Raw genomic sequence first — 56,650 nt, forward strand, 5'->3', positions numbered from 1 at the left:
CTCGAAACCGCGCTGGCCGCCGTCGAGGGCGGGGCGCGGGGGCTGGCGTTCGCGTCCGGGCTGGCCGCCGAGGACACGCTGCTGCGCGCGGTCTGCAAGCCGCAGGATCACGTGATCATTCCGAACGACGCGTACGGCGGCACCTACCGGCTGTTCGCCAAGGTGCACGAGCGCTGGGACCTGCACTACGACCCGGTCCCGCTGCACGACCTCGACGCCGTGGCCGCGGCGATGACGCAGAAGACGAAGGTGGTCTGGGTCGAGACGCCCACCAACCCGCTGCTCGGCATCGCCGACATCGCCGCGCTGGCCCGGCTCGCCCACGACAACGGGTCCCTGCTGGTCGTGGACAACACCTTCGCCTCGCCGTACCTGCAGCAGCCGCTCTCCCTGGGGGCGGACGTCGTCGTGCACTCGACGACCAAGTACGTGGGCGGGCACTCCGATGTGGTGGGCGGCGCGCTGGTGGCCGCCGACGCCGGGCTCGGCGAGGAGTTGACCTACCACCAGAACGCTATGGGGGCGGTGGCGGGGCCGTTCGACGCCTGGCTGACGCTGCGCGGGCTCAAGACTCTGGGCGTACGCATGGACCGCCACTGCGACAACGCCGAACGCGTCGTCGACCTGCTGCTCGCCCACCCCCGGGTCACCGAGGTGCTCTACCCGGGCCTGGCCGAGCACCCCGGGCACGAGGTGGCGGCCAAGCAGATGCGCCGCTTCGGGGGCATGGTCTCCTTCCGGGTCGCCGGGGGCGAGGCGGAGGCCGTGGCGGTGTGCGATCGGGCCAGATTGTTCACGTTGGGGGAGTCGCTCGGGGGCGTCGAGTCGCTCATCGAGCACCCGGGCAGGATGACGCACGCGTCGGCGGCGGGGTCGCCGCTGGAGGTGCCCGCCGACCTGGTGCGGCTGTCGGTCGGCATCGAAACCATCGACGACCTCCTCACCGACCTCACCCAGGCCCTCGGCTGACCCCAGGTTCCGGGGGAAGACAACCAGGTTGCTGGGCGACGACCACCAGATCATTCAGGGACGGCCATCAGGTCGTTCAGGGACGGCCACCAGGTCATTCAGGAACGGCCATTAGGTCGTTCAGGGACGGCCATCAGGTCATCCAGAGACGACCACTCGGTCATTCAGGGACGACCATGGGGGCCTTCGGAGATGACCATCAGGTCATTCGGGGACGACCATCAGGAAGAGGATCACCAGCCAGATCACGGACAACAGCCCGCTGATCGCCGCGATCCGCCCGCTCTGCGCCTTCGCATCGTCGTCCGGGCTTTCACTCGAAAGCGCCTGGACGGCGGTGCGAAGGTCGCGGTCGATGATCACCAGCATCACGGCGGCCACGATGAACAGCGTCATCGACGCCGTCATGTACCACCGGCCGAGCATTCCGTTGCCGAGCACCACGCCGAGCGCCAGCCCGAACACGAGGACGCCCAGGCTGGCGAGGCTGTAGATCCTCGTGATGCGCTGGATGAACTGCAGCGCGGGCACGTTCTTGGTACGGATGGCGCGTGGCGCGCTCATCGTCGCGGCGGTGACGGGCCCGATCGTGAAGATGGCGAACCCGATGTGCAGCCAGAGAAGCAGGGACATGCGGAGAGACTAGTCCCCGACGATCTCGCCGGGGGACTCGACACTCTCTTTGCTCTCTGCGGAGCAGCGCAAGCACAACTCCGAGGACACCACCGCGATGATCATCAACACGATGAGGAGAACCGTGGCTATCATGGCTCCTCCTTCTTCCCCGTTGCGGACGTAAATATCGTCCGTAATGACTAGACGGCTGTGCAACGGAATAAGTTCGGCGCGGGTATGGTTGTTCACCGCCGCTTTTTCCTTACCGTTTGGGCACAAGGAGGTGCCGTCCGTGGCCATCAGGCACGTCGAGCCGTACACCGACGAATGGCTGCAGCAGCCGATCAGCTACGTGCAGCAGGTCGTTGACCTGCTCGGGGCTGAGGTCGCCGATTGGTGGGACGGCCCGTGCGATCCCCGTGACGCCACGCTGAAGCTCACCGACGGCGCCGCGCTGGTGTGGGACGAGGAGAGCGGCTGGCGCCTGGGCGCGTTCGTCTCGGGCGGCCGCGGCCGGCACACGGAACTGTCCGGCGTACGCTACCTCGGCCACGGCCTGCTGCCCCGGCCGCAACGCGTACCCACGGCCCTGAACGACGCCAGGGCGGGCGTCGGCGCAAGCTCAGCCTGGCGCCCCTGCTACCGCTCCCACCGCAACTGCCGCGACGGCTTCGACATAGCCCTCGACTTCTACACCCCCGCCCCATAACCCCCCAAATACCCCGCCCACCTGCATGGGCCTCCGCACGGCACGCGCTACGCGCGAATCGGCTACGGACTCCCCTTACGGGGGAGCCGAGCCCCCTTGCCGGGGGTCTCCCGCCCCCCGGACCCCCGAGCCTGGGCCCCGTCCGGTGTCGGCGCTGAGTCACTTGGAGAAGAGGGGCGGCGAACGCCACCCGTTCGCATGGTCAGTCTGAGAACGTGCCTGCGATGATCGCGATGCTCTGGCGGTCGGCGCGGAGAACGGCTATCCCGTAGTCCATCGAGCAGTCGTCCTGGCCGTGCCAGTCGGAGGTGTAGGACAGCAAGCTGATTTCCTACTCCTTTGATAATATCCTCAGCATGGCTGAGAGTCCGTACAACGTTGGTGAGGGCCCTGCGACGCGGGTCAGCCTCTCTCTGCCCGAAGGCACGGCGGAGGCGATTCGCCGCCGTGTGGGAAAGCGGGAGTTTTCCTCGTTCATCACCGCGGCGGTGGAGCGTGAGCTACGCGGTCAGATACTCGATGAATACCTCGCCGACCAGGAACGCCGTGTCGGCCCGATTCCTGATCACGACCAGCAGCGTGCGCGTCAAGTGTTCGACGAAGTGTTCGCGGAGGAGAGCGAGTGGCGCGCCGCCGGTTGACGCACAAGGGCACTCTCGTCCTTGACTGTGCCGGGTTGTCGAAGTTCATCGACGATGAGACAACAGTCAGCGCCATGGTCGCGGAGGCACGTAGCCGGGACGTGGAAGTGGTGATCAGCGCTCTAACGATCATCGAGGCCGCCCACCGCCGCACGAACAGGTCGCGCCTCACCTGGCTGCTGTCCGGCATGCGCATCGTGCACATCGGGGAGGAGGAAGCGAAGGCGGCCTCCGACCTCCTGGCGGCTGCGGGCCTGCATGGCCACACGTATGCGATCGATGCTGCCTTGGCGGAAATGGCGCTACGGCAACCGAAGCCGGTCGTCATGCTGACTTCCGACATCGACGACATGAAGAAGCTGTGCGGCGATCGGGTGCACCTCGTCGCGGTGTAGCCGCTCCTTGGTCCAGAGCTCGCTCTTGTCGGTCTCCTTCTGTCGGCAACTACCGATGGAGTACCAGCAGGATGTGCTCGTCCTCGTCGTGCCACACCGTCCCCTCCCGCTGGAACCCGTGCTTCTCCAGCAGCCGCACCGACGCGGTGTTCTCATGGAACGGATCGGCGTACAGCGGCCGGTTTTGCTCCTTCTGGAGGAAGAGCTCCATGGCGCGGGAGCCGATGCCCCGGCCCCAGAACGCCTGCCCGAACCAGTAGCCGGTGAAGCGCCGGTCCTCCTCCCACCAGGCCACCACGTTGCCCGCCAGCTCATCGCCCACCATGACCGCCTGCACGAACACGGTTGGGTCGCCGAGGACGCGGGTCTTCCAGTGGCGCATGAACGCCTCCCGCTCCCGTGGCGGGAACTTCGAGCGCCGTACGGCCTCCGGGTTGTGCTCCTGCTCCAGGAACACCTCCAGGTCGGCCTCCGTCACGTCCCTCAGCAGCACAGGTGAGTCCATGTCGGGTGAGTCTGCCATCCGGCGCCGACAGTTCTGCTCGGTCCGAGGTCGGAAGGGCCGGGGTGAGGAGGCGATCAGGCGGTTGCCGGGGTCAGTAGCCGGTGCCGCGTCCCAGCGGGCCGAAGGCCACGTCCTTCTCCTGGCGCAGCACCCGCCCGTCCGCCCCGTACGCCGTCACCGTGACCGGCGGCGAGTGCAAGATCTTGTACGGCTCGCCCGCCGCGTCCTCCCCCTGTTGTTCGGGATCGGGCACCAGCTTTCCCAGGATGCGGACGATGAAGAACCCGTTCTCGATCCGCGCCTCAGTACGCCGCCCGTCCGCCCAGTCCACCTCCACCCGCCGCACCGCGTCGCTGACCCGCCCGACGACGACCCGGTAGTAGTCGTCCTTCTGGGTCAACTGCTTCCCGATCGTGTACGAGTGCGCGTGCGAGGTGTAGGCGTCCACCTGGAGATCGCCCGAGAAGGCCGTCCGGTCCCCGGGAGCCTTGAACCCCCAGAACGTGAAGACCGCCCGTTCGGCCATGTCCGGCTGATTGGTCGGCGTGCACAGGACGAAGCCGGCGTCGCTGCCCACCAGCGCCGTCACCCCGCCCTCGTCCCGGTACTCCGCCAGCACCCGGAAGGCGTCGGCCGAGCCGTGCTCGGGGATGCGCCGGTTCCCGTCCATGTTGTGCACAGGACCGCCCTGCGGCATGCACTCGCGTACGAGACCCAGCTGCTCGGGGGTGTTGGCCGGCAGGGTCGCCAGGTGGGCGGCGGTGTCGGGGGTGCCGGAGTGGGAGGGCGCGAGCATCGGCGCGACGACCGCGGCGGCGGCCAGGCCCGCGAGGCCCGCCACGGACCAGGCGGTCAGGGTACGGCGGCGGCGTCGCGAGAAGGTGCGCGCGGTGAGGGCGAGCGGATCCGCCGGAGCGGCCTCGTCGGCCATCAGGCGAAGCTCTTCGGCGATCCGGCGTTCGTCGATGGTCATCGCAGGTCCTCCAGGGAGACGCGCTCGCCGACCAGCCGGCGCAGGCGGGTGATGGCTTGGTGGGTCTGGCTGCGTACGGTGCCGACCGAGCAGCCCATGATCCTGGCGACCTCCGACTCGGAAAGGTCCTCGTAGTAGCGCAGCACCAGCACTGCCCGTTTTCGGGCAGGCAGGACGCGTAACGCCTCGGCCAGGGTGACGCGGGTCTCGACCTCTGACGTGCGGTCGTCCACGCCCTGGTCGGGAGGCGTCCGGAGAACCCGCTCCCGGCCCCAGCGCGCGCTGCGCCACCGCCCGACTTGTTCGTGATACATAACCCGCCGCACATACGCCTCCGGACTGTCGCGGATGCGCCGCCAGTGTCCGGCCGTCTTGGCCAGCGCCGTCTGCAGCAGGTCCTCGGCGGAGTGCTGGTCGCCGGTCAGCACGTACGCGAGCCGGATCAGGCTGTCGGAGCGGCTCGCGACGAACTCCGTGAAGGCCCGCTGGTGGTCAGGGTGCAAGGGGTTCTCCTCGTGTCTCGCACCCTTAGACGGATCGCGGCCCCGCAATCTATGGCGTCATGGATTGCGGGGCTGTGGCGTCAGCGGGCGCGGCGGAGGCGGAGGAAGTCGCTGACGACGTACTCGCCCAGCCGTTCCGCGCTCGGGGAGAAGACGCGGCCGCCGTTCCTGCGGGCCACCTCGTCCACGAACTCCTTCAGCCGGTCGTCGGCCGCCAGCATGAAGATGTTGATCGTGGCGCGCCGCCGCGTCATCTTGTCCACCTCGGACAGCGTGAGCTCCAGCGTCTCGTGCGAGGGCGGCCACTCGAACGCCGAGCGGCCGTTGCGCAGGAGGTGGGCCGTGGGCTCGCCGTCCGTGACCACCAGCACCACCGGCTCGAAGTCGGGGTGGCGGTCCAGGTGGCGGCCGGCGATGAGCAGGGCGTGGTGCAGGTTCGTGCCCTGGACCATGTCCCAGTCGAGGCCCGCCAGCTCGTCGGGCTGCAGCACCCTGGCGTAGTTGGAGAAGCCGATGATCTGCACGGCGTCCTGCGGGAACTTGGAGGCCACCAGCGCCTGCAGGGCCAGCGCCGTCTGCTTGGCGGCGGCCCAGGTGCCGCGCAGGGCCATCGAGTACGACAGGTCCACCAGCAGGCAGACGGCCGCGGCGCTGCGGCGTTCGGTCTCGGACACCTCGAAGTCGTCCACGGACAGCCGCACGCCGGGCCGGTCACGGCTGACGCCGCCACTGCGCACGCCGTTGACCAGCGTGCGTACGACGTCGATCGGCTGCTCGTCGCCGAAGTGCCAGGGCCGCGACGAGCCGGTCAGCTCGCCGGCCGAGCCCGCGTCGCGCTGGTCGTGGTCGCCGCGGCGGCCCGCGTCGAGGGTGGAGAAGACCCGGCGCAGCGCGGTCTCGCCCAGGCGGCGCACCGCCTTGGGGGTCAGCTCCAGCTTGCCGCGGCGGCGCAGCAGGTAGCCCTGCTCCTCCAACTCCCGTTCGATCCGCTTGAGCGCCTCCAGGTCGTCCACGGCGGAGCGGCCGAGCGCGCGGCGTACCGCGGCCTCGTCGATGTCGTCGAGCCGCGCGCCCGGGTAGTCCTGGCGCAGGGCGGTTTCGAGCTGGGTGAGGTCGGCCAGCTCCTCCAGCGCGGTCACGGCGTCGCCCATGCCCAGCGGCTCGTCGCCGGTCAGGCGTTCGGGGGCGTTCCAGGCCAGGTCGGGGCGGCGGGAGTAGAGGGCCTCGCCGAGGCGGCGCATCTGGTCGGACAGGCCCGCCTGGTCGAGGGTCTGGTTGATGAGGTTGCTCAGCTCCTCGCGCTGGCGCGGGGTCATCGAGGCCAGCATGCGCTGCGTGGCGGCGGCGCGGCGGGCCAGGATGTCGATGAGCTCGTCGAGGTTGCGGGGCCGCTCGGGGAACAGGTCGCCATATTTCGACATAAAGGAGTCAAAGTCGGCCTGGGTGTGCTCGCCCCGCGAGTCCTTGTCGAGCATGTCGTTCAGGTCCGCCATCATCTGGCGGACCCGTTCCATCGCCTGCGGGTCGGGGTTGGCCAGCGCGTCGCGCAGGCCCCTGAACTGGCTGTCCAGGACCTCCCTGCGCAGCAGGGCGCGCAGCTCCTCGAAGGTCTGGCGGGCCGCGTCCGAGCGCCACTCGTACGTGCTCAGCTCCTGGATGGCGCTGGCCGTGTCCTCGGGCAGCGCGTCCAGTCCCGTCTCCCGCAGCCGCGCGTCGTCCGACGGGTCGGGGAACAGCTCGGCCCGCTCCTGCCCGATCGCCTTGTCGAGCAGCGCCCTGGCCCGCTCCAGCGTGCCGTCCAGGCGCCCGCGCTCGCGCAGGTCACGGCGGCGCCTGCGCACCTCCCTGAGCATGTCGTCGAGGCCGCGCCGCTCCTGGGAGCCGGGCAGGCCGCGCTTGAGCAGGTCGCGCAGGGCGTGCACCGGCGTCGAGCCCGACAGGATGGCGTCGCCCATCTCGTCGAGGGCCGCGCGTACGTCATAGGGAGGGGCCAGGGGGTCAGGGCCGTCGTGGTACTCGCCATAGCGAAAGGCCATCACGGAACCACGCTAACCCCACAAAGGCCTCAATGTGTGGGTTCGGGCCTCACCCTGGGCTCGCGTGGGTTCGGGGCGTCTCCCAAACCGTGTGGGTTCGTTCGGGTTCAGGCGTCATGGGTTCAGGCGTCATGGGTTCAGGCGTCAGAGGTTCAGGCGTCACAGGTTCAGGCGTCGCCGAAGAACTCCCACACCTCGTGCAGGGAATCCACGTTCGGGCTGTAGCCGATCTGGGCCAGTACGGGGTGCCGGGCGCTCTTCAGCGCTTTCGTGAGGTCCGTCCACTCGCACTGCTTCTTGCCGAGCCCGTCCTTGCCCGCGTTCACGGGCTTGCCGGCCAGCCAGCCGTCCCCGCACGTGGCAGTGGTGCGGTAGAAGCCCGTCGCGTACGTGTAACCGAGCTTGATCTTCTTGCCGCCGCCGCGCGGCGCGAACTCGACGGCCGTGTCGCTGATCCGCTTGATCGTGCCCCAGGCCGTTCGCGGGGCGGGCCGGTCGGGGACCAGGATCTCGCTGACCCGCGTGGCCTTGCCGCCCCGGTACTCCACGCGCACGGGCACGGGGCCGCGTCCGAGCGTGGCGGTCAGGTCGGCGGTCGCGCACTCCGTGCGTCCCAGCCCTTTGCCGTCCACGGCGACCCGGCCCTCGGTCTCCACCAGGTCACATGCGACCGTGACCCGCCGGTACGCGGCCTTGGTGTAGTCGAGCCGCAGTTCCTTGGCCCCGGCGCGGGTCTTGAGCGCATGGGTCGTGCGCGTCGGACGGGTGGCGGACTTGGGCAGGACCCGCAGGTGCCCCTTTCCGTCATCCCAGGCGAAGCCGTACGCGGACGTGGCAGCGGCCTGGGCGGGGACGGTGAGCGTGCCCAGGACAAGAGCGGCGGTGGTGGCACAGACAAGCAGGCGCGGCATGGGCGGCCTCCCCCGAGGAAACATCAGTTACCACTATGACGTGGGAGACCGCCGGTTTGTTCACGTTCGGTAAACGGTCACTCCGTCAAGGTCTTCCTTGGACAGCCGCCGCATCAGGTAAAGCCCTTCAAGGGTGAACTCCAGCGCCGCCGCCGCATGCCCCGGCGACTCCTCGCCCGCGCCCATGCCCAGCCGCGACATGACCTTGGCCAGACCGGCGACGGGACCGATGCGGTGCAGCAGATCCCCGGCCGGCACCAGCTCGCCGGACTCCACCTGGTTGCCCTCCGCGAACTTGTCCGTCAGCGCGGACAGGTCCATGCCGCCCAGCCGGCTCCTGAACGTCTCGGCCGTCGCCCGCCGCAGCAGGTGGGACAGGATCTCGGTCTCCCTGCCCTCCTCGCTGACCTCGAACTCCACCTTGCCACGCAGGCTGTGCACCACGCTGCCGAGATCGACCACGCGGGCGACGGGCCGCTCCTCGCCCTTGATCGCCGCCCGGCGCACGGCCGAGGCGGCCGCGGTCTCGGCCGCGGCGATGGCGAAACGGGCGGACACGCCGGAACGGGCGTCCACGGCGGTCGATTCGCGGACCAGCCGGGTGAACCGGGCGATCGCCTCGACCAGGTGTTCGGGAACGTCGGCCCCGATGTCGGGCATGGCCTCCTGGCGGATGAGCGTGAGCTCGTCCTCGACGGTCTGCGGGTAGTGGGTGCGGATCTCCGCGCCGAACCGGTCCTTCAGCGGCGTGATGATCCGGCCCCTGTTGGTGTAGTCCTCGGGGTTGGCGCTGGCGATGAGCAGGATGTCCAGTGGCAGCCGCAGGTTGTAGCCGCGTACCTGGATGTCGCGCTCCTCCAGCACGTTGAGCAGCGAGACCTGGATGCGCTCGGCGAGGTCGGGCAGCTCGTTGACGGAGAAGACGCCGCGGTTGGTGCGCGGGACGAGACCGTAGTGGACCGTCTCGGGGTCGCCCAGCCGGCGCCCTTCGGCGATCTTGATGGGGTCGACGTCGCCGATCAGGTCGCCCACGGAGGTGTCGGGCGTGGCGAGCTTCTCCCCGTAGCGCTCGTCCCGGTGCCGCCACGCGACCGGCAGCTCCTCGCCCAGCTCCCGCGCCAGCGCCTGGCAGCGCGTGCAGGCCGGCGCGTACGGGTGATCGTTGATCTCGCAGCCCTCGACCACCGGCGTCCACTCGTCGAGCAGGCCCGTGACCGTACGGATGAGCCGGGTTTTGCCCTGGCCGCGCTCACCGAGCAGGACCAGGTCGTGACCGGCGAGCAGGGCCCGCTCCAGATGGGGCAGGACGGTGTCGTCGAAGCCCACGATGCCGGGGAAGCGGGGTTCGCCCGCGCGCAGCCTGGCCAGCAGGTTTTCCCGGACCTCGGCCTTGACGGTGCGATGAACGTGGCCGCTCTCTCGCAACTCGCGGAGAATACGTGGCTGATGCACGGGATCGAGACTACGTCCCCTGCGAGGAATGTGGCAGGGACTTTCGCATCTGGCGGAGATTTCGGATCTTGACTATTGCGTGACGGTTCGTGGGCGTGCTTGTCCCTTTAGTGGGGAGAATCGGGCCTAGGGAACTTGGACATGTCGAGGGAGGCGAGATCCGTGGCCGTGATGACAAGCCGCTTCGCCGACGGCCTCGCCGTGGGTTCCGACCTGGTGGAGGCCGCGGAGAACGCCGTCGGCCAGGCACTGTCGAGGCTCAACGGCCAAGCCGACTTGGTCTGCTTCTTCATCTGTGGCGACGACCCCGACGACGTCGCGCGGGCCGGTCAGGCCGCGATGAAGCTCGCACCCGAGGCGCACGTGGTCGGATGCAGCGCCACGGGGGTGATCGGGGACGGCCAAGGGGTGGAACTGACCCCGGCCGTGAGCGCGTGGGCGGCGACCCTGGAGGGGGCGCGGCTGACCACGTTCGCACTGGAGACGCTGACGGCCGAGGACAGGTTCGTGGTGGTCGGGCTGCCCGAGCGCAGCGGGGACGACCACGTGGGGATCCTGCTGGCCGATCCGTACAGCTTTCCGACCGACGCCTTCGTCGAACGTTCGGTCGATGTGCTGGGCGACCTGCCGCTGATCGGCGGGCTGGCCAACGGGCTGCAGGGCCGGGGCTCGGTACGGCTGTTCGCCGACGGCGAGATCTACACCGAGGGCGCGATCGGCGTGCTGCTCAGCGGCCCGGTCAAGATCAGCACGGTGGTCAGCCAGGGCTGCCGCCCGATCGGGCCGAGCATGGCCGTCACCGCGTCGGAGGACAACCTGCTGCTGGAGCTGGCCGGGCAACCGGCGCTGGCCCGGCTGGAGGAAATTGTCAGCGAGCTCGACGAGGACGACCGCGAGCTGGTCGCCTCGGGGCTGCAGATCGGGCTGGCCATGGACGAGTACGCCGAACGCCACGAACGCGGAGATTTCCTCATCAGGGGGGTCATCGGCATCGATCCGGAGCGCGAGGCCGTGGCCATCGGGGACATCGTGGAGGTCGGCAGGACCGTGCGCTTCCAGGTCCGCGACGCGGCCACCGCCGACGAGGACCTGTACGACCTGCTCGACGCCCACCGCGAAGAGCTGGGCAAGGTGGACGGGGCACTGCTGTTCACCTGCAACGGGCGGGGCTCGGCCATGTTCGGCACCGCCGACCACGATCCCGTCGCGCTGCGCGACACGCTCGGGCCCATCGGGGTGGCGGGCTTCTTCGCGGCCGGGGAGGTGGGGCCGGTGGCGGGGCACAACCACGTACACGGGTTCACGGCGTCGGTCCTGGTCTTCTCCAGCACGGCGGGCGGCCCATGACGCCGCCTGGTCTTCTCCAGCTCCGCAGGCCCATGACGCCGTTCAGCCGTTCGCGCAGGCTGCTCGTGGCGCCGTCCGGTCGCCCGTGATACTCGCGATCGACATAGGCGGCACCAAACTGGCCGCCGGTCTGGTCGGCCACGACGGGACGGTGGCGGAGGTCCGGCGTGCCGCCACGCCTCAGGGCGCGGACGCCGAGACCCTGTGGCGTGCCCTCACCGACCTCATCTCACCGTTGGGCGTGAGTGGCGTCGAGGGTGTAGGGGTGGGCTGTGGCGGGCCGATGACCTGGCCCGATGGGGTCGTCTCGACGCTGAACATCCCCGGCTGGCGCGGCTTCCCGCTGCGTGCGCGGCTGGCGGCGCGCTTCCCCGGCCTTCCGGTACGCCTCCACAACGACGCGATCTGCCTGGCCGTGGCCGAGCACTGGAGAGGGGCCGGGCGGGGGTACGGCGACATGCTCGGCATGGTGGTGTCCACGGGGGTGGGAGGCGGGCTGATACTGAACGGCCGCCTGGTCCACGGGCGCACGGGCAACGCCGGGCACATCGGTCATGTGGTGGTCGAGCCGGAGGGCGGGCCCCGCTGCGGTTGCGGCGGTCACGGCTGCCTGGAGGCCGTCGCCAGAGGCCCGGCACTGGCCATGTGGGCGTTGGAGCAGGGTTGGACGCCCGGTGCGGCGTCGGCGTCGGGCGGTGCGGCCCTGCCCGGCGGTGCCACGACGCTCGTCAGCGTCGGTGTGGAGGATCGGGCGGTGACGGCGCGCGGGCTGGCGGCGGACGCGCGGGCCGGGGGTCCGGTCGCGGTACGGGCCATGCGCCGGGCGGGCCGGGCACTGGGCATCGCCATCGCCTCCACCACGCACCTGTGCGACCTGGATCTGGTCACCATCGGCGGCGGGCTGTCCCAGGCCGGGGAACCGCTGTTCGGCCCGCTGGAGGAAGCTCTGCGCGAACACGCCAGGATGGAGTTCGCCCGCCGCGTCAAGGTCCTGCCCGCCGCCCTGGGCCAGGAGTCCTGCCTCATCGGCGCCGCCGCCCTGCTCCTGGCCGGCGACGCCTACTGGCCCACCTGAAAGCGAAGCCCCGCCCGGACGCGGAGGCCCAGCGAAAAGCTGCGGCTCAGGGGAGGGCAGGGGCTGCAGGGGCTCAGGAGGAGGCAGGGGTTCAGGGGAAGGTGGAGGCCCGGCGGCCCTTGCTGCTCGGGAAGGGCCGCCGGGCTCGTACGGGACGGGACGCTCAGCCTTCCTTGCTGGTCAGGCCGGGCCCTTCCTCCGTGCCCGAGTCGTTCGAGGGCCCGGAGTCCTGCTGCGAGGTCCCGCCGTCGGAAGCCGGCGGAACCGGCATCGAGGTCGGCTCGCACGCCGAGACCTCACCCTGGACGAGCTCCAGCGTGGTGGCGAACGGCGGCCTGTCGTCGCCGTCCTTGCTCTTGGAGACGGTCAGCACCAGCGTGGACCCGTCCGGCACCTGCCCCTTCCCGATCTTGAACGCGATCCCGCTGCCGCCCGGCCCGACCCCGATACCGGCCTGGAACGGCCCGGAGCCACCTCCGTGCGCACCGCGCGGCTGCTTGCAGGTCTGGCCCTGCGGCAGGTAGTCCACCACCGCCTTGACCCCGGCCGCGGCCAGCTCCGACTCCAGCCCCTCGGGATCGGTGAACGCCCGCACCTCCACGCTCACCCCGCCGTCGGCGTCCTTGGTCACCGCGTAAGCAGGCCCGCCGACCAGCCCGGTCGCCAGGACCACCGCCGTGGCCGCCGCCGCGACCCCCGCCAGCGCGGCGGACAGCCCCACAAGGCGCCTGGAGCCGCGCCGTACCGGTGCCGGTGTCGTAGTGGTCATCTTGTCCTCCGCAGTCCTCGTCGTGATCTCTTCCTTGAGTGCACTGAGAAGGCGATCTTCGAAGTTGCTCATGCCTTTCCTTCCAGATACACGGCCGAGGGCGAAGAGAAGTGTTCGAGGGCGCGCCTGGCCCTGTGCAAGCGGACTCGCGCGGTCACCTGCCTGATGCCCAGCGACTTGGCGGCTTCGGTGACGGTGAGCTGGTCGATCGCCACGAGCTCCAGCACCGCGCGCTCGCCCTCCGGCAGGCCCTCCATGGCCTCCAGAGCGCTGCGCATCTGGCGCTCGGCGTCGATCCGCTCCTCCATCCTGGCCAGGTCGTCGTCGTCCATCAGACGTCGCCCGGCCAGCCGGCCGGTCGCCCGCGCCTCCCGTGCGGCCCTGCGGTGCTGGGCCGACACGACGTTGCGCGCGATGCCGTACAGCCAGGCGATCTCGCTGCCGCGTCCGGCGACGTAGGTGTCCGCCGAGTCCAGAACCGCCAGGAAGATGTCCGCCGTGAGGTCGGCGGCGAGGTGAGGGTCGCTCACCCGCCGGACCACGAAACGCAGCACGGCATCGACGTGGCGGCGATAGAAGGCCTCAAAGGCCACAGGGTCTTCATTGAGGCGCACTGGCCTCGCTCCCTTCGTCGTTCGCCCTTACACCAGTACTTGGACCGGGCGACGAGAAGCGTTTCCCCGCAGGTCAGGCGGGTCGGCGGGGCTGGTGGAGCCAGGCGTCGAAGAGCGCGTCGAGTTCCTTGCCCGACAGGCGCTCGGCGAGGGCGGTGAACTGCTCCGTGGTGACGTTGCCGTGGCGGTGCTCGGCGGCCCACGTCCTGAGCAGGGCGAAGAAGGTGTCGTCGCCGATCTCCTTGCGCAGGGCGTGCAGCGTCATGCCGCCGCGCGTGTAGACCGAGGAGTTGAACAGGTCGTCGGGCTTGGCCCGGCCGGGGGGATACTGCCACATCGGGTCGTTTTCCGGCCGTTTGCGCAGCTCCTGGAAGGTGGCCTCCGCGCTCTTCCTGCCCTTGTGCTCCGACCACAGCCACTCGGCGTAGGTGGCGAAGCCCTCGTTGAGCCAGAGGTCCTTCCAGCGCTTGACGGTCAGGCTGTTGCCGAACCACTGGTGCGCCAGCTCGTGCGCGATGATCGTCTCGTCGGGGTCGAAGCCTCCGTAGAGCGGTTTGGTCTGGTTCTCCAGCGCGTAGCCAGCGGCGTAGTCGTCCACCACGCCGCCCGTCGAGGAGAACGGGTAGGGCCCGAACACCGTGGCCCAGTGGTCGGTGATCTCGCCGGACAGCGTGTAGAGCGAGTCGAGCGAGCTCTTGTACTTGGGGTCGGCGGCGGCCAGGTTGGGGATGCCGGTGGCGGTCGTGCCGGTACGCAGGTCGAACTTGCCCAGCGTGGCCGTGGCCAGGTAGGTCGCCATCGGATGGCCCTCGCGCCAGCGGTAGGTCGTCTTGCCGCCGGCGGTGGTGGGCTGCCCGGCCATCTCGCCGTTGGCCAGGGCGGTCAGCCCTTCCGGCACGGTGATCGCGAAGTCGAACGTGGCCTTGTCGGCGGGATGGTCGTTGTTGGGGAACCAGGTCTTGGAGCCGTTGGGCTCGGAGGCCACGAACGCGCCGTCGGCGGTCGGGATGAACCCGTACGTGCCCAGGTTGGCGCTGTCCTTGGCCGGCTTGGGCATCCCGGAGTAGGTGACCCTGACCGTGAAGGGCGCGCCCTCGCCGATCACGCCGCCGGGCCGTACCGTCAGCTCATCGCCCTTCCTGCTGAACGTCGCGGGGGAGCCGTCCACGGCGACCTCGCGCACGTCGAGCCCGGTCAGGTCGAGGTTGAAGCTGGACAACTCCTGGGTGGCGGCGGCCCGGACGGTGGTCACGCCGTCGAGCCGCTTGGTGGCCGGCGTGTAGTCGATCGCCAGGTCGTAGTGGGTGACGTCGTAGCCGCCGTTGCCGTCCTGGGGGAAGTCGGTGTCGCCGATGCCGGGCGCGCCCGCTCGGGAGTCGGCCACGGGGGTGGTGCCGGGCGGCGGCTCGTCGGCGGGGGAGCAGGCGAGCACGCTGACGAGCGCCGCCAGCATGGCCACCCGGCGTCTGTTGGCACGCATGGTCGACGGGCCCCCTTCGTTTCGTGGCCAGAATATTACGCTGAGTCAGGCATTGACTACGACTGTCCTGGCGGCCTTGTCGTGCAGGGCCTGCTTGCGGGAGTCGAAGAGGATCCAGCCCAGGTCCAGCAGGGAGCCGATGCAGCAGACCCATTCCAGCACGGTCGCCACGGCCTGCCGGACCGCCGCCTGCCCTACGCCTATTCTTCCGCCGTACTCCGACACGACCCGGATGCCGAACAGTTTCTTGCCGAGAGTCTGACCATCCCAGAAGGCGTGCAGCAGCCAGAAATACAGGAACGCCACGAGACCGGCCAGGAAGGTGTGCTCCACGGGGAAGCGGTCCCAGGCTCCTTTGCTCTCGTCCCAGACGTAGTCCCAGGTCGTCCAGCTGAAGGGCGCGGTGACGACATTGACGATGAGCCAGTCGAGGACGCCGGCGAACAGTCGTCGCCAGCGTCCTGCCAGCCCTGGTGGCGGCAATCCCATGATGTCTGGATGACCACCACTAAGTGGGGACAAACTAAAGATTGCCCCTGCGTTCCTGCTCGCGCTCGATCGCCTCGAACAGCGCCTTGAAGTTGCCCTTGCCGAAGCCGAGCGAGCCGTGCCGCTCGATCAGCTCGAAGAAGACCGTGGGCCTGTCCTGCACCGGCTGGGTGAAGATCTGCAGCAGGTAGCCGTCCTCGTCCCGGTCGACCAGGATCCCCCGCTTCTTCAGCTCCTCGATCGGGGCGCGCACCTGACCGATGCGCCCGCGCAGCTCCGGATCGTCGTAGTAGGAGTCCGGCGTCCGCAGGAACTGCACCCCGGCCCGCGCCATGTGGTCCACCGTGGTCAGGATGTCGTTGGTGGCCAGCGCGATGTGCTGTACGCCCGGACTGCCGTAGAACTCCAGGTACTCGTCGATCTGCGACTTCTTGCGGCTGACGGCCGGCTCGTTGAGCGGGAACTTGACCTTGCGGGTCCCGTCGGCCACGACCTTGGACATGAGCGCGGAGTACTCGGTGGCGATGTCGTCGCCGACGAACTCGGCCATGTTCGTGAAGCCCATGACCTTGCGGTAGAACTCCACCCATTCGTCCATCTTGCCCAGCTCGACGTTGCCGACGCAGTGGTCGATCGCCTGGAACAGCCGCCCGGTCCTGGTCGCGGGCGGCGCCACCAGCGGGTCAGCGGGCGCGTACCCGGGCAGGTAAGGGCCGGCGTAGTTGGACCTGTCGACCAGGGTGTGCCGGGTGTGGCCGTAGGTGGCGATGGCCGCGAGCGTCACCTTGCCGTGCTCGTCCTCCATCGTGTACGGCTCCGCCAGCCCCTCGGCCCCCTGCCCGACCGCGTGGGCGTAGGCCGCCTCCACATCGGGCACCTGGATGGCCAGGTCGATCACCCCGTCGCCGTGCTCGGCCACGTGCCGCGCCAGATCCGTGCCAGGCCGCACCGAGGCCCGGAACTCGAAGGTGGCGCTGCCCGAGGTCAGCACGTACGCGGCCACGTCCGGGCTGCCGTTCTCCGGGCCGCGATAGGCCACGAGCCGCATGCCGAACGCGGATGAGTAGTAGTGAGCCGCCTGCTTGGCGTTCCCCACAGCGAACACCACGGCGTCCATGCCGTTGACCGGAAAGACATCACTCATACCTTGAACTCTGGATTTTCCTGGACGAGTTGCGCAACAGTTACTTCAACGAATGCACAATCTGCCTAGTACTTCGGCGATCAGTCCGGTAATTCTGTACAGCATGACGACGATCGACGACCTCGACTCCCGGCTCATCGCCCTGCTCACGGCCGAGCCCAGGCTCGGCGTCCTGGAGTGCTCGCGGCGGCTCGGCGTGGCCCGTGGCACGGTTCAGGCCAGGCTCGACCGGCTGGTGGACAGGGGGGTGGTGACCGGCTTCGGGCCCGACGTGTCCCCGGCGGCGCTCGGCTACCACGTCACCGCGTTCGTCAGCATGGAGATCAGGCAGGTGGCCGGGCACGATCCGGTGGCCGACCGGCTGGCGCGCATTCCGGAGGTGCTGGAGGTGCACACGATCACCGGTGACAGCGATCTTCTTTGCCGCGTGGTCGCCAGGACGAACGCGGATTTGCAGCGGGTAATCGACCGGATCGTCGACGTACAGGGCGTACTCAGGACTAATTCGATCATTGCTCTTGACACTCCGGTTCCTTACCGGGTGCTGCCTTTGGTCGCCGATGTTCCTCGACAGGAGGCCCGCTAGCCGTACTATCGCTATGGGACGAGGCACCATTATCGATCGTTTACCCTTACCATTCGCCCAGCTTGCGGGGGTTGGGCCAGGCTTGACGAGGGGGGTCGTGGGTGCGGAGCGGTGGCGGTGGTAAGGGAATGCGGAAACGGCGGATTCTCCGGGTCGTAGGGATTTCTCTGGGCACCGGAATCCTCGTACTGGCCGGGCTTTTCGCCATTGCCTGGGCACTTACCCCCATTCCCGACACGACGCAGAAACAGGCCACCGCGCAGGGCTCGGTGATCTATTACCGGGACGGAAAGTCCGTGCTCGCCAGGCAGGGAATCGACCGCAAGAACGTCGATCTGGCCAAGGTGCCGCAACACGTGCGCGACGCGGTCATCGCCGCCGAGAACCGCTCCTTCTACGAGGACGGCGGCGTCTCGGTCAAGGGCACCGCGCGGGCCGTCTGGTCCACCGTCACCGGCCAGCAGCTCCAGGGCGGCTCCACCATCACCCAGCAGCTCGTCCGCAACTACTACAGCGGCCTGAGCCAGGAGCGTTCCGTCACCCGCAAGTTCAAAGAGATCCTCATCGCGATGAAGGTCGACCAGTCCAAGTCCAAGGACTGGGTGCTTGAGCAGTACCTCAACACGATCTACTTCGGCCGCGGCGCCAACGGCGTGCAGTCGGCCGCGCGCGCCTACTTCGGCAAGGACGTCGAGAAGCTGACGGTGTCGGAGGGGGCGTACCTGGCCTCGGTGATCCAGCAGCCCAGCCGCTTCGCCGCCCCCAAGGGCTCCGACCTGGCCGCCGCCCAGCAGCGCTGGCGGTCGGTGATGAGCGCCATGGAGCAGACCGGCAGACTGACCGCCCAGCAGGTGGCCGCGGAGAAGTTCCCCGAGCTCAGGGCGCCGAAGAAGCCGTTCGAGCTCAAGGGGCAGGCCCAGTACATGCTGGAGCAGGTCACCGCCGAGCTGAACCGGCGCGGCTACACCGACGAGGACATCAACAGCGGCGGGCTCAAGATCGTCACGACGTTCGACAAGAAGCTCATGCAGGCGGCCCAGCGGGCGGTGGAGGAGGCGCTGCCGGACGGCACCTCCAAGAAGGTGCGTACGGGCCTGGCCGCCGTCGATCCCGCCACCGGCGAGGTCGTCGCCTTCTACGGCGGGCGGCCCTCGCAGTCGCGTTACTACGACAGCGCGTTCTCGGCCAAGGTGATGGCCGGGTCCACGTTCAAGCCGTACACGCTGGCCGCGGCCCTGGACAACGGCTACGAGCTGTCCACCAGGGTCGACGGCAACTCGCCGCTGCGCGTCGCCAGCGCCTCCCAGGCCATCCCCAACGACGGCGACCGCTCCTACGGCCAGATCAACCTGATCAGCGCCACCCAGAACTCCGTCAACACCGCGTTCGTGGACCTCGGCCAGAAGGTCGGCCTGGACAAGGTGGCCAAGACCGCCGAGGCGGCCGGCATCCCCGCCGCCCAGCTCGAACAGCACAAGAGCGCCGCAGCCTTCCCGCTCGGCGTGGCCTCCGTCAGCGCCGTGCAGAACGCCTCCGGCTTCGCCACCTTCGCCAACAAGGGCGTGCACATGGAGGCCCACGTCGTCAGGTCGGTCACCAACGCCGAAGGCAGCAAGGAGACCGTCGAGCCGGTCGCGACGAAGGTGATCGGCGAGCAGGCCGCCGGGGACACCACGTACGCGATGCAGCAGGTCGTCAAGTCCGGCACCGGCAGCGGCGCCCGGCTCTACGACCGCCCGGTGGCCGGCAAGACGGGCACCACGGACGACTCCAAGTCGGTCTGGTTCAACGGCTTCACCCCGCAGCTCGCGGTGGCGGTGGACATGTTCCGCGACGACAACGCCACGGTCGAGATCCCCGGGTACGGCACGCAGTTCGGCGGTCAGCTCCCCGCGCAGATCTGGCGGGCGTTCATGACGGAGGCGATGGCGGGCAAGCCGGTCGAGGAGTTCCCCGAGCCGTCGCAGTACGGCTGGTCCTCCACCTACTCGGGCCCCGACCAGGACGAGGACGGGGCCGACCCGACCGGCACGCCGTCGGCGAACCCCGAGGACGGCTGGGAGGAGAACCCCGAGCCCGACACCGGCCAGCCCGAGCTCACGGACCCGCCCGCGACCGAGTCGCCGCTCGACGAGGGCGGGCCGGACGAACAGCCGGAGGAGACCTCCCCGCCGACCTCGGAGGTGCCCGACCAGCCGTCACTCCAGGAGGACGACAGAGGCAGCCCCGAGGACGGCCGAAGCGGTCGCCCCAGTAACAATTAGCCCTGGAGTTCGGCGCGCAGCTCCTCGACCGTCGTCACAGGCATCCGGCACGTGAACCCTCTGCACACGTAGGCCGCGGGCGCCTCACCGACCGGCCCCCGGCCCTCCAGCAGCGCCGGGAAGACGGGCTCGCGCGGCACCAGGGCATCGCCGGTACCCCGATCGGCGGTGTCGCCCCGGCCCAGCGCCACGACCAGGCCCGGCGCCTGCGCGAGCAGCGCCTCCCTGTGCAGCGCCGCCGTACGCGGATCGTCGGCGGGACCGACCACGGCCACCTCCACGGGCCCGGAGAGCGCCGCCCGCGCCACGGCCAGCCCCCAGCCCGCGAACCTGGCATGCCCCGCGGCCAGCACCGACACGGTGCCGAGCGCGGCCTGGGCGGCCTCACGGTGCCGCGTGGAGCCGGTCAGGGCGCCGTAGGAGAGCAGCGCGCCCGCGGCGGCGTACTGGCCGGAGGGGGTGGCGTTGTCCGTGGGGTCCTGCGGGCGCTGGAAGAGCCGTTCGGCGTCGTCGGCGGTGTCGTAGAAGCCGCCTTCGCCGTCGGAGAACCGGTCGAGCACGGTGTCGAGCAGCGAGCCCGCCAGCCGTAGCCACCTGGCCTCGCCGCTCACGCCGTACAGGGAGATCAGGCCCTCGGCCAGGTTGCCGTAGTCGTCGAGCACACCGGCGTTCGCGCCGGCCCGGCCGTCCCTGGAGGTGCGCAGCAGCCGGTCATCGGCCATGTGCGTGCCCGCCAGCAGCTCGGCCGCAGCCGTGGCCGCCGAGACGAGGTCGGGCCGCTCGAAGACGGCGCCCGTCTCGGCCAGGGCCGCGATGGCCAGGCCGTTCCAGGAGGCCACGATCTTGTCGTCGCGCCCCGGGCGCACCCGCTCCTCCCTGGCGGCCAGCAGCCGCGCCCGCACGTCCGCGTAGCGCGCCGGGTCCTCGGGGTCGCGCAACAACTGCAGCACCGACGCGCCGTGCTCGAACGTGCCCGCCGGCGTCACCTCGAACAAACCCGCGGCCCACCGGCCGTCGTCCTCGCCGAGCACCTCGCGCAACTCGGCGGGCGTCCAGACGTAGAACTTGCCCTCCACGCCCTCGCTGTCGGCGTCGAGCGCCGAGGCGAAGCCGCCCTCCGGCGTACGCAGCTCGCGCAGCAGCCAGTCGGCCGTCTCCAGCGCCACCCGCCGGGCCAGCTCACCGCCGCCGGCCTTCCACCAGTGCGTGTAGACGCGCAGCAGCAGCGCGTTGTCGTAGAGCATCTTCTCGAAGTGCGGCACGACCCACTCCGCGTCCACGCTGTAGCGCGCGAACCCGCCGCCGAGCTGGTCGTACATGCCACCGCGGGCCATCGCCGCGAGCGTATGCCCGCTCATCTCGCGCTCGCCGACCCGCAGCAGGAACTCCAGCGCCATCGACGGCGGGAACTTCGGCGCCCCGCCGAACCCGCCCCGCTCGGCGTCGAACGACTCCCGCAGATTCTGTACGGCCTGCCGCAGCGTCTCCTCGCCCGGCAGCGGCCCGCTGGGCAGCGTGGTGTGCGTGTTGAGCGCCTCCACCACCTTCGCGCCCTGCTTCAGCACGGACTCCCTGTCACTGGTCCACACGTTGTGCACCTCGGTGAGCAGGCGCCTGAAGTGCGGGCGGGGGAAGTAGGTGCCGCAGTAGAACGGGTGCCCCTCCGGTGTGGCGAACACCGTCATGGGCCAGCCGCCCTGGTGTGTCATGGCCTGCGTGGCGCCCATGTAGACGGCGTCCACGTCCGGCCGCTCCTCGCGGTCCACCTTGACGTTGACGAAGTGCTCGTTCATCAGGCGCGCGGTCTCGGCGTCCTCGAAGCTCTCGTGCGCCATGACGTGACACCAGTGGCAGGCCGAATAGCCCACGCTGATCAGGAGGGGTACGTCGCGCCGCCGGGCCTCTCGCATCGCCTCCTCGCCCCAGGGCCACCAGTCAACCGGGTTGTCGGCGTGCTGGAGAAGGTAGGGAGAGGTCTCGCCACCAAGCCTGTTCATGGGCCCAGGCTTTCACACGGATCAGAAGAGAACGATGCGGGTGAGGACTACCTGCTGATTCGTCCCGCCGACCCGCCTCGCGGCTGACTTCGGAGGTGCGTACGGCGTAGGTTACGGATCGTGGATATCGACTTCGTCTGCGCCCACGCCGGCCGCCCGGCGTCAGACGTCACACGCAGAGACCTGGCGCGCGCCCTGCTCGCCGTGCCGTCAGGAGTGGCCCTGGTGGGGCTGCCCGACCTGCGGCGGGCCATGATGGCCGCGGGCAACCCGCTGTCGATCACGTTCTGGGACTCCGCCAAGGCGACCCTCAGCTCGATCGAGTCGGGGGCGGCGACGGTCGGTGACGTGCAACGGTGGATCGAGTCCACCGGCACCGAGCCGATCCTCATGACGCCCAGCTACTTCGTCTGGCCGGAGGAGGACGAGCGCGGGCCCGTGGCCGTCGAGATGTTCGCGCGGCTGGTCGCGTACCTGGAGGAGCGGGTGGCGGCCGGGGAGGTGGATCCCGACGCGCTGGCCACCGGCGACCCGAGCGCCCGCTCGGCCTACGAGGAGTTGCAGGAACGCTGGCTGGGCACGCCGTTGCCGGACGGGCGGGTGCCGGGGTTCGCGGTCAGTGACGAGCAGGACGAGGAGTTGTTCGCGGCCTGGGACGAGGAGGAGGCGTTCGCGCTGTCGGAGCTGCGGCGCATCCTGTCCGAGCTGCCCAAGCCGCCCGAACTGCCCTCGGCCGACCTGGACGCGGCCTCGGCACGGCTGCGCGCGCTGATGGCCATGCCCGGTTACCCCGCCAGCGTGTTGCGGGCCTGTGCCGGGTTCGACGACCGGCCGGTGCCCGACGACGACGCCGAGTTGTGGCTGACGGTGGCGGCGGGCGTGGCCGCGCCCGTCTCGGACCTGTCGGACGCCGAGGGCGTGCTGGAGGAGTTCGCCGACCTCGACGGCGAGCTCAGCGAGGAGGACACGGCGCTGGCCAACCTCTGCGCGATCCAGCACGCTGACTGGCTGGCCGGGGTGGCGGCGCTGGTCAGGCTGGGGCCGGGGGTGCTGGCCTCGCCGGAGCGGATGGCCCGGCTCATCGCCGAGTCGGAGGACATCGAGATCGACGACCAGGACGCCGACGACCTCGACGCGACGGAGGGGTTGTTCCTGTCGGTGGTGAGCCTGTGGCGTCACCTCGGCATCGTGGACGACGACGAGGTGCTCACGCCGCTGGGGTGGTGGGGGCTGCCGAAGGCGCTGGAACGTGCCTGGTCGCCGATCACCGACTGACGATGCCTGGAACGTGCCTGGTCGCCGATCGCCCATCGCCGACTGACGGCTCACTCCGGTGAGGTCACTCCGGGTCGGTGCCGTCCACCAGGTGCTTGAACTCCGGGTGGCGTTCGATGTACTTCGCCACGTAGGGGCAGGTCGGCACGACGCGCAGGCCGGTGTCGGCGCTCGCCTGAAGGGCGTGGCCGACCAGCTTGCCGGCCAGGCCCTGCCCCTCGTACGCGGGCAGCACCTCGGTGTGCGTGAAGTCGACCTTCGTGGGCAGCAGCCGGTAGTCGGCGAACCCGGCGACCTTGCCGTCCACGAGGATCTCGAACCGGCTCTCCGAGGTGTTGTCGACCACTTCGATGGGCATCTACTTGGCTTTCCCGTCGTCCGGCTCGCCCGCGTGCGGCAGGTCGATCTTCGACATCTGCTTGTTCATCGACTTGACCAGGAAATACAGGGCGAAGCCGAGCGCGGCCACGACGAGGAAGCCGAGCAGACCCGGGCTCACTTCACCTGCTGCTAGTGCGTTCACACTTCCAGTCTGCCACCGGGGGTACGTGCTCCCGCCAGTGGCAGGACCCAAGGTCCGGTCAAGGGCAGGCGGGCTCGACCTCGTCGGCGTGGATGCCCGCGAACAGGTCGTCCTCGGGCAGGTCGGTGTCCACCAGCGAGCGCGCGAGGTGGTAGTCCTCGGTCGGCCAGATCTCCTCCTGCAACTCGCGCGGGCAGACGAACCAGAAGCCGTCGGGGTCCACCTGGGTGGCGTGGGCCAGCAGGGCGTCGTCGCGGATCTGGAAGTACTCGCCGCACGGCACCCGCGTGGTCACCGGCCACTTGGCGGGGCGGTCCTCCCAGCGGGAGATCCAGTCGGCGTACGGGGAGCCGAGGCCACGCTCGGTCATGGCCTCGTGCAGCGCCTCGAAGCGCTCCTTGGTGAAGCCCATCTGGTAGTAGAGCTTCAGCGGCTGCCAGGGGTCGCCGGTGCCGGGGTAGCGGTCGGGGTCGCCGGCCGCCTCGAAGGCCTCGACGGAGACCTTGTTGGTCATGATGTGGTCGGGGTGCGGGTAGCCGCCGTCGTCGTCATAGGTGATGATCACGTGCGGCCGGAACTCGCGTACGGCGGCCACCAGCGGCGCCGAGGCGTCCTCCAGCTTCTGCAGGCCGAAGCAGCCCTCGGGGAGCTGCTCCTCCTCGTTCTCCGGCAGCCCCGAGTCCACGAATCCCATGAACTGCTGCTCGACGCCGAGGATCTCGCGCGCCCGCGCCATCTCGGCCCTGCGCACCTCGCCGATGTTGGCGACGATCTCGGGCCGGTCCATCTTCGGGTTGAGCACGGATCCGCGCTCACCGCCCGTAAGAGTACAGACAAGAACTTCCACGCCTTCGCGCACGTAACGCGCCATCGTCGCGGCGCCCTTGCTCGACTCGTCGTCGGGATGGGCGTGGACGGCCATCAGCCTCAGCGGTGCACTCACGGGCTCGATGCTCCTCAGTAGGACCGGTCAGTCGCCCAGAGAGGCTAGTTTCTGCTGGGCGGTCGCGAGGGCACACCCCCCGCGGGCGACAATTGTCTCGGATAACGCTGAGGGAGTGCAGGGAGATTCCGCCATGGTCACCAGAGATGCCGGGAACGGGCCCGTTCTCGGCACACCCGACGACTTTCCAGATCGTCCCAAGCGAGGTGGCCGGCTGGTCGTCCACGTGGTGATCGGCGTGCTGGTGGCCATCATCGCCGGCGGCTGGGGCTACGTCATGTGGTCGATGACGGCGGGCGGCTCGGAGGCGCCCGCACAGGTGGTGACGTTCAAGGTGAACAGTCCCAGTAGGGCGGAGATCACCTTTGAGGTGTACAAGGCAGACGATAGGGTGGCGGTCTGCCGGATCAGGGCGCTGGACGTAGATCACGCGGAAGTGGGCAGCAAGGAAGTAAGAATCCCGGCTGGTGGGGGTAGTAAGCAGCTCAAGGAAAGCCTCGACACGAGTGGTCAGGCTACTTCCGTCCACATCCAGTACTGCAATCTCGTATAGTGAGACATTTGGGGAAGCGTTCGAGCGGTTAAGTTGTTAGCCTTTCGCAATTCAACCGTACGCAACCTCAGATGACCTCAGGGCCCCCTAGGCAAGCAAGGAGAACCCGTGGCCGACTCTCGCGATGAGAACGTCACATGGCTGACGCAGGAGGCGTACGACCGCCTGAAGGCGGAGTACGAGTATCTCTCTGGCCCCGGGCGCGTCGACATCGCCAAGAAGATCGAGGCCGCCCGTGAAGAGGGCGACCTGCGCGAGAACGGTGGTTACCACGCAGCCAAGGACGAGCAGGGCAAGATGGAGGCCCGGATCTTCCACCTCCGTCAGATCCTCGACAACGCTCAGGTGGGCGAGGCCCCCAAGGCCGAGGGTGTGGTGGGCCCCGGCATGACCGTGACCATACGGTTCGTCGGCGATGACGACGAGGTGACCTTCCTGCTGGCCTCCCGTGAGGAGAGCGGCGCCCCGATCGACGTCTACTCGCCCAAGTCCCCGCTGGGTGCGGCCATCAACGGCAAGAAGATCGGGGAGAAGGCGACCTACTCCCTGCCCAACGGACGGCAGAACACCGTCGAGATCCTCGAGGCAGTGCCGTACATCGGCAACTGACTCCCCCGCACGATGACCGCCGGGCCCACGTTGGCCCGGCGGAATTTTCGCGTTCGACGGGAATCCGGCAAGACCTGAGTTTCTTAGTTAAAACCCGTAAGCGTCGCAATACGTACAAGCTGATCCCGTTCATCGTGGTGGCTCTGGTAGCGGTGCTGACCGCGGATGTGTTGTTACTGGCGCAGCCGGACGTGGCCCTGGCGCCCGATGACGCGCCGGCCACGCCGAGGCAGACGCTGCTGGCCCAGAAGCGGCCACAGGAGCGGCAGCAGCAGCCGGCGAAGACCACGCAGCCCGTGTCGCCGCTGAGCAAGCTGCACAAGCCCAACCTGTTCGTGCTCACGCGCAAGCCGTTCACCAACGAGTTGTTGCAGAAGGTCGCCAAGCTGCCTGGCGTGCGGGCGCTGGAGCTGGCGGACGCGGCCTCGGTCACGCTCGACGGCAAGCGGGTGCAGACGCTGGCCGTCAACCCCTCCACGTTCCGCTCCTACACGCCCAAGGTGACCGCCTCCTCCGACGCGCTCTGGCAGAACGTGGCCGCGGGGGACGTGGCGGTCTCGTTCGTGCTGGGCAACGACGGCGGGCTCTCGTTGCACAGAAGGGTTTCGGCGGGCCAGGCGGGGCAACTGCGGATCGGCGCGTACGCCACCACGGGCTTCGGCGCCGTGGACGCCGTCGTGTCCAAGGACACCGGCCGCACGCTGGGACTGCCGCACGACAACGCGCTCATCGTCAGCGCCCCCAAGGCCAACTCCGACGAGTTGCGCAAGAAGATCCTGCGCAGGCTGCCCAAGGGCACCCAGGTGGTCGCGGTGAACCCGGTGCTGCCACAACCGCAGCAGCAGCAACAGCAGCAGAACACGCAGCAGAAGGACTGGCCGTCGGGCTCGTTCATGACGGGGGACCAGCTCACGGTGGCGCTCAAGGCGGCCGTGTCCAAGCTCGGCACCGCCTACGTCTGGGGCGCCGAGGGTCCCAACAACTTCGACTGTTCGGGTCTGGTCCAGTGGGCCTACGGGCAGGCCGGGGTGAAGATGCCGCGGGTGACGCACCAGCAGTGGGTGGCGGGGCCGCAGGTGCCGTACGAGCAGGCGCAGCCGGGCGATCTGCTCTTCTGGCGCAACGACCCGACGAATCCGGGCTACATCTCGCACGTGGCCATCTACTGGGGCAACGGGAAGATGTTGCACGCGCCACGCACCGGCGACGTGGTCAAGATCGCCTCCGTGACCACCCGCAACCTGGCCGGCGTCGTCAGGGTCAGCCCCTCGGCCGCGGCCCAGGTCCGCTAGGCGCCACCTGTCCTTCCCGCACAGGCCTTGCTTCCCTTGCGTGCAATTGCTGGAGCAAGGGTGTAATGATGATTACATGTCTACAGATGACGAGACGGCACAGGTACGCGGCTGGTTCACGGGACGCCTGCCGGAAGGCTGGTTCACGGGCGCGCCAGAGATCGTCAGGGACCGCGAGGAGATCGCGGTGCTCGGCACCCTGCCCGACCCGCCCGGCGACACCCCCGAGGCCGAACGGCCCGCGCTGATCGAAGGGCTGGCCCACAGGTTCAGGGAGGAGACGCGCGAGCGGCGGATCGAGATCGCCAGGGAGGCCGAGCGCAAGTTCCGCCAGAAGGTGGCCTGGGGCGTGATCTGCGGCGGCGAGACTGTGATGTTCACCACACTGTCCGTGCCGGTGATGACCCGGCTGCGCCAGCCGGAGCGCCAGGTGCTCGACACGCTCGTGGCCGCCGGCGTGGCCAGGAGCCGCAGCGACGCGCTGGCCTGGTGCGTACGCCTGGTGGGCAAGAACACCGACACCTGGCTGGGCGAGTTGCGCGACGCACTGCAACACGTGGACCGTGTTCGCGCCGCCGGGCCCGACGTCAATTCCTGAGATCCGCCAGCGGAAACGGCGCGAGGAATGGACTAAACCACTTCGGGAATTGGTTTAGACCAGCTCAATTGGTTTGGACCAGTGCCGGAAATTGATTCTTTTAAAGCCGCTCGGCTTGGGTAGGCTCCTCCAATCGTCAGGGCCGCTGCCTGCGGCGACGCCCTGGCCAATAGGTCTATGCCAATTGGCTTCCGGGCCGTTCCGTCGTTAATGATGACTGGGCCCTGAGAGAGTGGAGGAGTCACAGTCGTGTCCGTTTCCGTGGAAGTAACCGCACCCACCAGCAATAGCGAATTGGCCGCGTGGGTGAACGAGATCGCAGCCCTCACTCAGCCGGACCGCGTCGAGTGGTGCGACGGGTCGGAGGAGGAGTGGACACGCCTGACCAACCTCCTCGTCGAACAGGGGACGCTCACCCGCCTGGCCGCCAGGCCCAACAGCTTCTACGCCAAGTCCGACCCCACCGACGTCGCGCGGGTCGAGGACCGTACCTTCATCTGCTCCGAGCGCGAGCAGGACGCGGGGCCCACGAACAACTGGATCGCGCCGGACGAGATGCGCCGGACGTTCGGCGAGCTGTTCAAGGGCTGTATGCGCGGCAGGACCATGTACGTCGTGCCGTTCTGCATGGGCCCGCTGGGCGGCGAGATCTCCCAGCTCGGGGTGGAGATCACCGACTCGCCGTACGTGGCCGTCTCCATGCGCGTGATGACCCGCATGGGAGAGCGGGCGCTGCGCCTCATCGAGGAGCGGGGCGAGTTCGTCAGGGCGGTGCACTCCGTCGGGGCGCCGCTGGAGCCGGGTCAGCAGGACGTGGCCTGGCCGTGCAGCTCCACCAAGTACATCAGCCACTTCCCCGAGACCCGTGAGATCTGGTCCTACGGCTCCGGCTACGGCGGCAACGCGCTGCTCGGCAAGAAGTGCTACGCGCTGCGCATCGCCAGCGCCATGGCCCGCGACGAGGGCTGGCTGGCCGAGCACATGCTCATCCTGAAGCTCACGCCGCCGGAAGGGGAGACCCGCTACATCGCCGCGGCCTTCCCCAGCGCCTGCGGCAAGACCAACCTGGCCATGCTCCAGCCCACGATTCCCGGCTGGAAGGTCGAGACGATCGGCGACGACATCGCCTGGATGCGCTTCGGCGACGACGGCCGCCTGTACGCGATCAACCCCGAGGCCGGCTTCTTCGGCGTCGCCCCCGGCACCGGTCAGGTGACCAACGCCAACGCGATCAGGACGTTGTGGGGCAACAGCATCTTCACCAACGTCGCGCTCACCGACGACGGCGATGTCTGGTGGGAGGGCCTCACGGAGGAGCCGCCCGCGCACCTGACCGACTGGAAGGGCCGCTCTTGGACGCCCGACAGCGACGAGCCCGCCGCCCACCCGAACGCGCGCTTCACCACGCCCGCCGCCCAGTGCCCGACCATCGCACCGGAATGGCAGGACCCCAAGGGCGTGCCGATCTCGGCGATCCTGTTCGGCGGCCGCCGCGCGACCGCCGTGCCTCTGGTGACAGAGTCGCTGAGCTGGCAGCACGGCGTCTTCCTCGGAGCCAACGTCGCCTCCGAGAAGACTGCCGCCGCCGAGGGCAAGGTCGGCGAGCTGCGCCACGACCCGTTCGCCATGTTGCCGTTCTGCGGCTACAACATGGGCGACTACTTCGCCCACTGGCTCAAGATGGGCCGCCGCCAGGGCGCGAAGCTGCCGTGGATCTACTACGTCAACTGGTTCCGCAAGAACGACGAGGGCAAGTTCGTCTGGCCCGGCTTCGGCGAGAACAGCCGCGTGCTCAAGTGGATCGTCGGGCGGCTCAACGGCGAGGCCAAGGCCGTGCCCACGCCGATCGGCCTGCTGCCCGCCGACCTCGACGTCGATGGCCTGGACCTGTCGGACGAGGACCTGCGCACGCTGCTGACCGTGGACAGCGACGCCTGGCGCGAGGAGGCCGCGCTGATCCCCGGCCACTTCGACACCTTCGGCGACCACCTGCCCAAGGAGCTGTGGGAGGAGTACAACGCCCTGCTCGACCGCCTCGGCTGAGTAAAACGCCCTTGTGCGGTACGGCAGAGCCCGTCTAACTTGGCGGACTGCCGTACCGCTAGGGAGGGCCGCAGGTGGACGTGATCCTGGTCATCGCCGCTGTCGGTGTGTTCATGCTGGTCAGCATGGCGGAGCAGCGGGTCGAACGCGAACGCCGCCGCATCGCCGAGACCGAGCCGAGCGGCCAGGGGCACCAGCTGTCCCACTACGAGCTGGCCCATCTGTCGGGCGGGCCCCGGCGGGCCATCAACACGGCGCTGGCCGTCCTCGCGACGGCCGGCGCCATTCGTGTGTCACGCACCTCGGAGGTCACCCTGGTCCAGGGCGCACGGCCCTCGCCAGAGCCGATCGAGCAGGCCGTGCTCGACGCGCTGGCGGCCAGGCCGGGCGGCTGCCGGGCCGGCGAGCTGCGGCGCGAGCTGGAGACGCACCCCGCCTTCATCCGCCTGGCCGCCACGCTGGAGCAGCGCGGGCTGATCGTGCCGGAGGGGGCCTACGTCACTGCGTGGCGGCGCCTGGACCTCATCAGGATCGCCCTGGGCGTGGCCGTGGCGTACCTGGTGCTGCTGTTCGTGCTGGCGGGGGCCGGGGTGGCCGGGGTGAAGCCGTCATTTCTCGGAGCGCTGCTGTTCTCCGGGTTCTCCGTGGTCTTCGGGTTCGCGGCGCTGCACCGGCAGAAGCGGCGGCTGCGCAACGTCGTCACCCGCGAAGGCCGCGCGGTGCTGCATTCGGCGCGCGGCCACCATCCCAGGGGCGAGCGCGACCACGGCACGCTGGCCCTGTCCGTCGGCGTCCCCGTCGCCCTGTACGGCCTGTACGACGCCGGCGACCAGGCACTCTGCGACGGGTTGTCGGCAGGTGACCCGCGTGGCGACTGCACCGGCTCCTGCGGCACGTACGGCGGCGACGGCGGCTCCACCTTCGGCGCCGACTCCTACGGCGGGTTCGATTTCGGCGGCGGCGGCTCGTCGAGCTGCGGCGGCTCGTCCGGCTGTGGTGGCGGCGGAGGAGGAGGGGGCGGCGGTTGCGGCGGCGGTGGTAGCTGAATGCGCCGGTAGCTAAATGCGCAAAAGCTGTTGCTCCCTCGGGAAAGCCCTTACCTTGCGATTAAAGGTGTCCTGCCGGTTACTCTCCGGCAGGACCGGCCGACGAGGGGAGGCCGCACATGGACCTGTTCCTGCTGATCGTTTCGATGGCCGTCGCCGCGTTCACCGCAGTCACCGTCTCGGCGATCCAACGCCGGCACGCCGCCATCCGGGACTTCGCCACCGGGCCATGCATCCGCGACCTGAATCACTATGACCTGGCCTACCTGGTGGGCGGCCCGCAGCGGGTGGCCGAGACGGCCATCGCACTGCTGGCGGAATCACAGACCATCCGCGTCTCACGCGGTGGCAGGGTGCACCGCGTCACCGACGGCGTCGTCGCGCGGGAGCCCATCGAGGAGGCAGTGCTCGGCGTGGTCGCCGACCGCTCGGGCCTGCCGCTGCTGTCGCTCAGGGCCGAGGTGTCGAGAAGCCTGGCCATGAGCTCGATCAAGGAGAACCTCACGGCGCGGCAACTGCTCGTGCCACAGGACTCCTTCAACCAGGTCAGGACGCTGGCCGTACGGCTGCGGGCGCTCCTCGTGGCGGCGGTCGCCGGAGTCACGGCCGAAGCACTGACGATCCTCGCGGGCGCCGGCTTCCCGGCCTGGCTCGCCCTGCTCGTCTTCGGGGGCACGGGCATCGGCGCGCTGGTCGCCCTGCGAAACCACAAGCGCGCCATGAGGGCCACGCTGACCGCCTCGGGCGCGGAGACGCTCGACGCGGCCCGGCAGGCGAACGTCCAGGGGACCGCACAGGGGCCGGTCCCACTGGCGCTCTACGGCATCGCCGAGGTGCGCGACGCCGACCTGCGGGCGGAACTGGCCAAGCGGGAGCGCAGGTACGGCATGCGCCGCCGCGGGCCCTCGTACGCTGGAGGCGGCGCGGCCGGCTGCGGCAGTGTGACCTACGGCGGTTCGAGCTGTGGAAGCGGATCGTCCGGCTGCGGCGGGAGCAGCGGCTGTGGCGGCGGTGGTTGCGGCGGCGGAGGAGGCTGACGGTGGCGGGGCTGGGAGTGGGCATCGGCTGGCGGTCGGAACTGGACCTGAGCATCGAGCGGATGCCCGGCGTCGAATTCCTCGAAGTGGTCGCCGAGAACATCAAGCCGGCCCACCTGCCCGAGTCCCTGCGGGTGTTGCGGGCCAGAGGGCTGCCGGTGATCCCGCACGGGGTCTCGCTCGGGGTCGGCGGCGCTGAGCCGCCCTCTCCGGCCCGGCTGGCCCACCTGGCCGCCTGTGCGCAGGCGCTGGACTCGCCGCTGGTCAGTGAGCATCTGGCGTTCGTACGCGGGGGCGGCATGGAGGCCGGGCACCTGCTGCCCGTGCCGCGGACGCGCGAGTCCCTGCGGATCGTCACCGAGAACGTGCGCCGCGCCCAGGACGCGCTGCCCGTCCCGCTGGCCCTGGAGAACGTCGCGGCCATCTTCGGCTGGCCCGACGACGAACTGACCGAGGCGCAGTACCTGGCCGAGCTGGTGGAGCGGACCGGCGTGGGGCTGCTGATCGACGTGGCCAACCTCTACAACAACCAGGTCAACCTGGGGTTGCCCGCCGTGGCGGCGCTGGATGAGCTGCCGCTTGAGCATCTCGCGTACGTACACGTCGCCGGCGGGTACGAGGCCCACGGCGTCTGGCACGACACGCACACCACCAGCGCACCCCAGGCCGTTCTCGACGTGCTCACCGAGCTGTGCTCCCGGACCACCCCGCCCGGGGTGTTGCTGGAGTGGGACGACGAGTACCCGAGCGACTCCGTGCTGGAGAACGAGCTCTCCAGGATCAGGGCCGCGATGGCCCTGGCCCGGGAGCTCCGATGACGGCCGCCCCCGAACGGGCGGGTCTCGCCGGGGCCCGGGAGCGGTCCGGCGAGGCGGCGGGGCTCGTGGACGTGCAGGCGGGGCTCGTGGACGTGCAGGCGGGGCTCGGGGAGGCGCAGCCGGGGTTCGCGGAGGCGCAGGCGCGGCTGGCTGAGGCGCAGGCGCGGGTGGTGGCGGCGCTGGTGGCGGGGGCGGAGGTGCCTGAGGGGTTTGACCCGGAGCGGATGCGGGTGCAAGCCAGAAGCCTGATCGCCAAGCGCCGTGCCATCGTGGCCAGGATCCGCCCCGACACCGCCACCGCCGCCGGATCCGACCTGGCTGCCGAGTTCACCGCGTACGCCAAGGCCCGCGCCACCCCGCCGCCCGGCTACCGCGCCGACGCCGACGACTTCGCCGCCTGGCTGCGTGAGCGCGGCCGCATGCCCGCCACCGAGCCGCCACCAAGGCGCCGCTGGTGGTCACGCCTGCTGCCACAGGGGTGATCACCAGCGAAGCGCCACCCAGCGGACCTGCCCGCCCGCCGTAGCCGAGCCGCCGCACCGCCGCCGCGCTGCTGCCGCCGTAGCCGCACCGCCGCCGTAGCCGCACCGCCGCCGTAGCCGCACCGCCGACGCCGGGCCGGGCGGCGCGGTCAGGGTTAAGCTGATCGTAGCAAGCGCTTGGGAGGTGGCATGCGGATCGTCAACATGGCCGAGTGGCCGCTGGGCGAGCACGACGAGCGGTCCCACCCACCCGAGGGCGAACTGTTGTGGAACGAGTCCTGGTACTTCGACTTCGTCTCCGAGGACGGCCAGCTGGGCGGCTACGTCCGCCTCGGCCTCTACCCCGCGTGGAAACGCGCCTGGTACTGGGCCTGCCTGGTCACCGCTGACGGCCGCCGCGCCACCGTGCTCGACCATGAGGCACCACTGCCGGCCGGGGACCTGACGGCCACGGGGGAGGGCTATCTGGCCGCCCACCGCACGACCGACCCCTTCCGGCGCGCGGAGATCCACCTGTCCTCGGCCGACCTGTCGCTCGACCTCGAATACCGCACGGCCGGCGGCGTCTACGGCTACGCGATCACCCCACGCTACGAGATCCCCTGTGAGGTCACCGGCACGATCGACGGCCGCCCCTTCCGGGGCCACGGCGAGCGCGACCACAGCTGGGGCGTGCGCGACTGGTGGTCGATCTCCTGGTTGTGGAGCAGCGCCCGCCTGGAGGACGGCACGTACCTGCACGGCATGCGGGCCAACCTCGGCACGGAGCTGCCCTGGCCGGCGTTCCTGGCTCCCGCGGGCGAGGGGCCCGCCCATGTGCCGGGCTTCTCGGCGGCGACGGTGTTCGACGGGGACCGGCCGGCGGAGTCGGTGCTGCGCTTCCCCGGGCAGGTCACCACGGTACGGCCGATCGCCTTCGCCCCCGTGGCTCTGACCTCCCCCGAGGGGACGGTGGCCGCGTTCTCCAGGGCGATGTGCGCGTACGAGACCGAGGACGGCCGGACGGGCGCCGGCTGGACGGAGTGGCACCAGCCGCCGGGATGGCGGGAACACCCCTGGGAGGGCCGGGTTTAGGGGACTTTCGTCCGGAAACTGTGAGGGAGTGGGAGGAATACGCTGTGTCGATGGTTCGTACCTGACCGTCACGCCGGTCGCGTGCACGGACAGCGTCGGCACGCCGTACGAGATCACGCTGGAGCTGAGCAGGGACGGCACCCCCTACGGCAGCGTGGGCGAGCGCTGCGGCTGGCTGCTGGCGCGCCTGGCGCGCGGCGTCGATGAGGCCCGCCAGGGCAGGGGCGAGGCCAGGCGGTGGTCCGACCCCGACGACCGTTTCCCGGGCGAGGAGCCGGAGAGCGAGTTGTTCTCCTTCCGCTACCGCACCAGGGCCGGCCTGCCGGGCGGCGGCGAGCTGCGCTGCCAGCTGCGCACCATCCCCGTGTGGCAGCCGGGGCGCGGCGCGTGGCGGCTGACCAGGAGGGCCTATGTGGAGGCGTGGGGAGCCATGGGCGTGGGCATGCGGGCGGTGCTCACTTCGGCCGAGTTGTCGAGGTTCGTACGTCAGTTGGTGAATGAGGCGGAAGGGTGTCTAGAAGGTAGAGATCTGGCGTAGAAGGAGCGGGCACGGGCGGTTCGCGGTGATAATTGCCTGGTAGGGCAATCGTCGACCAAGGGCACAGCACCGCTGGGGAGGCCTTCCGTGGACCTGCGCAATCTGGTCTACCGGCTGTATGAACGCCGGTTGGAGGCCAAGCTGTCGAAGGACGCCGTACCCCGGCACGTGGGGGTCATCATCGACGGCAACCGCCGCTGGGCGCGCGCCATGGGCCTGCGTGACGTGGCCACCGGCCACCGCAAGGGCGCGGACAAGATCTCCGAGCTGCTCGGGTGGTGCCGCGAGACGGGCGTCGAGGTGGTCACGGTCTGGATGTTGTCCAACGACAACCTCAACCGGCCCAGGGAAGAGCTGGAGCCGCTGCTGGGCATCATCGAGGACGTGACGCGGGAGCTGGTGGCCGAGGGATGGCGGATCAGCCCGGTCGGCGCGCTCGATCTGCTGCCCGACAGAACCGCCAATGTCCTGAAAAATGCGAAAGAAGCGTCATCACACCGTCCGGGCCTGATTGTGAACGTTGCAGTTGGGTATGGAGGAAGACGTGAGATTGCCGATGCGGTGCGCTCACTGCTCCAGGAGCAAGCGAGCAGAGGAGCGAGCATCGAGGACCTCGTTGAGGTGCTCGATGTCGAGCACATCGCGGAGCATCTCTACACTCGCGGCCAACCCGACCCGGATCTTCTCATCCGGACCTCGGGCGAGCAGCGCTTGTCGGGCTTCATGCTCTGGCAGAGCGCTCACTCGGAGTTCTACTTCCACGAGGCCTACTGGCCTGACTTCCGCAGGGTCGATTTCCTGCGGGCGCTGCGCGATTACGCTGCGAGACACCGGCGTTACGGTTCCTGACACGACATTCGGGTATCCAGGACGTAACGTTGGAAGTGTCCGGTCACAGGTCGGACATTTCGGAGAGGTCCCGCCTTTGCACCAACATCTGCCGAGGGGGGCCGGACTCCGGCGCCGACGCGGCAGATCGCGGTCGGGGACGCGGGTCCGGTCCGATTCCCACCTCGTCTGCAGGGCGCCCGCACCAAGGGGCGCCCGGGGGAGAACGTGTGGCAGTGTCCTCGAGCAACCCTACTCACCAGTCGGCCAAGCGCACGTACGTGCTGGACACCTCGGTCCTGCTGGCCGACCCGGCGGCGATGACCCGGTTCGCCGAGCACGACGTGGTCCTTCCCATCGTGGTCATCACGGAGCTGGAAGGTAAGCGGCACCATCCCGAGCTTGGCTACTTCGCGAGGAAGGCTTTGCGCTACCTCGACGAACTACGGGTCAAGTACGGCAGGCTGGACGAGCCGATGCCCACGGGGGATGGCACGATCAGGGTTGAGCTCAACCACAGCGATCCGTCCATCCTGCCGGTCGGCTTCCGGCTGGGCGACAACGACACCCGCATCCTGACCGTGGCCCGCTCGCTGGCCAGTGAGGGGTGCGACGTCGTCCTGGTCTCCAAGGACCTGCCGTTGCGGGTCAAGGCGGCCTCGATCGGCCTGACGGCCGAGGAGTACCGCGCGGAGCTCGTGAGCGAGTCCGGCTGGACGGGGATGGCCGAGATTCAGGTGACCGCGGAGGACGTCGAGACGCTCTTCGACGCGGGCACCGTCGAGATCGAAGAGGCCAGAGACCTGCCGACGCACACCGGCCTGCGGATGTTGTCGGCCAAGGGCTCCGCGCTGGGCCGGGTGCAGCCGGACAAGTCCGTGCGCCTGGTCCGCGGCGATCGCGAGATCTTCGGCCTGCACGGCCGCTCCGCCGAGCAGCGCATCGCGCTCGACCTGCTGATGGACCCGGAGATCGGCATCGTCTCCCTCGGAGGCAGGGCCGGCACCGGCAAGTCGGCGCTGGCGCTGTGCGCGGGCCTGGAGGCGGTCCTGGAGCGCCGCCAGCACCGCAAGGTGGTCGTCTTCCGCCCCCTGTACGCCGTCGGCGGCCAGGAGCTGGGCTACCTGCCCGGCACCGAGGGCGAGAAGATGGGCCCCTGGGCGCAGGCCGTCTACGACACGCTCGGCGCCATCACCTCGCCCGAGGTGATCGAGGAGGTGCTCGACAGGGGCATGCTGGAGGTGCTCCCGCTGACGCACATCCGCGGACGGTCGCTGCACGACGCGTTCGTGATCGTGGATGAGGCCCAGTCGCTCGAACGCGGGGTGCTGCTGACCGTGTTGAGCCGCATCGGCGCCAACTCGCGGGTGGTGCTCACCCACGACGTGGCCCAGCGCGACAACCTGCGGGTCGGCCGGCACGACGGCGTGGTGGCGGTGGTGGAGAAGCTGAAGGGCCATCCGCTGTTCGCCCACGTCACGCTGACGAGGTCGGAGCGCTCCCCGATCGCCGCGCTCGTCACGGAGATGCTTGAGGACATCACGATGTAGGAGTAAGCCATGAGGTCAGGCCCGCCGTCAGCGTGGCCTGACCTCACCGCAGGTGTACTGCCCCTCCTCCTTGGAGGAGCCGTTGACGTTCTCCCGCACGATCCTGACCTGCTCGAAGGCCGCGTCCTGCTGCGCGGTGCAGACGATCTGCGCCAGGCCGAGCCTGGTCAGCGTGCCCTCGCCGCTGATGTAGACGGTCAGCGTCGAGGTGCGGGGGAGCTGGATCTCATCGCGCTGCGGCGGATTGATGGAGTTCTTGGTCCTCAGGTACCTGAACCCGCGCAGCGCCGTGTCCTGGTCCGTGAGCGGCTGGTTGGAGGCGTCGAAGAGCGCGCCGAGCAGGCTGGCGACGCTCTCGTTCTCGACGTAGGCCGGCTCCAGGGCCAGCTTGCCCTTCTTGATCATGAAGATCGTCCTGGACGGCGGCGGGATGCTGATGGTGGGGGCGTGGCTCCTGTCCTGCACGTCGGTGGGCGAGATGCCGCAGGCGGTGGCGGCCAGCAGGACGGCGGCCGTGAGGGCTCTGATGGGCTTCATGAATGCGGTAGCCAGACCGTGAAGAGGGTGCCGGGGTTCTGGGGGCGTACGGAGATCGTGCCGCCGTGCAACTGCACGTTGGCCCTGGCGATGGCCAGGCCCAGGCCGCTGCCGTGACTGCGGGCCCGGCCGGCGCCCGCCTTGAAGAAGCGGTCGAAGACGTGCGGCAGGGCCTCGCGCGGGATGCCCTTGCCGTGGTCGCGCACCTTCACCTCAAGGCCGTTCTCCGTGGCCCTGGCGGAGACCACCACGGGCGGTTGCCCGTGCTTGAGCGCGTTGCCGACCAAATTGGCCACAATGACGTCGAACCGGCTGGTGTCGAGGTTGGCGGTCAGCCCCTGCGACGCCTTCACCTTGACCTGATCGCTCCAGCCGCGCACGTCCAGGCAGTCCTGGATGGCCTCGGCCACGTTCATCGGCTCCAGGTTGAGCGTGGCCGTGCCCGCGTCGAAGCGGCTGATCTCGATGAGGTGCTCGACCAGCCCGCGCAGGCGCTCGATCTCCCTGAGCACCAGCCGTACGGCCTCAGCGGACGCCTCGGGCAGATGGTCGGCCTCGTCGGAGAGCATGTCGGCCACGGCCGTCATGGCGGTCAGCGGCGTGCGCAGCTCGTGCGAGACGTCGGCCACGAACCTGCGCGACAGTGCCTCCAGCGAGCGCAGCTCCGACACGCTCAGCTCCAGCGCGGCGGCGGCGTCGTTGAACCTGGCGGTCAGCCCGGCCAGCTCGTCCTGGCCGTGCACGGGCAGGCGGGTGTCCAGCCGGCCCTGGCCGAGCGCCTGGGCCGCGGCGCTCAGCCGCCGCACCGGCAGCAGCACCTGCCGGGCCGACAGCAGCGCCACGACCAGGGCGATCAGCACGATGACCGTGCCGGTCTGGGCGAGCGTGGTCCTGAGCGTGTCGAGCTGGCGCTGCTCGTCGGTCAGGGGGAAGAAGGCGAACGCGCGCAGCCCCGTGGCCTCGGTCGAGCCGGTGTTCTCCCGGTAGACCTCGGCGCCGACGATGAGGTACAGCTCGTTGTGGATGACCTTGCGCTGGGTGACGACGCTCTGCTTGGCCCTGCCGTACAGCTCGTTGGGCACGTTGCTCATCGACAGGCGGCCCTCGGCGGACAGCAGACCGCGATACTCCACCAGCACGCTGCGGCCCGGCCCGCTCAGCGCGTCGACCATGCGGTCCAGGTCCCTGGCGGTCGGTGGGGCCTCGCCCTGCTGCAGGGTGCCGATGGGGAAGGAGATGTCGCCGAGCGCCCTGGTGACCAGGTCGATCGCGGTCGTCTCGGCCCTGGTGACGAGCGCGGCCTTGGCCAGCTCGAAGCCGATGGTGGCGACCAGCAGCGAGGCGGTGACGGCGACCAGGGTGAAGGTGATGACCAGGCGGGCGCGCAGGCCGGTGGGACGGGGGATCACGGCGGGTTGAACCGATAGCCGAAGCCGCGCACGGTGTGGATGAAGACGGGCTCGGCGGGCTTGGGCTCGATCTTCGCGCGGATGCGCTGCACGCAGGCGTCCACCAGGCGCGAGTCGGCGATGTGGGTGTGGTCCCAGACCGCGCGCAGCAGGTAGCGGCGGTTGAGCACCTGGCCTGGATGGCGTACGAGCTCCAGCAGCAGCCGCAGCTCGGTCGGGGTCAGATGGATCTCCTTGCCGGCCAGCGTGACCTTGAGCGCGCCACGGTCGATCACGAGGTCGCCGAACGTGATCCGGTCGGAGGAGGCGGACTCGGCCCGCCGCAGCACGGCGCGGATGCGGGCGTCCAGGACGCGGGGCTCGACCGGTTTGACCACGTAGTCGTCGGCGCCGGCCTCCAGCCCCACCACCACGTCCAGGTCGTCGCCGCGGGCCGTGAGCAGGATGACCGGGAGCTGGTCGAGTTTGCGTATGCGGCGGCAGACCTCGACCCCGTCGATCCCCGGGAGCATGACGTCGAGGATCGCGATCTCCGGGCGGCGGGCTCTGATGTGGTCGAGAGCCTCCTCACCCGTCGCGTACGACGTGACGGAGTGCCCCTGCCTGGTCAGCGCAAGCTCTAGAGCCATGCGGACCGAGGGGTCGTCTTCAACAAGGAGGATGCCAGCCACGCGCACATTATTATTCCATGTCTCCAATACCCGTCTTGTGTCACCAAACTGTGACGTGCCGCAGATGTGGCCCAGAAGATGGTCCGCGACCCTGAAAGCGGCTTCCCTTCGGTAACGGGCGCCTGAAGGGAGGCCGTCCCTCATGTGACCAATGTCACAATTTTCGGCAAACGTGCCGCTAATCGGCTCGTTGGTGAAATTTTCCCCAAGCGATTCCCGCGTTTCGGTTGCGAAGCACCCCCCATGACAGGGCAAGCTCATGCATCGTGAGCCCCGGTCCGCAGTTGAGTGAGCGCCCCCCGAAGGATGATCTCCCCACGGCGCGCCGGCCTTCGCGCTTCACTCCAAAACGCATCATCATCACCACCCTCTCGTTCGTGATCGTCATCGGTGGCGGCGGCTTCGTCGCCTACCGGGCGATCCAGAACGCCAATGAGCCGCCGCCGACGCCCTTCTCGCTCAACGATCTAGGCAAGATCGCCGCCGGCGACCCCTTCGCGCCCGACCCGCAGTCCGACCTGCTCAAGGCCGAGGCCGAGCAGGCGTACCGGGCCGACAAGCTGAAGAAGGATCGTTCGGGCGCGGCCGGCAAGGACCTCGACTGGGTCGTGCCGGAGAAGGCCCCCGGCGGCGACGGCTTCCCCTCCATGAACTTCCCGCCGGGCAGCGACCCCTCACCGGGCAGCAACAAGGCCACCGCCAAGGCCATGCTTGCCTCGAACGGGTTCGGCGCCGACCAGTGGGGCTGTCTGGAGCGGCTCTGGCAGAAGGAGAGCGGCTGGAACGAGCGCGCCATGAACCGCTACTCCGGCGCGTACGGCATCCCGCAGTCCCTGCCCGGCACCAAGATGGCCAGCGCCGGCGCCGACTGGCAGACCAATGCGGCCACCCAGATCAAGTGGGGTCTGGGCTACATCAAGGGCCGCTACGGCACGCCCTGTGCCGCCTGGGGCCACTCTCAGTCCGTGGGTTGGTATTAACGAGTCAACTTTCCTTCTCCAATCGGCAAGCCGTCGCGCCTGATCCGGTATACGGGCGCACGCTGGCCGCATGGGTGTGAAGGTCAGTGTGATCCTCGATGTCCACAATCCGGGTGACAGCGCCGACGCGAGCATTCGCTCGGCGCTGGATCAGACGATGCCCGCGGACGAGTACGAAGTGATCTTCGTGGACGACGGGTCCACGGACGGGATCGGCGAGCGCCTGGACGCCATCGCGGTCGTCCGTGACAACGTCCGCACGCTGCGCCTGCCGTACACGGGCTCGCCCATGCGCGGCCGCAACGTCGGCCTCGCCTCGGCCGCCGGGGACTACGTGTTCTTCCTCGGCCCGAGCGACCGCCTGGAGCGGGACGCCGTCGAGCGCATGTACGACCGCGCCGTGGAGACCGACGCCGACGTGCTGGTCGGCCGCCTCGTACGCGACTACGGCCCGCCGATGACCGCCTTCGCGCGCAGCACCGGCCGCGCCGGCATCCTGCGCGACCGGCTGCTCACCCTGCTCCAGCCGCAGCAGCTCTACCGCCGCGCCTTCCTGGAGGAGCACGAGCTGGGCTTCGCCGTGCCCGGCGGCCGGATGGCGGAGCAGGCGTTCGTGTTGCGGGCCTACCTGCAGGCCAAGGTCATCGCGGTGCTGGCCGACCACCTGTGCTGCCACCTTGGGGAACGCCCGCCCACCGAGGAGGAGCCGCGCGCCATCGTGGGGGAGCTGCGCGGCCTGCTCGACGACATCGACCTGTTCGTGGACGAGGGCCGCCAGCGCGACCGCATGTACGCCTACTGGCTGCGTTACGCCCTGCTGCGCCCGCTGCTGACGAGCAAGTTCGCCGACTCCTCCGTGGACAGGGGCATGCACTTCCGCGTCGTGCAGGAGTTCATGGCCCAGCGGTTCCCCGACCGGCTCGACCGTTACCTGCCGGTCCAGCTCCGCGTGGTGGCCGCGTACGTGCGTATGGGCCGCCTGGACCAGATCGTCCTGATGTCGAACGCCTCCAGGCGGGCCGGACTGCGCGCCGACCTCACCGAAGTGCGCTGGGACGCCCACGTACTGGTGCTCGGGCTGACCGTGGAGGTGCTGGACGGCGGCGGCTCGCCCGACAAGTACCGGCTGGACGGCGAGCGTGTGCACTGGAGCCCGCCACGTTCGCTGGAGAGCAGGAAACTGCCGAAGGACGTCACCGACATCACCGAAGACGTCGAACGGGCCCGTATCGACGTCTACGTGCGCCACACCGGGACGGGCGTCGTGCACTTCCTGCCGATGACCCAGCGCATCGAGCGCGTCCCCGCCGGTCGCCGCAGGACCAGGGTGCGGATCCGCGGCGAGGCCAGGCTGGACATCACCAGCGCCGCCGTGGGCGCGCCGCTGCGGCCGGGCCAGTGGGAGGTGCACGTGCGCATGTTCAGCGGCGCAAGCCAGGCCAAGAGCCGCGTCAGCCGCCCCGATGGCCCGCTCAACTGCCTCGGCGTGCTGGCCCAGCGGCCCAGGATGCGGCTGGTGGTGCCGTGCTGGAGCGACCAGGGCGAGCTGGGCCTGGCCATCGAGCCGCGCTCGTTCTCCGAGTCGATCGCGCTGGTCTCGCCGGGGGTGACGGTCAAACACGTGGACCGGTACCTGTACGTCGTGCTGCCGGTGCCGTACGTGCCTCCGAGCGGCGGGCCCGCGCTGGAGCTGGTGATGCGCACCTCGGGGCGGCGGGCCCGCGAGGTCAGCGCGCCGGCCCTGGTCGAGGCGGGCGTGCCCGGCAGGCTGACCGGCCAGCTCGTGGCCAAGGTGCCGGTCAAACGGCTGCTGCCGGGCGTCGAGCATCTCGGCCCCGGCACCTGGTCGTGCTCGCTGCGCTCCGCCGAGGAGGAGATCGGGCTGCGGTTCGCGCTGGAGATGCGCAGGGGCCGGGTCGAGTCCCGCCCGGCCTCCGGCGGCCTCCCGGAGCGCCGCTCGCCGCTGGGCAGGGACAGCCTGCTGCACCGGCTCGGCCGGCGACTGCCCGGCGCGCGGCACCTGGTGCGGATGGCGCGCTCGGGCAGGCACCGCTACCTCACGGACTGACCCGTCGCGACGGGCACCGCCGCTGTCTCACGGGCTGGCCTGTCGCGAACGGATGCTCGCGGCGGCCAGGTCGCGGCCGCGGGTTTCGCGTGCGGCGTAGACCGCGGTCAGGGTGAGCACCGCCGCCAGGCCGAGGTAGATCGAGATGGGCACGCTGCTGCCGTACTGCTGGAGCAGGGCGACGGCGATGATCGGGGCCAGCGCGCCCGCCACGATCGCCGAGAGCTGCGCGCCGATGGAGACGCCGGTGTAGCGGGTCCTGGTGCCGAACAACTCGGCGAAGAAGGCGGCCTGGGGGCCGTACATCATGCCGTGGAAGAGCAGCCCGACCGTGACGGCCAGCGTGATCGCCAGGAAGTTGCCGGTGTCCACCAGCGGGAAGAACGCGAAGATCCACACGCCGATGCCGGCGGCGCCCGCCAGGTAGATCGGGCGCCGGCCGAAGCGGTCGGACAGCGCGCCCCACATCGGGATCGTGACGAAGTGGATGGCGGAGGAGACCAGCACCGCGTTCAGCACGGTGGAGTTGGCGATCCCGTTCTGCTTGGCGTAGGTGATGACGAAGACGGTCAGCAGGTAGAACGAGATGTTCTCCGCCAGGCGCGCGCCGATCGCGACGAGCACGTCCTTGGAGTGGTGCCGCAGCACCCCGACGATCGGCGCCCGCTCCTCCGGCGCGGACTGCTGAAAGACCGGCGACTCGCTGATCGACAGCCTGATCCAGAGCCCGACCAGCACCAGCACCCCCGACAGCAGGAACGGCACCCGCCAGCCCCACGACAGGAACGCCTCCTCCGACTGCAGGCCGGCCAGCACCGCCAGCACACCGGTGGCCAGCAGGTTCCCGCCAGGCGCGCCGGCCTGCGGCCAGGAGGCCCAGAAGCCGCGCCGCGCCGTGTCGCCGTGCTCGGAGACGATCAGCACCGCGCCGCCCCACTCGCCGCCGAGCGCGAAGCCCTGCACGAGCCGCAGCGCCGTCAGCAGCAGCGCCGCGGCGGGCCCCAGCGTCTCGTACGTCGGCAGGCAACCGATCAGGAACGTCGCCACGCCCATCATCAGCAGGCTGACGACCAGCAGCGCCTTGCGGCCGACCCGGTCACCGAAGTGGCCGAAGACCAGGCCGCCGAGTGGGCGGGCGACGAATCCGACGGCGTAGGTGAGGAAGGCCAGCAGCGTGCCGGTCAGCGGGTCGGACTCGGGGAAGAAGAGCTTGTTGAACACCAGGGCGGCTGCCGAGCCGTACAGGAAGAAGTCGTACCACTCGATGGTGGTGCCGATCAGGCTCGCGGCGACGATCTTCTTGATGGAAGTGGCCATGCCGGTCACCGTAGATTGTGACCGGAGTCACTCATATGGGGTCGGGGCCCACAGTGTGCGGCGGGTATGTGTGGCCGAGGCGGTGCAAGCGCAGCGCGAGCTGGATCTCCAGCGCCCGCTCCGGCTCCAGCCATCCCTCGCCCAGCAGCTTGCCGATCCGGTCCAGGCGCTGGGTGACGGTGTTGACGTGGATGTGCATGACCTCGGCCGTGCGTGAGGGCGAGCCGCCGGTGCCGAAGTACGCCGCCAGCGTGCCGGTCAGGGCGGTGCCCCTGCGGGCGTCGTAGTCGATCACCGCGCCCAGCGTCCTGGCGACGAAGCCGGGCACGTCGCGGCCGTCGCCGACGAGCAGCCCCACGAAGCCCAGCTCGGCCGCGCCCGCCCCGTCTCCGGCCCGCCCGAGCGCGATCAACGCCTCCGCACACCGCCGCGCCTCCTGATAGGCCGCCGCGACGTTCTCCGGCCCACCCGCCCGGTCGCCTTGGTATGCGGCGGCCACGTTCTCCGGCCCACCGGCCCGGTCGCCGCCTGCCGCGCCGGACGGTTTCACGCACGACGCGCCTGCCGTCGCCGGGCTGTGCAACGAGGACGTCAGCTCGCGGGCCACGCGTTGTGCCAGCTCCCCGGCGTCGTCGCCGGGCAGCAGCAGCACCACCTCATCGCCCCGCATCGCGGCCAGCCCGTGCCGCACCGCGGCCTGGGAGGAGGCCCAGAAGGCGGCCCGCTCCCGCTGCCCTTCGTGCCTGACCACCACGACGACGTGCGGCGCGCCCAGATCGACCCCGAGCCGCCCGGCCCGGTCCGCCAGGCCGGGGGAGCCGGGCCTGGCGATCAGGTCGTCGAGCAGCTCGCCCCTGACCCGTCCCTCGGCCTCGGCCACGCTCCTGCGGAACAGCAGCAGCAACGCGCACACCAGCGCCGCCCGTTCCAGGATGCGCTCGTCGGCGTCGTCGCTGCGCAGGATCAGCGTGCACAGCGGCTCACCGCCCACGTCCACGGACGCGATCAGCAGCTCACCCCTGCGCACCGTACGCCCCAGCGCCCTGGACGCCCGCGCCGCCTCGAACACCCCGGCGTCCAGTTCGCCCACGTCCCCGACGATGGCCCGCCCCAGGTCGTCCAGCACCGCCAGCGACCCGCCCAGCACGTCGGTCACCACCGCCGCCACGTCCTCGATCCCGCCGCCGCGCAGCACCAGCGAGGTCATCCTGTCGTGCGCCTTGGCGGCCCGCTCGACCGCCTCGCCGTGCGCCCTGGCGGTCCTGTGGGCCCGGGAGAGCTCCTCCAGCGCGTTCCTGGTCTCCTGCAGCAGCCCGGCGTTGTCGATCGCGACGGCGGCGTGCGCGGCCAGGCTGGCCAGCAGCGACACCTCCTCCTGGTGGAACGGCCGCGCGCTGCGGTTGGCCGCCATCAGCACCCCGATCACCCGCTGACCCAGCCGCAGCGGCACCCCCAGGATGGCGACCAGGCCCTCCTCCTTGACGGCCTCGTCGATGTGCTCCTTGTGCCGGAACCTGGCGTCGGCGAAGTAGTCGGCCGTCGCGTACGGCACCGCCGTCTGCGCCACCAGCCCGCCCAGCCCCGCCCCCATGGCCAGCCGCAACGCCCGGAACTTGGCCGAGATCGACCCGTCGGTGACCCGCATGTAGGTGTCGCCGCGCCCGGGGTCGTGCAGCGTCATGTACGCGACGTCCGTGGCCAGCAGCTGCCTGGCCCGGTGCACGATGGCCTCCAGCACGGCGTCGAGGTCGCGCAGCGCCGCCAGGTCGCCGGCCGTGTCGTAGAGCGCCGACAGCTCCGCCTCGCGCCTGGCCCGCCGTTTCAGCAGGTCGCGCACCTTGAGCGCCTCGACCTTGGCCCGCTCCAACTCCTCGATCGCCGCCGCGTCCGCCCCGGCCGCCCTGGCCTGAACGATCGGCCCCTCGAACTCCACCGCCGACGCCTCCCGGGCCAGCAGCTCCAGGAAGAGAATGCTCATTACCTGGCCGTCCAGCCGCCGTCCACGGGCAGCGACACCCCGGTGATGAACCCTCCGGCGGGACCGCACAGGTAGGCGACCAGCTCGGCCACCTCCTCCGGCTCGATCAGCCGCTTGATCGCGGCGGGAGCGAGCATGATCTCGCTCACGACCTCATCGGGCGCGATGCCGTGCGCCCTGGCCTGGTCGGCGATCTGCGCCTCCACCAGCGCGGTGCGCACGTAGCCGGGGCAGACGCAGGTGGAGGTCACCCCGTGGGGCGCCCCTTCGAGCGCCAGGGTCTTGGAGAAGCCCTCCAGGGCGTGCTTGGCCGCCGTATAGGCCGACTTGTACGCCGATGCCCGCAGCCCGTGCACCGAGGAGATGTTCACGAACCGGCCCCAGCCTCTGGCGTACATGCCGGGCAGCACCTTCCGCGCGATCAGGAACGGCGCCTCGACCATCACCCGCAACATCGCCGAGAACGTCTCGGGCGGGAACTCCTCGATCGCGGCCACATGCTGGAACCCCGCGTTGTTCACCACGATGTCCACGGCCTCGTCCGGCAGCCCCGCCACAAAACCGGGATCGCCCAGATCGGCCACCACGGGAACGCCGCCCACCTCGGCGGCCACCTTCGCGGCGGCCTCGGCCCGCATGTCGACGACCAGCACCCTGGCCCCGGCCGCGGCCAGCCGCCGGGCACAGGCCGCCCCGATGCCGCCCCCTGCCCCCGTCACCAGCGCGGTCCGCCCGGTCAGCTCCTTCGCCATGCTTGCAAACCCTAGGCGTTCAGGAGGCCGCCACGCATGGGTGCGGGCGACATAGATGAGTGACTCCCTATGTGAATTCATCGCATCTGCTATGGTGAGGCCCATGATCGCGTACTCGCTCCAGTGGTGGCCCGCCTCCTAGGCGGACCTCCTGAGCGTGTACGCGCACGGCCGCCTCGACGAGGCGGCCGTCACCGTTGCAGGTGGGTGTCCCCCCGTCGAGCACTGACGAGAAGAGGGCACTGTCATGAGCACCACCTGGCCGCGGATCCTCACCGCGCTGCTCGACCGCCGGTCACTGACCTCCCGCCAGGCTGCCTGGGCCATGGACCAGATCATGTCCGGCACGGCGACCGACGCCCAGATCGCCGCGTTCGCGGTCGCGCTGCGCGCCAAGGGCGAGACCGTGGCCGAGGTGTCGGGCCTGGCCGACGGCATGCTGGCCAAGGCGTCGGCGATCCGCGTCTCCGGCGACCCCGTGGACCTGGTCGGCACCGGCGGCGACCGCGCCAACACCGTGAACATCTCCACCATGGCCGCCGTCGTGACCGCCGCCGCGGGCGCCAAGGTGGTCAAGCACGGCGGCAGGGCGGCCTCGTCCGCGGCGGGCGCGGCCGACGTGCTCGAAGAGCTCGGCGTGGTCATCGACCTGCCGCCCGCCGCCGTGGTCAGGGTCGCGGACGAGGTCGGGATCACGTTCTGCTTCGCGCCCGCCTTCAACCCGGCGCTGAGACGCACCTCGAAGCCGCGCCGCGAGCTGGGCGTCCCCACCGTCTTCAACTTCCTGGGGCCGCTCACCAACCCCGCCCTGCCCTCCTCGCAGGCCGTCGGGGTCTACCATCCGACGATGGCGCCGGTTCTCGCGGGCGTGCTGGCCGAACGCGGCTGCTCCGCCCTCGTCTTCAGGGGTGACGACGGGCTCGACGAGCTGACGACCTGCGGTTCTTCGACGGTCTGGGTCGTACGCAGGGGAGCCGTGACCCGTACCGCCCTCGACCCCATGGACCTGTCGATACCCCGCGCCCGCCCGGAGGACCTGCGCGGCGGCGACGCGCGGCACAACGCGGACGTGGCCCGCGCGGTGCTCTCCGGCGAGCAGGGGCCCGTACGCGACATCGTCCTGCTGAACGCGGCCGCCGCGCTGGTCGCCGCCGACGGCACACCGCCGGCGGCGGAGCTCACGCCCGCCCTGAGCGCGGGCTACAAGAGGGCCGCCGACGCGGTCGACTCCGGCGCCGCGCTGTCCCTGCTCACCCGCTGGGCCCACGCCACCCGCACGGTCGCTTAGCGGGCGTGCCGGTCAGCGCAGGCCGGCCAGCCAGCGGCCGTGTGCGGTCCAGCAGTGGGCTTCGGTCAGGCCGGCGGCCAGCGCGACCCGGCGGATGTCACCGGCCGAGACGGTCGCCCAGCCGAACCACTCGCCGGTACGCCGCCCCCGCCGCAGCCGGACCCGGTCCACCCGGCTCTTCGTGCCCGGCGGCGCCACCTCGGCCAGGATCGTGCCGCCGGGACTGATGAGCTGCCTGACCCTGCGCAGCAGCGCCTCGGGATTGCCGCCGATGCCGATGTTGCCGTCGGCGAGCAGCGCCGTCTCCCAGCGACCGCTGCAAGGGATGTCCTCGAAGACGTCCCTGAGCAGGGCGAACCCTCCGGCGCGGCGGGTCAGGGCGACCGCGCGGGGCGTGATGTCGATGCCGAGGCAGCCGATCCCGCGCCGGGTCAGCGCGGCCGTCAGACGTCCGGGGCCGGAGCCGATGTCCAGCGTGGGGCTGGCGCAGCGGCTCAGCAGCGCCTCGTCGCCGTCGATCGGCTCGAACCAGCGCGCGGTCTCCAGCGTGACGCGGGTGCCGTCCACGTACTCGATCTCGGCGCCCGCACCGGCGAGGGCGTCGGCGTAGAGCTCCCCGATCACCGTCCCAGCCGCCTCAGCTCGGCGGCGAGACAGGAATCGGGCGCCTGAGCGGCCACGGCGGCGGCGTCCGCCACCGTGTCGACGTCGATCAGCTCGGGCAGGTGATGTACGGCCAGCCCGGCACGTTCCAGGCGGTCGAGTTGCTGCTTGCCGGTCTCCGGATGCGACATGGGCACCCCCAGCAGCAGTTCCGGGTCGGGCCTGCGCAGGCCGAGCAGCCAGAAACCGCCGTCGGCGGCCGGCCCGAACACCGCGTCGTGCTCCCGCAGCGCCCGCCCGGCCTCGCCCAGCAGCGCCGGCGTGACCTGCGGGGTGTCCATGCCGATCAGGACGATCGGGGCGGGCCGGAGCCGGTGGGCGTCGGAGAAAGCCGCCGCCAGGCGCTCGTCCAGGCCGTCGCCACGCTGCGGGATCACCACGAAGTCCTCCGGCAGCCAGCTTCCCGGCAGGCCGTCCAGCGCCAGCACCCGCTGGCCGGCCGGCGTCGCCGCGACGGCCCGCAGGCTGTCACGGAGGCAGGCGCGGGCCACGGCGGCGGCCTCGGCCGGGCGCAGCGGCGGAGTCAGCCGGGTCTTGACCCTGCCGGGCACCGGCTCCTTGGCGATGACCAGGAGCTGCGGCAGGTGAGGTGCGTTCAGTGTGCTCAGTCCTTTCGATGGGGCGGCGTACGGCCCAGCCGATCAGCACGGCCAGCGCGGCCCCTGCGTAGAAAACGGTCGCGAGCGTGCCGGAGCCCCCGGGGGCGGTGACGTAGGCGACCGCGCCCGCCAGGGCCACGCCCAGCCATTCCCACCGCCCGTCCATGGCGGCCAGCGCGACGACCAGCAGCGCGTACCAGGAGTAGCCCGGCGTGAACAGCAGCAGGAGCGAGCCGCTGACCAGCAGCGCCCCCCTCCAGGGCCGATCCGGGTGGCCGTGGCGCAGAACGGCCAGGACGACCAGCGCCAGCAGCAGGACCGCCGCGTAGGGCGCCCATGCGTCGGGCAGGAGCAGCCTCAGGACCGCGTAGCGGCTGCCGCCGCCGTCGTACCGCTCCTCCTGCAGATAACCCGGCAGGTAACCGGCCACCGCCGGGCCTGAGGCCAGCACGTACGGCAGGTACGACAGCACCACCACGACCCCAGCCGGCACCACGACACCGGCCACCCGCCGCCACGCCACCGGGTTCGCCGCCCTGTCCGCCGCCGCGTCCGCTGCTCTGCCCGCCCTCCCGCCCGCCAGCACGCCGGACAGCGAGCCCAGGAGCGCCGTCGCGGGCAACAACTTGGCCGCCACGGCCGCCCCCAGCAGCGCACCGCGCCCGCGTACGGCGTAGAAGGCCAGCACCACCAGCAGCACGCCGAGCATGTCCACGTGCGCGTTGTTCACGGCCTCGATCGGCATGGCCGGGCACCACGCCCAGTACGCCGCCCGCCGCGCGCCCGCGATCCGGCACAGTGCCAGCAGCGCGAGTACGGCCATGACCCAGCCGCCGAGCTGCAGGACTTTGTGCCGGGCGCCCTCGGGCGACAGCCAGTGGATGAGAAGGAAGTAGCCCTGCGCGAGCGGCGGATAGATCGTCGGCACGGTGGGGCGGTTGATCCGGGTGCAGCCGCCGTCCGGCAGGGGGTAGAGCGCGGCCCCGGCGCAGTCCGTGGGGAACAACCACTCGTCACGCAGCCCGGCGAGCGCCGGGTCCGCGGGCGGACGGTCGTAGGGGGAGTGGCCCGCGGCCTGTACGCGCCCGTCCCAGGCGTACCGGAAGGAGTCGGTGCTGCTGCTCGGCGGCGCCACCAGCCCGATCCCGGCCAGCCCGATCCCGCCGACCACGACCAGCACGGTCAGCCGCCGCGCCGGCACCCGCCTGCACAGCCAGAGCGCCACCGCGAACAGCACCCAGGCCGCCAGGTAACGGCCCAGTTCCGGCGGCTCCGTCACCGCCCCGGCCACGACGACCGCCAGAGCGACAAGCACCACCCAGGGCACGACAGCCGAGAGGACAGCGCGTACCGCTCTCGGCACGACGGCCGTCAGGGCGGTGCGCACCACCTTTGGCACGTACACATTCCGGCTCACGAGCGGCAGCCTCGCACCCCGGGCCGGGCTTTCCGCCGTTTCCGGGTGCACCGTTCGATCTCCGTAAGAAGCCTTACGAACTGCGAACGTCTCTTCAGCGGGGGCCGGGCGGCGGGCTAGCGTCGGCGGCGTGAGAGTGATGGTCACCGGCTCGGCCGGTTTCATCGGCGGGCACGTCACCGAGGCCCTGGAGGCCGCCGGCCACGACGTCGTCGGCCTGGACCTGCGCACCGGCCAGGACGTTCGCGACGCGGACCTGCTGGACACGCTGCTGCCGGGCATTGACGTCGTCGTGCACCAGGCGGCCAAGGTGGGTCTCGGCGTGGACGTCTCCGACCTGCCGGACTACGCCGGCGTCAACGTGTACGGCACCGCCGTCCTGCTGGCCGCCATGGCCAGGCGCGAGATCGGCCGGCTGGTGCTGGCGTCCTCCATGGTGATCTACGGCGAGGGGCGTTACGAGTGCGCCGAGCACGGCCCGGTGAGGCCGGGGCCACGTACCGTCGAGGACCTGGAAAGCGGCCGGTTCGACCCGGCCTGCCCGAGCTGCGGTACGTCACTGGCCTGCGCGGAGATCGACGAGGACGCGCGGCCCGATCCGCGCAACGCCTACGCGACCAGCAAGCTCGCCCAGGAACATCTGGCCGCCAACTGGGCCAGGCAGACGGGCGGCAGCGTGGCGGCGCTGAGGTACCACAACGTCTACGGCCCGCGCATGCCGCGCGACACGCCCTACGCGGGAGTGGCCGCGATCTTCCGCTCCGAGCTGGAGGCGGGCCGGGCGCCGAAGGTGTTCGAGGACGGCCGCCAGCTCCGCGACTTCGTGCACGTACGCGACGTGGCCGGGGCCAACCTCGCCGCCATGTCGGCGCCCGTACGGCCAGGAGAGCTGCGCGCCTGGAACATCGCCTCCGGCACTCCGCACACCGTGGGCGAGATGGCCGGCGCGCTGGCGGCCGAGCGGGGCGGACCGGAGCCGCAAGTGACTGGCCACTACCGGCTCGGCGACGTCCGCCACATCGTCGCCTCCGCCGCACGGGCCAGGACCGAGCTCGGCTTCCGCGCCGAGATCGGCTTCAACGCCGGCGTGAAGGAGTTCGCCTGGTCATGACGATTGATGTGATTCTGCCCTGTCTGAACGAAGAGGCCGCGCTCGGCTGGGTGCTTGGGCGTATGCCTGGCGGCTACCGTGCGATCGTGGTCGACAACGGCTCCACGGACCGCTCGGCGCAGGTCGCCAGGGACCTCGGGGCGCTGGTCGTCGCCGAACCTCTGCGTGGCTTCGGCGCCGCCTGCCACGCGGGGTTGCTCGCCGCCTCCTCCGACCTGGTCTGCTTCATGGACGCCGACGCCTCGCTGGACCCCGGCCAGCTGCCCAGGGTGGCGGCCCCGGTGATGGACGGGCGCGCCGGGCTGGTGCTGGGGCGGCGCAGGCCGCGCGCCGCAGGGGCGTGGCCCCCGCACGCGCGGCTGGGCAACGCCGTCCTCGCCGCCAATCTGCGCCGCCGTACCGGGGCGTCGCTGCACGACCTGGGCCCGATGCGGGCCGCCAGACGCGCGGCCCTCCTGGAACTCGGGCTGACCGACCGCCGCTTCGGCTATCCCCTGGAGATGGTGCTGCGCGCCGCCGCCGCGGGCTGGCCGATCGACGAGGTGGACGTGGACTACCTGCCCAGGGCCGGACGCTCCAAGGTGACCGGCACCCTGCGCGGCACCCTCCGTGCGGTCTCGGACATGCGGCGGGTCATGGCCGAGATCCGGCCCCACTGACCGCCTGACCGCCTGACCGCATGGGGCCCGGACGGCGGCCGCCGATCAGACGGTCCGCCGTAGGGTGCCCGGTTCGCTCAGGGCCTGGTTCGCTCGGTGTCGCCCGCGCTCGGTGCCCGGCCCCGTGCTCAGGGCCTGGTCATGGACAGTACGTCGAGTGCGGCGTCGAGTTGTTCCTCGCTCAGCGTGCCCTCGGCCACGTGGCCGCGCTCGATCACGACCTCCCTGATCGTCTTGCGCTCCGCCAGGGCCTGCTTGGCGATCTTCGCGGCCTCCTCGTAGCCGACGTACTTGTTCAGCGGGGTCACGATCGACGGCGACGACTCGGCGTACTCGCGCAGCCGCTCCGTGTTCGCCGTGATCCCGGCGACGCAGCGGTCGGCGAGCAGGCGTGAGATGTTCGCCAGCAGCCTGATCGACTCCAGGATGTTGCGCGCGATGACCGGGAGCTGCACGTTCAGCTCGAAGTTGCCGGACGCGCCGGCGAACGTGATCGTCGCGTCGTTCCCGATGACCTGGGCCGCGACCATGGCCGTGGCCTCGGGGATCACCGGGTTGACCTTGCCCGGCATGATCGACGAGCCGGGCTGCAGGTCGGGCAGGTTGATCTCGCCGAGCCCCGCCCGCGGCCCCGAGCCCATCCACCGGAGGTCGTTGGCGATCTTGGTGAGGGACACCGCCACCACCTTGAGCTGCCCGGAGAGCTCCACGATGGAGTCCTGCGCGCTCTGGGCCTCGAAGTGGTCGCCGGCCTCCTGGAACGGGATGCCGGTCGCCTCACGCAGCTTCTCGACGGCCTCGCCGGCGAACCCCGGCGGCGTGTTGATGCCCGTGCCCACGGCGGTGCCGCCCAGCGGCAGCTCCAGCGCGTGCTCCAGGGCCGCCGTGACGCGTACGACGCCGTGCTCGATCTGCGTGGCGTACCCGCCGAACTCCTGCCCCAGCGTCACCGGGGTGGCGTCCATCAGGTGCGTACGCCCCGACTTCACCACGCCGTCGAACTCGATCGCCTTCTCCCGCAGCGCCTCCGCCAGGTGCCGCAACGAGGGCAGCAGGTGGTAGGTCACCTCGGTGGCCGCCGCCACGTGGATCGAGGTCGGGAAGACGTCATTGGAGGACTGGGAGGCGTTCACGTGGTCGTTGGGGTGCACGGGACGGCCCAGCCGCTCCTCGGCCAGCGTCGCGATCACCTCGTTGGCGTTCATGTTGGACGAGGTGCCCGAGCCGGTCTGGAAGACGTCGATCGGGAAGTGGGCGTCGTGCTCGTTCTCCGCCACGTCCGCGGCGGCCTGCGCGATCGCCTCCGCCATGTCCTTGTCGATCACGCCCAGTTCGCCGTTGACCTCCGCGGCCACGGCCTTGATCAGGCCGAGCGCGGCGATGTGGGACGGCTCCAAAGGCCGCCCCGAGACCGGGAAATTCTCCACCGCCCGCTGCGTCTGGGCGCGCCACTTGGCGCCCGCGGGCACGCGTACCTCACCCATCGAGTCATGTTCGATCCGGAACTCGCTCATGACCCCCAGTCTGTCCCACGGCAGCCTGAACTGGCGGAAGACACCACCCGTCCGCCGAGACCCCGGGGGCGGGTGGTGTGTCGTCGCGCCGACCAACTCAAGGGAGAGCTGGGCAGCTTGAGAGGCCGGTCAGCTTGAGAAGAGGGCCACGATGAGGACGGCGATCACCACGGCGGCCGCGGCGGCCACCGCCATGAGCACCAGCATGCCGTTGCGGTTGCCCGTGGGCGGCTTCTCCGGCTGTCCCGCGATGGCGAACAGGTCCGTGCCGAGCCCGCCCGACTCCGCCGGTGAACCCTGGGCGCCCGGCCGCTGACCCTGCTGCTGGGGCCCCGACGGGGGCTGACCGGCAGTCGGGGGCGCGGGCGGGTAGACCTGCTGTCCCGGCGACTTCGGGGTCGGGATGCGGGTGGTCGCCATGGAACCCTCATCGACCGGGCGCTGCGGCTGGCCGCCGCCCTGCTCCTGCGCGCCGGGGAAGGGCCCCTTGGGACGTGAGATGCTGACCGTACGCTCGGGGTCGTAGTCGCCCTCGGGCAGACCGGACACGCCGGGGTACGGCCCAGTCGAGGCACCCGGACTCCCGGCCCCCCGCCCGCCTGCACCCTGACCCTCAGCACCCGGAGCCCCACTACCTCGGCTCCCGGCACCCTGACCTCCCGCGCCAGGCCCTCCCGCGCCAGGCCCTCCCGCGCCAGGCCCTCCGGGGCCAGGGCCTCCGGGGCCTCCAGCGCCGGGCCTCCCGGCGGCAGGGCCGCTCGGTGGCTGCGCGGAATAAGGCTGCTGCCCCTGCTGGGGATACCCGGGGCCCGCGGCATGCGGCACAGTCGGGGCGCTCGGCCCGCCTTGACCTGGCCCGCCTTGACCTGGCCCACCCTGACCCGGCCCGCCGGGGCCGCTCGGTCCGCCAGGGCCGTTGGGACCGGTGAAGGCGTTGGGGCCGTTGAAGGCGTTCGGTCCGGTGGGTGCTCCGGGGCCGCCTGCCCCCTGCATCCCGTGTCCCACCGGGGCACCCTGCCCGCCACGTCCCTGTCCCTGCGCCCCAGGACCACCTGGCCCACCTGGCCCACCAGGACCACCTGGAGCGCCGTACGGTGGCACGCCCGGACCGCCGGGCCCCTGCCTCGGACCGCCCTGACCTTGCCCGGGGCCGCCGGGCCCCTGCCCGGGTGCGCCAGGGCCCTGCCCAGGACCACCAGGACCACCAGGACCACCAGGACCACCAGGACCACCAGGACCACCAGGACCACCAGGACCACCAGGACCACCAGGACCACCAGGCCCCCAGCCACCGGGCCCCTGTCCGGGGCCTTGGACTCCCGGCCCCTGACCGGCGTACCCCTTACCGGCCGGAACGGGCCCCTCCTGGCCGCCGGGCCCGCGCCCGGCGGGTCCTTGGCCTCCAGGGCCGGGTTCGGGGTTCTGCGGAGCGGCGAACGGGTCGGGCAAAGCGGCCTCCTGCGCCATAAGAGCCTCGGCCGTGAGCACCGGCATCTCGCTCGTCGGGGTGTCGGCGACCATGCGTAGCAGGGTCTCCGCCTTGGCAGCGGGAAGTCGCTGCCGGTAGTCCTTGTTCAGCAGCCCGTTCAGCACGGGCCGCAACTGTCCCGCCTGCGTGGGCGGGTCGGCGCTCTCGGTGAGCAGTGCCGCGAGCGTCTCGGCGATCGTGGAGCGCTCGTAGGCCGGCCGTCCCTCGACGGCGTAGTACAGGGTGGCGCCGAGCGACCAGATGTCGGACTCGGGCCCGGTGTACTCACCCCTGGCACGTTCCGGCGCCGTGTAGCCGGGCGAGCCGATCACCATGCCCGTTTTCGTCAGCCGGGAGTCGCCCTCGGCCTTGGCGATGCCGAAGTCGGTCAGCACCACGCGGCCGCCGGCGGTGATGAGCACGTTGCCGGGCTTGACGTCGCGATGGGTGATGCCCTGGGCGTGCGCCGCGCGCAGCGCCCCGAGCAGGTCCACGCCGATCTCCGCCACGAGCCGCGGCGGCAGCGGCCCCTCCTCCTCGATCACCCGCTCCAGCGAGCGGCCCTCGATGAGCTCCATGATGATCCACGGGCTGTCCTCCTGGATCAGCACGTCGTGGATGGCGGCCACCGACTGGTGGCTGATCCGCGAGGCGATGCGCCCTTCGCGGACCATACGTTCGCGCAGCTCGGACCGCTGTTCCTCGGTTAGTCCGGGGTCCTGGCGGATTTCCTTGACCGCCACCTCGCGCCCGAGCGCGCGGTCGCGGGCGCGCCACACGGTGCCCATCGTGCCCCGGCCGAGCGGGGCGATGAGCTGGTAGCGCTCCGCGAGCAGGCGTGTCTGCTGTTCCGGCATGAGAAGAAGATATCGATTCTCGCTTGGGAAGTGCTTTACCCTCGCTTGCGAAGTTCTCTTGGCCAGAACCGCCGAGGAAGACACAACTTTATCACCGTCGCTTTGAAACGGGCATAAGCGGACGGAGTCGGCCGCGCTTCCACGCGCTTCCTGTGCACGCCCTCACCCGGTTTACGTTCGAGCCGCGGAGGGGGCACGTTGACGGCCGCCGCCGGGGGATCTGCCCTGTGTAGCCCGCGGTGCGCGGGCCTGCGTACGAAAGGGGGCTGAGGAGCCGGCGAGGCCGGCCGGGCGGGTCTGCGGGTGGTCAGGGGCTCCTCGGCGGAGCCCCCCGCGGCCACTCTGGCCAGCATGAGCGAGGCGCGTACGGAGTCGAGCCTGGTCGCGGGGTCGATCCTGAGCAGCGCGTCGAGTACGGGCGCCAGCGGCCCCGCCTTGGTCATCGGGATCGGCTCGCCACTGGTCAGCGCGGCGAGCGCGGCGGCGGCCGTACGCCTGCCGTGCAGTCCTCTGCCCTCGACGGCGGTGTAGAGGGTCGCGCCGAGCGACCACAGATCGCCGGCGGGGCTGGCCTTCGAGCCGAGCACCCGCTCTGGAGCGATGTAGCCGGCGGACCCCAGAACGATGCCCGCCTGGGTAATAGAAACATCACCTTCGAGCGCGGCCAGGCCGAAGTCGG

General features: G+C 70.5%; 56 protein-coding genes (2 of these 56 cut by a window edge). 27 read left to right on the forward strand and 29 right to left on the reverse strand.

Going from position 1 to position 56,650, the window contains the following annotated elements:
* Positions 1-969: the 3' portion of a cystathionine gamma-synthase gene (locus tag AB0I81_RS16680; RefSeq protein WP_360656886.1), read on the forward strand. Its footprint begins 171 nt before the window's first position; the window shows 969 of its 1,140 coding nt (coding positions 172-1,140); its start codon lies off the left edge, out of view; the stop codon is at positions 967-969.
* A 204-nt stretch (positions 970-1,173) separates the two neighbouring features.
* On the opposite strand, the gene AB0I81_RS16685 is transcribed toward AB0I81_RS16680, so the two are convergent.
* Both AB0I81_RS16685 and AB0I81_RS16690 read right to left on the reverse strand, forming a co-directional pair.
* Positions 1,174-1,602, reverse strand: coding sequence for a DUF2269 family protein (locus tag AB0I81_RS16685; RefSeq protein ID WP_360656889.1), 429 nt, complete (start codon positions 1,600-1,602; stop codon positions 1,174-1,176).
* A 9-nt stretch (positions 1,603-1,611) separates the two neighbouring features.
* Complete coding sequence (locus AB0I81_RS16690) at positions 1,612-1,737, reverse strand: hypothetical protein (protein WP_360656892.1); 126 nt, start codon at positions 1,735-1,737, stop codon at positions 1,612-1,614.
* Positions 1,738-1,876: 139 nt separating this feature from the next.
* Here AB0I81_RS16690 and AB0I81_RS16695 point away from each other — a divergent pair, with 139 nt between their 5' ends.
* The 3 genes from AB0I81_RS16695 to AB0I81_RS16705 all read left to right on the forward strand — a co-directional run bounded on the left by AB0I81_RS16695 (position 1,877) and on the right by AB0I81_RS16705 (position 3,329).
* Positions 1,877-2,293, forward strand: a complete 417-nt coding sequence (locus AB0I81_RS16695) for a DUF6292 family protein (RefSeq protein WP_360656895.1) — start codon at positions 1,877-1,879, stop codon at positions 2,291-2,293.
* Between the two features lie 356 nt (positions 2,294-2,649).
* Positions 2,650-2,934, forward strand: a complete 285-nt coding sequence (locus tag AB0I81_RS16700; RefSeq protein ID WP_360656898.1) for a hypothetical protein — start codon at positions 2,650-2,652, stop codon at positions 2,932-2,934.
* Between the two features lie 35 nt (positions 2,935-2,969).
* The gene (locus AB0I81_RS16705) at positions 2,970-3,329 is read left to right on the forward strand and encodes a DNA-binding protein (RefSeq protein ID WP_360656901.1); all 360 of its coding nucleotides are present in this window, start codon (positions 2,970-2,972) and stop codon (positions 3,327-3,329) included.
* A 49-nt stretch (positions 3,330-3,378) separates the two neighbouring features.
* Here the strand turns inward: AB0I81_RS16705 and AB0I81_RS16710 are convergent, their stop codons facing one another.
* The 6 genes from AB0I81_RS16710 to AB0I81_RS16735 form a co-directional block, all read right to left on the reverse strand.
* Positions 3,379-3,834: a GNAT family N-acetyltransferase gene (locus tag AB0I81_RS16710; RefSeq protein WP_360656904.1), complete on the reverse strand. Its 456-nt coding sequence runs from the start codon at positions 3,832-3,834 to the stop codon at positions 3,379-3,381.
* A 91-nt stretch (positions 3,835-3,925) separates the two neighbouring features.
* The gene (locus AB0I81_RS16715) at positions 3,926-4,807 is read right to left on the reverse strand and encodes a hypothetical protein (RefSeq protein ID WP_360656907.1); all 882 of its coding nucleotides are present in this window, start codon (positions 4,805-4,807) and stop codon (positions 3,926-3,928) included.
* Positions 4,804-5,310, reverse strand: a complete 507-nt coding sequence (locus AB0I81_RS16720) for a SigE family RNA polymerase sigma factor (RefSeq protein WP_360656910.1) — start codon at positions 5,308-5,310, stop codon at positions 4,804-4,806. The genes AB0I81_RS16715 and AB0I81_RS16720 overlap by 4 nt, the downstream gene beginning before the upstream one ends.
* Before the next feature lie 80 nt (positions 5,311-5,390).
* Positions 5,391-7,346, reverse strand: a complete 1,956-nt coding sequence (locus AB0I81_RS16725; protein WP_360656913.1) for a hypothetical protein — start codon at positions 7,344-7,346, stop codon at positions 5,391-5,393.
* 167 nt (positions 7,347-7,513) lie between these two features.
* Positions 7,514-8,257, reverse strand: coding sequence for a hypothetical protein (locus AB0I81_RS16730; RefSeq protein ID WP_360656916.1), 744 nt, complete (start codon positions 8,255-8,257; stop codon positions 7,514-7,516).
* 60 nt (positions 8,258-8,317) lie between these two features.
* Positions 8,318-9,709, reverse strand: a complete 1,392-nt coding sequence (locus tag AB0I81_RS16735) for a sigma 54-interacting transcriptional regulator (RefSeq protein ID WP_360656919.1) — start codon at positions 9,707-9,709, stop codon at positions 8,318-8,320.
* 171 nt (positions 9,710-9,880) lie between these two features.
* Between AB0I81_RS16735 and AB0I81_RS16740 the strand changes: the two genes are divergently transcribed.
* Both AB0I81_RS16740 and AB0I81_RS16745 read left to right on the forward strand, forming a co-directional pair.
* Positions 9,881-11,056: an FIST N-terminal domain-containing protein gene (locus tag AB0I81_RS16740; protein ID WP_360657205.1), complete on the forward strand. Its 1,176-nt coding sequence runs from the start codon at positions 9,881-9,883 to the stop codon at positions 11,054-11,056.
* Positions 11,057-11,141: 85 nt separating this feature from the next.
* A complete protein-coding gene (locus AB0I81_RS16745) occupies positions 11,142-12,131 on the forward strand; it encodes an ROK family protein (protein ID WP_360656922.1) in 990 nt (329 codons plus the stop codon).
* 163 nt (positions 12,132-12,294) lie between these two features.
* On the opposite strand, the gene AB0I81_RS16750 is transcribed toward AB0I81_RS16745, so the two are convergent.
* The 5 genes from AB0I81_RS16750 to hppD all read right to left on the reverse strand — a co-directional run bounded on the left by AB0I81_RS16750 (position 12,295) and on the right by hppD (position 16,627).
* Positions 12,295-12,900 carry a hypothetical protein gene (locus AB0I81_RS16750; RefSeq protein WP_360656925.1) on the reverse strand — a complete coding sequence of 202 codons (606 nt, stop codon included), beginning with the start codon at positions 12,898-12,900 and terminating at the stop codon, positions 12,295-12,297.
* A gap of 68 nt (positions 12,901-12,968) precedes the next feature.
* Positions 12,969-13,493, reverse strand: coding sequence for an RNA polymerase sigma factor (locus tag AB0I81_RS16755; RefSeq protein ID WP_360656928.1), 525 nt, complete (start codon positions 13,491-13,493; stop codon positions 12,969-12,971).
* 94 nt (positions 13,494-13,587) lie between these two features.
* Entirely contained in the window at positions 13,588-14,994 is a 1,407-nt protein-coding gene (locus AB0I81_RS16760) for a M1 family metallopeptidase (protein ID WP_360656931.1), read from the reverse strand.
* Between the two features lie 45 nt (positions 14,995-15,039).
* Entirely contained in the window at positions 15,040-15,483 is a 444-nt protein-coding gene (locus tag AB0I81_RS16765; protein ID WP_360656934.1) for an RDD family protein, read from the reverse strand.
* Positions 15,484-15,517: 34 nt separating this feature from the next.
* A complete protein-coding gene (hppD, locus tag AB0I81_RS16770; RefSeq protein ID WP_360656937.1) occupies positions 15,518-16,627 on the reverse strand; it encodes a 4-hydroxyphenylpyruvate dioxygenase in 1,110 nt (369 codons plus the stop codon).
* A 103-nt stretch (positions 16,628-16,730) separates the two neighbouring features.
* Between hppD and AB0I81_RS16775 the strand changes: the two genes are divergently transcribed.
* A complete protein-coding gene (locus AB0I81_RS16775) occupies positions 16,731-17,213 on the forward strand; it encodes an Lrp/AsnC family transcriptional regulator (protein WP_360656939.1) in 483 nt (160 codons plus the stop codon).
* A 128-nt stretch (positions 17,214-17,341) separates the two neighbouring features.
* Positions 17,342-19,477, forward strand: a complete 2,136-nt coding sequence (locus AB0I81_RS16780) for a transglycosylase domain-containing protein (RefSeq protein WP_360656942.1) — start codon at positions 17,342-17,344, stop codon at positions 19,475-19,477.
* On the opposite strand, the gene AB0I81_RS16785 is transcribed toward AB0I81_RS16780, so the two are convergent.
* On the reverse strand, positions 19,474-21,474 hold the full coding sequence (locus AB0I81_RS16785; RefSeq protein ID WP_360656945.1) for a thioredoxin domain-containing protein: 2,001 nt from the start codon (positions 21,472-21,474) through the stop codon (positions 19,474-19,476). The genes AB0I81_RS16780 and AB0I81_RS16785 overlap by 4 nt on opposite strands.
* A 120-nt stretch (positions 21,475-21,594) precedes the next feature.
* Here AB0I81_RS16785 and AB0I81_RS16790 point away from each other — a divergent pair, with 120 nt between their 5' ends.
* A complete protein-coding gene (locus tag AB0I81_RS16790) occupies positions 21,595-22,749 on the forward strand; it encodes a hypothetical protein (RefSeq protein ID WP_360656948.1) in 1,155 nt (384 codons plus the stop codon).
* Positions 22,750-22,813: 64 nt separating this feature from the next.
* Here AB0I81_RS16790 and AB0I81_RS16795 read toward each other — a convergent pair whose 3' ends face one another.
* The 3 genes from AB0I81_RS16795 to mca are packed head-to-tail and all read right to left on the reverse strand — an operon-like array spanning position 22,814 to position 24,215.
* Positions 22,814-23,107, reverse strand: coding sequence for a GNAT family N-acetyltransferase (locus AB0I81_RS16795; protein ID WP_360656951.1), 294 nt, complete (start codon positions 23,105-23,107; stop codon positions 22,814-22,816).
* Positions 23,108-23,272: a hypothetical protein gene (locus AB0I81_RS16800; RefSeq protein ID WP_360656954.1), complete on the reverse strand. Its 165-nt coding sequence runs from the start codon at positions 23,270-23,272 to the stop codon at positions 23,108-23,110. It abuts the gene before it with no gap.
* Between the two features lie 58 nt (positions 23,273-23,330).
* Positions 23,331-24,215: a mycothiol conjugate amidase Mca gene (gene mca / locus AB0I81_RS16805; protein ID WP_360656957.1), complete on the reverse strand. Its 885-nt coding sequence runs from the start codon at positions 24,213-24,215 to the stop codon at positions 23,331-23,333.
* Between the two features lie 133 nt (positions 24,216-24,348).
* Here mca and AB0I81_RS16810 point away from each other — a divergent pair, with 133 nt between their 5' ends.
* From AB0I81_RS16810 to AB0I81_RS16870, 13 genes are all read left to right on the forward strand, one after another.
* Positions 24,349-24,768, forward strand: coding sequence for a DUF4307 domain-containing protein (locus AB0I81_RS16810; RefSeq protein WP_360656960.1), 420 nt, complete (start codon positions 24,349-24,351; stop codon positions 24,766-24,768).
* Positions 24,769-24,876: 108 nt separating this feature from the next.
* Positions 24,877-25,377: a transcription elongation factor GreA gene (gene greA / locus AB0I81_RS16815; protein WP_043628806.1), complete on the forward strand. Its 501-nt coding sequence runs from the start codon at positions 24,877-24,879 to the stop codon at positions 25,375-25,377.
* A gap of 134 nt (positions 25,378-25,511) precedes the next feature.
* Complete coding sequence (locus tag AB0I81_RS16820; protein ID WP_360656964.1) at positions 25,512-26,669, forward strand: C40 family peptidase; 1,158 nt, start codon at positions 25,512-25,514, stop codon at positions 26,667-26,669.
* Between the two features lie 76 nt (positions 26,670-26,745).
* Positions 26,746-27,267 carry a hypothetical protein gene (locus tag AB0I81_RS16825; protein ID WP_360656967.1) on the forward strand — a complete coding sequence of 174 codons (522 nt, stop codon included), beginning with the start codon at positions 26,746-26,748 and terminating at the stop codon, positions 27,265-27,267.
* A 249-nt stretch (positions 27,268-27,516) separates the two neighbouring features.
* A complete protein-coding gene (locus AB0I81_RS16830; protein ID WP_360656970.1) occupies positions 27,517-29,310 on the forward strand; it encodes a phosphoenolpyruvate carboxykinase (GTP) in 1,794 nt (597 codons plus the stop codon).
* Between the two features lie 74 nt (positions 29,311-29,384).
* A complete protein-coding gene (locus AB0I81_RS16835) occupies positions 29,385-30,356 on the forward strand; it encodes a TIGR04222 domain-containing membrane protein (RefSeq protein ID WP_360656973.1) in 972 nt (323 codons plus the stop codon).
* A gap of 119 nt (positions 30,357-30,475) precedes the next feature.
* The gene (locus AB0I81_RS16840) at positions 30,476-31,393 is read left to right on the forward strand and encodes a TIGR04222 domain-containing membrane protein (protein WP_360656976.1); all 918 of its coding nucleotides are present in this window, start codon (positions 30,476-30,478) and stop codon (positions 31,391-31,393) included.
* 2 nt (positions 31,394-31,395) lie between these two features.
* Entirely contained in the window at positions 31,396-32,211 is an 816-nt protein-coding gene (locus AB0I81_RS16845; RefSeq protein WP_360656979.1) for a DUF692 domain-containing protein, read from the forward strand.
* On the forward strand, positions 32,208-32,693 hold the full coding sequence (locus AB0I81_RS16850; RefSeq protein ID WP_360656982.1) for a hypothetical protein: 486 nt from the start codon (positions 32,208-32,210) through the stop codon (positions 32,691-32,693). The genes AB0I81_RS16845 and AB0I81_RS16850 overlap by 4 nt, the downstream gene beginning before the upstream one ends.
* 189 nt (positions 32,694-32,882) lie before the next feature.
* The gene (locus AB0I81_RS16855; RefSeq protein ID WP_360656985.1) at positions 32,883-33,767 is read left to right on the forward strand and encodes a hypothetical protein; all 885 of its coding nucleotides are present in this window, start codon (positions 32,883-32,885) and stop codon (positions 33,765-33,767) included.
* A 28-nt stretch (positions 33,768-33,795) separates the two neighbouring features.
* Positions 33,796-34,305, forward strand: coding sequence for a hypothetical protein (locus AB0I81_RS16860; protein WP_360656988.1), 510 nt, complete (start codon positions 33,796-33,798; stop codon positions 34,303-34,305).
* An 87-nt stretch (positions 34,306-34,392) separates the two neighbouring features.
* On the forward strand, positions 34,393-35,154 hold the full coding sequence (locus AB0I81_RS16865) for an isoprenyl transferase (protein ID WP_360656991.1): 762 nt from the start codon (positions 34,393-34,395) through the stop codon (positions 35,152-35,154).
* Between the two features lie 260 nt (positions 35,155-35,414).
* Complete coding sequence (locus AB0I81_RS16870; RefSeq protein ID WP_360657208.1) at positions 35,415-36,683, forward strand: PhoH family protein; 1,269 nt, start codon at positions 35,415-35,417, stop codon at positions 36,681-36,683.
* A gap of 27 nt (positions 36,684-36,710) precedes the next feature.
* On the opposite strand, the gene AB0I81_RS16875 is transcribed toward AB0I81_RS16870, so the two are convergent.
* The 3 genes from AB0I81_RS16875 to AB0I81_RS16885 are packed head-to-tail and all read right to left on the reverse strand — an operon-like array spanning position 36,711 to position 39,300.
* On the reverse strand, positions 36,711-37,220 hold the full coding sequence (locus AB0I81_RS16875; protein WP_360656994.1) for a hypothetical protein: 510 nt from the start codon (positions 37,218-37,220) through the stop codon (positions 36,711-36,713).
* Positions 37,217-38,629: an ATP-binding protein gene (locus AB0I81_RS16880; RefSeq protein ID WP_360656997.1), complete on the reverse strand. Its 1,413-nt coding sequence runs from the start codon at positions 38,627-38,629 to the stop codon at positions 37,217-37,219. The genes AB0I81_RS16875 and AB0I81_RS16880 overlap by 4 nt, the downstream gene beginning before the upstream one ends.
* Positions 38,626-39,300 (reverse strand): response regulator transcription factor, encoded by a 675-nt coding sequence (locus tag AB0I81_RS16885; protein WP_360656999.1) that lies wholly within the window; start codon positions 39,298-39,300, stop codon positions 38,626-38,628. Before AB0I81_RS16885 ends, AB0I81_RS16880 begins: the two co-directional genes overlap by 4 nt.
* Before the next feature lie 377 nt (positions 39,301-39,677).
* Between AB0I81_RS16885 and AB0I81_RS16890 the strand changes: the two genes are divergently transcribed.
* Positions 39,678-40,280: a lytic transglycosylase domain-containing protein gene (locus AB0I81_RS16890; protein ID WP_360657002.1), complete on the forward strand. Its 603-nt coding sequence runs from the start codon at positions 39,678-39,680 to the stop codon at positions 40,278-40,280.
* A gap of 70 nt (positions 40,281-40,350) precedes the next feature.
* Complete coding sequence (locus AB0I81_RS16895) at positions 40,351-42,348, forward strand: glycosyltransferase family 2 protein (RefSeq protein ID WP_360657005.1); 1,998 nt, start codon at positions 40,351-40,353, stop codon at positions 42,346-42,348.
* A gap of 27 nt (positions 42,349-42,375) precedes the next feature.
* Here the strand turns inward: AB0I81_RS16895 and AB0I81_RS16900 are convergent, their stop codons facing one another.
* The 3 genes from AB0I81_RS16900 to AB0I81_RS16910 are packed head-to-tail and all read right to left on the reverse strand — an operon-like array spanning position 42,376 to position 46,395.
* The gene (locus tag AB0I81_RS16900) at positions 42,376-43,665 is read right to left on the reverse strand and encodes an MFS transporter (RefSeq protein WP_360657008.1); all 1,290 of its coding nucleotides are present in this window, start codon (positions 43,663-43,665) and stop codon (positions 42,376-42,378) included.
* A gap of 31 nt (positions 43,666-43,696) precedes the next feature.
* The gene (locus tag AB0I81_RS16905) at positions 43,697-45,643 is read right to left on the reverse strand and encodes a GAF domain-containing protein (protein ID WP_360657010.1); all 1,947 of its coding nucleotides are present in this window, start codon (positions 45,641-45,643) and stop codon (positions 43,697-43,699) included.
* A complete protein-coding gene (locus AB0I81_RS16910) occupies positions 45,643-46,395 on the reverse strand; it encodes a 3-hydroxybutyrate dehydrogenase (RefSeq protein ID WP_360657013.1) in 753 nt (250 codons plus the stop codon). The genes AB0I81_RS16905 and AB0I81_RS16910 overlap by 1 nt, the downstream gene beginning before the upstream one ends.
* 247 nt (positions 46,396-46,642) lie before the next feature.
* Here AB0I81_RS16910 and trpD point away from each other — a divergent pair, with 247 nt between their 5' ends.
* The gene (gene trpD, locus AB0I81_RS16915) at positions 46,643-47,683 is read left to right on the forward strand and encodes an anthranilate phosphoribosyltransferase (protein ID WP_360657016.1); all 1,041 of its coding nucleotides are present in this window, start codon (positions 46,643-46,645) and stop codon (positions 47,681-47,683) included.
* A 12-nt stretch (positions 47,684-47,695) separates the two neighbouring features.
* Here the strand turns inward: trpD and AB0I81_RS16920 are convergent, their stop codons facing one another.
* Genes AB0I81_RS16920 through AB0I81_RS16930 form a run of 3 tightly spaced genes read right to left on the reverse strand, consistent with a single transcriptional unit; the run spans position 47,696 to position 50,362 of the window.
* Complete coding sequence (locus tag AB0I81_RS16920) at positions 47,696-48,307, reverse strand: methyltransferase domain-containing protein (RefSeq protein WP_360657019.1); 612 nt, start codon at positions 48,305-48,307, stop codon at positions 47,696-47,698.
* Positions 48,304-48,897 (reverse strand): TIGR04282 family arsenosugar biosynthesis glycosyltransferase, encoded by a 594-nt coding sequence (locus AB0I81_RS16925; RefSeq protein ID WP_360657022.1) that lies wholly within the window; start codon positions 48,895-48,897, stop codon positions 48,304-48,306. The genes AB0I81_RS16920 and AB0I81_RS16925 overlap by 4 nt, the downstream gene beginning before the upstream one ends.
* Positions 48,815-50,362, reverse strand: a complete 1,548-nt coding sequence (locus AB0I81_RS16930) for a glycosyltransferase 87 family protein (protein WP_360657025.1) — start codon at positions 50,360-50,362, stop codon at positions 48,815-48,817. Before AB0I81_RS16930 ends, AB0I81_RS16925 begins: the two co-directional genes overlap by 83 nt.
* Before the next feature lie 130 nt (positions 50,363-50,492).
* Here AB0I81_RS16930 and AB0I81_RS16935 point away from each other — a divergent pair, with 130 nt between their 5' ends.
* Together AB0I81_RS16935 and AB0I81_RS16940 are read left to right on the forward strand one after the other, a co-directional pair.
* On the forward strand, positions 50,493-51,473 hold the full coding sequence (locus tag AB0I81_RS16935) for an NAD-dependent epimerase/dehydratase family protein (protein ID WP_360657028.1): 981 nt from the start codon (positions 50,493-50,495) through the stop codon (positions 51,471-51,473).
* Positions 51,470-52,132 (forward strand): glycosyltransferase family 2 protein, encoded by a 663-nt coding sequence (locus tag AB0I81_RS16940; protein WP_360657031.1) that lies wholly within the window; start codon positions 51,470-51,472, stop codon positions 52,130-52,132. The genes AB0I81_RS16935 and AB0I81_RS16940 overlap by 4 nt, the downstream gene beginning before the upstream one ends.
* Before the next feature lie 128 nt (positions 52,133-52,260).
* Here the strand turns inward: AB0I81_RS16940 and AB0I81_RS16945 are convergent, their stop codons facing one another.
* The 3 genes from AB0I81_RS16945 to AB0I81_RS16955 form a co-directional block, all read right to left on the reverse strand.
* Positions 52,261-53,646 (reverse strand): class II fumarate hydratase, encoded by a 1,386-nt coding sequence (locus AB0I81_RS16945; protein ID WP_360657034.1) that lies wholly within the window; start codon positions 53,644-53,646, stop codon positions 52,261-52,263.
* A gap of 129 nt (positions 53,647-53,775) precedes the next feature.
* Positions 53,776-55,971: a serine/threonine-protein kinase gene (locus AB0I81_RS16950; RefSeq protein ID WP_360657037.1), complete on the reverse strand. Its 2,196-nt coding sequence runs from the start codon at positions 55,969-55,971 to the stop codon at positions 53,776-53,778.
* Positions 55,972-56,006: 35 nt separating this feature from the next.
* Positions 56,007-56,650: the 3' portion of a protein kinase gene (locus AB0I81_RS16955; RefSeq protein WP_360657039.1), read on the reverse strand. Its footprint extends 466 nt past the window's final position; 644 of the gene's 1,110 nt are visible here — the last part of the coding sequence; the start codon falls outside the window, past its right edge; its stop codon occupies positions 56,007-56,009.

This window comes from Nonomuraea sp. NPDC050404 (assembly GCF_040655495.1).
Lineage (GTDB): Bacteria > Actinomycetota > Actinomycetes > Streptosporangiales > Streptosporangiaceae > Nonomuraea.

Coding starts and splice junctions, on each gene's coding strand:
- AB0I81_RS16765 (WP_360656934.1), bottom strand. CDS start 15,483: ATGGGATTGCCGCCACCAGGGCTGGCAGGACGCTGGCGACGACTGTTC.
- AB0I81_RS16840 (WP_360656976.1), top strand. CDS start 30,476: ATGGACCTGTTCCTGCTGATCGTTTCGATGGCCGTCGCCGCGTTCACC.
- AB0I81_RS16690 (WP_360656892.1), bottom strand. CDS start 1,737: ATGATAGCCACGGTTCTCCTCATCGTGTTGATGATCATCGCGGTGGTG.
- AB0I81_RS16875 (WP_360656994.1), bottom strand. CDS start 37,220: ATGAAGCCCATCAGAGCCCTCACGGCCGCCGTCCTGCTGGCCGCCACC.
- AB0I81_RS16710 (WP_360656904.1), bottom strand. CDS start 3,834: ATGGACTCACCTGTGCTGCTGAGGGACGTGACGGAGGCCGACCTGGAG.
- AB0I81_RS16895 (WP_360657005.1), top strand. CDS start 40,351: ATGGGTGTGAAGGTCAGTGTGATCCTCGATGTCCACAATCCGGGTGAC.
- AB0I81_RS16685 (WP_360656889.1), bottom strand. CDS start 1,602: ATGTCCCTGCTTCTCTGGCTGCACATCGGGTTCGCCATCTTCACGATC.
- AB0I81_RS16740 (WP_360657205.1), top strand. CDS start 9,881: ATGACAAGCCGCTTCGCCGACGGCCTCGCCGTGGGTTCCGACCTGGTG.
- AB0I81_RS16900 (WP_360657008.1), bottom strand. CDS start 43,665: ATGGCCACTTCCATCAAGAAGATCGTCGCCGCGAGCCTGATCGGCACC.
- AB0I81_RS16725 (WP_360656913.1), bottom strand. CDS start 7,346: ATGGCCTTTCGCTATGGCGAGTACCACGACGGCCCTGACCCCCTGGCC.
- AB0I81_RS16795 (WP_360656951.1), bottom strand. CDS start 23,107: ATGCCCATCGAAGTGGTCGACAACACCTCGGAGAGCCGGTTCGAGATC.
- AB0I81_RS16825 (WP_360656967.1), top strand. CDS start 26,746: ATGTCTACAGATGACGAGACGGCACAGGTACGCGGCTGGTTCACGGGA.
- AB0I81_RS16715 (WP_360656907.1), bottom strand. CDS start 4,807: ATGACCATCGACGAACGCCGGATCGCCGAAGAGCTTCGCCTGATGGCC.
- trpD (WP_360657016.1), top strand. CDS start 46,643: ATGAGCACCACCTGGCCGCGGATCCTCACCGCGCTGCTCGACCGCCGG.
- AB0I81_RS16810 (WP_360656960.1), top strand. CDS start 24,349: ATGGTCACCAGAGATGCCGGGAACGGGCCCGTTCTCGGCACACCCGAC.
- AB0I81_RS16780 (WP_360656942.1), top strand. CDS start 17,342: ATGCGGAAACGGCGGATTCTCCGGGTCGTAGGGATTTCTCTGGGCACC.
- AB0I81_RS16760 (WP_360656931.1), bottom strand. CDS start 14,994: ATGCGTGCCAACAGACGCCGGGTGGCCATGCTGGCGGCGCTCGTCAGC.
- AB0I81_RS16940 (WP_360657031.1), top strand. CDS start 51,470: ATGACGATTGATGTGATTCTGCCCTGTCTGAACGAAGAGGCCGCGCTC.
- AB0I81_RS16905 (WP_360657010.1), bottom strand. CDS start 45,643: ATGAGCATTCTCTTCCTGGAGCTGCTGGCCCGGGAGGCGTCGGCGGTG.
- AB0I81_RS16850 (WP_360656982.1), top strand. CDS start 32,208: ATGACGGCCGCCCCCGAACGGGCGGGTCTCGCCGGGGCCCGGGAGCGG.
- AB0I81_RS16775 (WP_360656939.1), top strand. CDS start 16,731: ATGACGACGATCGACGACCTCGACTCCCGGCTCATCGCCCTGCTCACG.
- AB0I81_RS16950 (WP_360657037.1), bottom strand. CDS start 55,971: ATGCCGGAACAGCAGACACGCCTGCTCGCGGAGCGCTACCAGCTCATC.
- AB0I81_RS16730 (WP_360656916.1), bottom strand. CDS start 8,257: ATGCCGCGCCTGCTTGTCTGTGCCACCACCGCCGCTCTTGTCCTGGGC.
- AB0I81_RS16910 (WP_360657013.1), bottom strand. CDS start 46,395: ATGGCGAAGGAGCTGACCGGGCGGACCGCGCTGGTGACGGGGGCAGGG.
- AB0I81_RS16785 (WP_360656945.1), bottom strand. CDS start 21,474: ATGAACAGGCTTGGTGGCGAGACCTCTCCCTACCTTCTCCAGCACGCC.
- AB0I81_RS16945 (WP_360657034.1), bottom strand. CDS start 53,646: ATGAGCGAGTTCCGGATCGAACATGACTCGATGGGTGAGGTACGCGTG.
- hppD (WP_360656937.1), bottom strand. CDS start 16,627: ATGAGTGATGTCTTTCCGGTCAACGGCATGGACGCCGTGGTGTTCGCT.
- AB0I81_RS16855 (WP_360656985.1), top strand. CDS start 32,883: ATGCGGATCGTCAACATGGCCGAGTGGCCGCTGGGCGAGCACGACGAG.
- AB0I81_RS16700 (WP_360656898.1), top strand. CDS start 2,650: ATGGCTGAGAGTCCGTACAACGTTGGTGAGGGCCCTGCGACGCGGGTC.
- AB0I81_RS16750 (WP_360656925.1), bottom strand. CDS start 12,900: ATGACCACTACGACACCGGCACCGGTACGGCGCGGCTCCAGGCGCCTT.